44 protein-coding genes (1 of these 44 only partly in view) are annotated in these 57,671 nt (G+C 52.2%); 19 read left to right on the forward strand and 25 right to left on the reverse strand.

Annotation, left to right across the window (positions count from 1 at the left end):
• Positions 1-1,429, reverse strand: partial view of a sensor histidine kinase gene (locus ACAW75_RS05415; RefSeq protein ID WP_370727666.1) — the 5' portion only. It extends 389 nt beyond the left edge of the window; only the first 1,429 of its 1,818 coding nucleotides appear in the window; its start codon is at positions 1,427-1,429; its stop codon lies beyond the left edge, outside the window.
• Between the two features lie 153 nt (positions 1,430-1,582).
• Between ACAW75_RS05415 and ACAW75_RS05420 the strand changes: the two genes are divergently transcribed.
• The 7 genes from ACAW75_RS05420 (at position 1,583) to ACAW75_RS05450 (ending at position 11,008) form a co-directional block, all read left to right on the forward strand.
• Entirely contained in the window at positions 1,583-2,428 is an 846-nt protein-coding gene (locus ACAW75_RS05420) for a YybH family protein (RefSeq protein WP_370727667.1), read from the forward strand.
• 41 nt (positions 2,429-2,469) lie between these two features.
• Positions 2,470-7,365, forward strand: coding sequence for an ELWxxDGT repeat protein (locus ACAW75_RS05425; RefSeq protein ID WP_370727668.1), 4,896 nt, complete (start codon positions 2,470-2,472; stop codon positions 7,363-7,365).
• Between the two features lie 118 nt (positions 7,366-7,483).
• Positions 7,484-7,801 carry a 50S ribosomal protein L21 gene (gene rplU / locus ACAW75_RS05430; protein WP_370727669.1) on the forward strand — a complete coding sequence of 106 codons (318 nt, stop codon included), beginning with the start codon at positions 7,484-7,486 and terminating at the stop codon, positions 7,799-7,801.
• 114 nt (positions 7,802-7,915) lie between these two features.
• Positions 7,916-8,203, forward strand: coding sequence for a 50S ribosomal protein L27 (rpmA, locus tag ACAW75_RS05435; protein WP_370727670.1), 288 nt, complete (start codon positions 7,916-7,918; stop codon positions 8,201-8,203).
• A 173-nt stretch (positions 8,204-8,376) separates the two neighbouring features.
• Positions 8,377-9,198, forward strand: a complete 822-nt coding sequence (locus tag ACAW75_RS05440) for a TerC family protein (RefSeq protein ID WP_370727671.1) — start codon at positions 8,377-8,379, stop codon at positions 9,196-9,198.
• A gap of 69 nt (positions 9,199-9,267) precedes the next feature.
• Positions 9,268-10,758, forward strand: a complete 1,491-nt coding sequence (locus tag ACAW75_RS05445) for an NADH-quinone oxidoreductase subunit N (RefSeq protein WP_370727672.1) — start codon at positions 9,268-9,270, stop codon at positions 10,756-10,758.
• A gap of 7 nt (positions 10,759-10,765) precedes the next feature.
• Positions 10,766-11,008, forward strand: coding sequence for a CBU_0592 family membrane protein (locus ACAW75_RS05450; RefSeq protein WP_370727673.1), 243 nt, complete (start codon positions 10,766-10,768; stop codon positions 11,006-11,008).
• Positions 11,009-11,063: 55 nt separating this feature from the next.
• On the opposite strand, the gene ACAW75_RS05455 is transcribed toward ACAW75_RS05450, so the two are convergent.
• Positions 11,064-11,447, reverse strand: a complete 384-nt coding sequence (locus ACAW75_RS05455; protein WP_370727674.1) for a MerC domain-containing protein — start codon at positions 11,445-11,447, stop codon at positions 11,064-11,066.
• A gap of 126 nt (positions 11,448-11,573) precedes the next feature.
• Between ACAW75_RS05455 and ACAW75_RS05460 the strand changes: the two genes are divergently transcribed.
• Positions 11,574-12,158, forward strand: a complete 585-nt coding sequence (locus ACAW75_RS05460; RefSeq protein WP_370727675.1) for a hypothetical protein — start codon at positions 11,574-11,576, stop codon at positions 12,156-12,158.
• A 74-nt stretch (positions 12,159-12,232) separates the two neighbouring features.
• On the opposite strand, the gene ACAW75_RS05465 is transcribed toward ACAW75_RS05460, so the two are convergent.
• From ACAW75_RS05465 to ACAW75_RS05480, 4 genes are all read right to left on the reverse strand, one after another.
• Entirely contained in the window at positions 12,233-13,306 is a 1,074-nt protein-coding gene (locus tag ACAW75_RS05465; protein ID WP_370727676.1) for a phytase, read from the reverse strand.
• A 5-nt stretch (positions 13,307-13,311) separates the two neighbouring features.
• Complete coding sequence (locus ACAW75_RS05470; protein WP_370727677.1) at positions 13,312-14,577, reverse strand: right-handed parallel beta-helix repeat-containing protein; 1,266 nt, start codon at positions 14,575-14,577, stop codon at positions 13,312-13,314.
• 37 nt (positions 14,578-14,614) lie between these two features.
• Positions 14,615-17,395: a TonB-dependent receptor gene (locus ACAW75_RS05475; RefSeq protein WP_370727678.1), complete on the reverse strand. Its 2,781-nt coding sequence runs from the start codon at positions 17,393-17,395 to the stop codon at positions 14,615-14,617.
• A gap of 292 nt (positions 17,396-17,687) precedes the next feature.
• Positions 17,688-18,272, reverse strand: a complete 585-nt coding sequence (locus ACAW75_RS05480) for a hypothetical protein (protein ID WP_370727679.1) — start codon at positions 18,270-18,272, stop codon at positions 17,688-17,690.
• A gap of 129 nt (positions 18,273-18,401) precedes the next feature.
• Between ACAW75_RS05480 and ACAW75_RS05485 the strand changes: the two genes are divergently transcribed.
• The gene (locus tag ACAW75_RS05485; RefSeq protein ID WP_370727680.1) at positions 18,402-20,981 is read left to right on the forward strand and encodes an FtsK/SpoIIIE family DNA translocase; all 2,580 of its coding nucleotides are present in this window, start codon (positions 18,402-18,404) and stop codon (positions 20,979-20,981) included.
• 41 nt (positions 20,982-21,022) lie between these two features.
• Here the strand turns inward: ACAW75_RS05485 and ACAW75_RS05490 are convergent, their stop codons facing one another.
• Together ACAW75_RS05490 and ACAW75_RS05495 are read right to left on the reverse strand one after the other, a co-directional pair.
• Positions 21,023-22,462 (reverse strand): T9SS type A sorting domain-containing protein, encoded by a 1,440-nt coding sequence (locus ACAW75_RS05490; RefSeq protein ID WP_370727681.1) that lies wholly within the window; start codon positions 22,460-22,462, stop codon positions 21,023-21,025.
• 77 nt (positions 22,463-22,539) lie between these two features.
• On the reverse strand, positions 22,540-22,944 hold the full coding sequence (locus ACAW75_RS05495) for a response regulator (RefSeq protein WP_370727682.1): 405 nt from the start codon (positions 22,942-22,944) through the stop codon (positions 22,540-22,542).
• Between the two features lie 198 nt (positions 22,945-23,142).
• Between ACAW75_RS05495 and lolA1 the strand changes: the two genes are divergently transcribed.
• The gene (gene lolA1, locus ACAW75_RS05500; protein ID WP_370727683.1) at positions 23,143-23,772 is read left to right on the forward strand and encodes an outer membrane lipoprotein periplasmic chaperone LolA1; all 630 of its coding nucleotides are present in this window, start codon (positions 23,143-23,145) and stop codon (positions 23,770-23,772) included.
• A 31-nt stretch (positions 23,773-23,803) separates the two neighbouring features.
• On the opposite strand, the gene ACAW75_RS05505 is transcribed toward lolA1, so the two are convergent.
• Complete coding sequence (locus ACAW75_RS05505; RefSeq protein WP_370727684.1) at positions 23,804-26,200, reverse strand: TonB-dependent receptor; 2,397 nt, start codon at positions 26,198-26,200, stop codon at positions 23,804-23,806.
• Between the two features lie 349 nt (positions 26,201-26,549).
• Here ACAW75_RS05505 and ACAW75_RS05510 point away from each other — a divergent pair, with 349 nt between their 5' ends.
• The 5 genes from ACAW75_RS05510 to ACAW75_RS05530 all read left to right on the forward strand — a co-directional run bounded on the left by ACAW75_RS05510 (position 26,550) and on the right by ACAW75_RS05530 (position 34,770).
• A complete protein-coding gene (locus ACAW75_RS05510) occupies positions 26,550-27,065 on the forward strand; it encodes an RNA polymerase sigma factor (protein ID WP_085412864.1) in 516 nt (171 codons plus the stop codon).
• Positions 27,066-27,316: 251 nt separating this feature from the next.
• Complete coding sequence (gene crtID, locus ACAW75_RS05515) at positions 27,317-28,795, forward strand: bifunctional phytoene desaturase/3,4-desaturase (RefSeq protein ID WP_370727685.1); 1,479 nt, start codon at positions 27,317-27,319, stop codon at positions 28,793-28,795.
• 44 nt (positions 28,796-28,839) lie between these two features.
• On the forward strand, positions 28,840-29,676 hold the full coding sequence (locus tag ACAW75_RS05520) for a phytoene/squalene synthase family protein (RefSeq protein WP_370727686.1): 837 nt from the start codon (positions 28,840-28,842) through the stop codon (positions 29,674-29,676).
• Between the two features lie 340 nt (positions 29,677-30,016).
• Entirely contained in the window at positions 30,017-31,924 is a 1,908-nt protein-coding gene (locus ACAW75_RS05525) for an amidophosphoribosyltransferase (RefSeq protein ID WP_370727687.1), read from the forward strand.
• Between the two features lie 542 nt (positions 31,925-32,466).
• A complete protein-coding gene (locus ACAW75_RS05530; protein ID WP_370727688.1) occupies positions 32,467-34,770 on the forward strand; it encodes a GH92 family glycosyl hydrolase in 2,304 nt (767 codons plus the stop codon).
• A 78-nt stretch (positions 34,771-34,848) separates the two neighbouring features.
• On the opposite strand, the gene ACAW75_RS05535 is transcribed toward ACAW75_RS05530, so the two are convergent.
• Positions 34,849-35,346, reverse strand: a complete 498-nt coding sequence (locus ACAW75_RS05535; protein ID WP_370727689.1) for a hypothetical protein — start codon at positions 35,344-35,346, stop codon at positions 34,849-34,851.
• A gap of 761 nt (positions 35,347-36,107) precedes the next feature.
• On the opposite strand from ACAW75_RS05535, the gene ACAW75_RS05540 reads away from it, so the two are divergent.
• A complete protein-coding gene (locus ACAW75_RS05540) occupies positions 36,108-36,680 on the forward strand; it encodes a hypothetical protein (protein ID WP_370727690.1) in 573 nt (190 codons plus the stop codon).
• A gap of 149 nt (positions 36,681-36,829) precedes the next feature.
• Positions 36,830-37,810, forward strand: a complete 981-nt coding sequence (locus ACAW75_RS05545; protein WP_370727691.1) for a pyruvate dehydrogenase complex E1 component subunit beta — start codon at positions 36,830-36,832, stop codon at positions 37,808-37,810.
• A 73-nt stretch (positions 37,811-37,883) separates the two neighbouring features.
• Here ACAW75_RS05545 and ACAW75_RS05550 read toward each other — a convergent pair whose 3' ends face one another.
• The 3 genes from ACAW75_RS05550 to ACAW75_RS05560 are packed head-to-tail and all read right to left on the reverse strand — an operon-like array spanning position 37,884 to position 41,036.
• Positions 37,884-38,765: a sugar phosphate isomerase/epimerase family protein gene (locus tag ACAW75_RS05550; protein ID WP_370727692.1), complete on the reverse strand. Its 882-nt coding sequence runs from the start codon at positions 38,763-38,765 to the stop codon at positions 37,884-37,886.
• Between the two features lie 7 nt (positions 38,766-38,772).
• Entirely contained in the window at positions 38,773-40,494 is a 1,722-nt protein-coding gene (locus ACAW75_RS05555; RefSeq protein ID WP_370727693.1) for a GMC oxidoreductase, read from the reverse strand.
• 11 nt (positions 40,495-40,505) lie between these two features.
• Positions 40,506-41,036, reverse strand: a complete 531-nt coding sequence (locus ACAW75_RS05560) for a gluconate 2-dehydrogenase subunit 3 family protein (protein WP_370727694.1) — start codon at positions 41,034-41,036, stop codon at positions 40,506-40,508.
• A 265-nt stretch (positions 41,037-41,301) separates the two neighbouring features.
• Between ACAW75_RS05560 and ACAW75_RS05565 the strand changes: the two genes are divergently transcribed.
• Positions 41,302-41,628, forward strand: coding sequence for a hypothetical protein (locus ACAW75_RS05565; protein WP_370727695.1), 327 nt, complete (start codon positions 41,302-41,304; stop codon positions 41,626-41,628).
• Here ACAW75_RS05565 and ACAW75_RS05570 read toward each other — a convergent pair.
• From ACAW75_RS05570 to ACAW75_RS05600, 7 genes are all read right to left on the reverse strand, one after another.
• Positions 41,622-43,025 carry an MBL fold metallo-hydrolase gene (locus tag ACAW75_RS05570; protein ID WP_370727696.1) on the reverse strand — a complete coding sequence of 468 codons (1,404 nt, stop codon included), beginning with the start codon at positions 43,023-43,025 and terminating at the stop codon, positions 41,622-41,624. The genes ACAW75_RS05565 and ACAW75_RS05570 overlap by 7 nt on opposite strands.
• Positions 43,026-43,114: 89 nt before the next feature.
• Entirely contained in the window at positions 43,115-43,912 is a 798-nt protein-coding gene (locus tag ACAW75_RS05575; RefSeq protein WP_370727697.1) for a sulfite exporter TauE/SafE family protein, read from the reverse strand.
• A 60-nt stretch (positions 43,913-43,972) separates the two neighbouring features.
• The gene (locus ACAW75_RS05580; RefSeq protein WP_370727698.1) at positions 43,973-44,680 is read right to left on the reverse strand and encodes a hypothetical protein; all 708 of its coding nucleotides are present in this window, start codon (positions 44,678-44,680) and stop codon (positions 43,973-43,975) included.
• 35 nt (positions 44,681-44,715) lie between these two features.
• A complete protein-coding gene (locus tag ACAW75_RS05585; protein WP_370727699.1) occupies positions 44,716-46,071 on the reverse strand; it encodes an NAD-dependent succinate-semialdehyde dehydrogenase in 1,356 nt (451 codons plus the stop codon).
• Positions 46,072-46,186: 115 nt separating this feature from the next.
• A complete protein-coding gene (locus tag ACAW75_RS05590) occupies positions 46,187-47,689 on the reverse strand; it encodes an APC family permease (RefSeq protein WP_370727700.1) in 1,503 nt (500 codons plus the stop codon).
• Positions 47,690-47,832: 143 nt separating this feature from the next.
• Positions 47,833-50,940: a protein translocase subunit SecDF gene (gene secDF, locus ACAW75_RS05595; protein ID WP_370727701.1), complete on the reverse strand. Its 3,108-nt coding sequence runs from the start codon at positions 50,938-50,940 to the stop codon at positions 47,833-47,835.
• A gap of 142 nt (positions 50,941-51,082) precedes the next feature.
• The gene (locus ACAW75_RS05600; RefSeq protein WP_370727702.1) at positions 51,083-51,454 is read right to left on the reverse strand and encodes a hypothetical protein; all 372 of its coding nucleotides are present in this window, start codon (positions 51,452-51,454) and stop codon (positions 51,083-51,085) included.
• A 260-nt stretch (positions 51,455-51,714) separates the two neighbouring features.
• Here ACAW75_RS05600 and ACAW75_RS05605 point away from each other — a divergent pair, with 260 nt between their 5' ends.
• A complete protein-coding gene (locus tag ACAW75_RS05605) occupies positions 51,715-52,587 on the forward strand; it encodes a mechanosensitive ion channel family protein (protein ID WP_370727703.1) in 873 nt (290 codons plus the stop codon).
• A gap of 16 nt (positions 52,588-52,603) precedes the next feature.
• Here ACAW75_RS05605 and ACAW75_RS05610 read toward each other — a convergent pair whose 3' ends face one another.
• The 5 genes from ACAW75_RS05610 to ACAW75_RS05630 all read right to left on the reverse strand — a co-directional run bounded on the left by ACAW75_RS05610 (position 52,604) and on the right by ACAW75_RS05630 (position 57,286).
• Positions 52,604-53,179: a Maf family protein gene (locus ACAW75_RS05610; protein ID WP_370727704.1), complete on the reverse strand. Its 576-nt coding sequence runs from the start codon at positions 53,177-53,179 to the stop codon at positions 52,604-52,606.
• A gap of 30 nt (positions 53,180-53,209) precedes the next feature.
• The gene (locus ACAW75_RS05615) at positions 53,210-55,819 is read right to left on the reverse strand and encodes a DUF5686 and carboxypeptidase-like regulatory domain-containing protein (RefSeq protein ID WP_370727705.1); all 2,610 of its coding nucleotides are present in this window, start codon (positions 55,817-55,819) and stop codon (positions 53,210-53,212) included.
• Between the two features lie 296 nt (positions 55,820-56,115).
• Complete coding sequence (locus ACAW75_RS05620) at positions 56,116-56,313, reverse strand: hypothetical protein (protein WP_370727706.1); 198 nt, start codon at positions 56,311-56,313, stop codon at positions 56,116-56,118.
• 239 nt (positions 56,314-56,552) lie between these two features.
• Positions 56,553-56,699, reverse strand: a complete 147-nt coding sequence (locus ACAW75_RS05625; protein ID WP_370727707.1) for a hypothetical protein — start codon at positions 56,697-56,699, stop codon at positions 56,553-56,555.
• 176 nt (positions 56,700-56,875) lie between these two features.
• The gene (locus ACAW75_RS05630) at positions 56,876-57,286 is read right to left on the reverse strand and encodes a DUF2147 domain-containing protein (RefSeq protein WP_370727708.1); all 411 of its coding nucleotides are present in this window, start codon (positions 57,284-57,286) and stop codon (positions 56,876-56,878) included.
• Positions 57,287-57,671 lie beyond the last annotated feature (385 nt).

Below are 57,671 nucleotides of genomic sequence, written 5' to 3' on the forward strand. Positions count from 1 at the left end.
TCGTCAATTCATCGGGCATCAGGTTATGCGACACCGCCCGCACATCGGCAATGATCTGATCGAGCAGGGTATGCGCCGCCAGATTCGCTGGTGGCAGTCTGCCACGCAAAGCAACAAGCGAGGTGCCAATGTCGTCGTGCAGGTCCTGAGCCAGGCGGCGGCGTTCGGCCTCCTGACTCATAATCACCTCTTTCTGCGTATTACTTAGCTGGAGCAACGTCGCCTCGCGTTCCCGCATCAACTGCCCAACCGCCCCAACGCCCAGCACGATTATCTCAAACAGAGGCGCGTAATACCGCAGGTAGTAGTGCCAGTCCTGGGTTTCCAGCAGCCCCACCCTATCGAGCACCCTGATGAACACGATGAGCAGAAAAGGCGCGATGGCCAGCAGGTAGTTGCGGGCTTCGTAGCTCCCCCTGGCCAGGCATACCAACAAGTATACCAGCAGAAAGGCTGCCGTTGTGGCCGTCAGCAGCAGTACCATATCGGCCGTACCGTGTCGAAACGGCATCACCAATACGTACAGGAACCACGCAGTTTGCATGGCGATCAGCCCATAGCTGACTTTCTGTAGCCACCGAACAGGTTGCTGTAGCCGGTTATAGACATACTGCCGGGTGAAAAGCAGACTGCCTATATACCCCAGCGAAATACCCAGGGAATAGCCTTTTATACTGTTGAACGGAGCCGGCAGGTAATGCGCCAGAACACCTTCGATATTCAGGTTGTAGACCGCCGTACCGAACGCGTAGATGGCATAGAAAAGCCACAGGGAGTGGCGGGTGGTTATAAACAGACTAAGGCCAATTGCCGTCAGAAACAGCAGGATAATGGCCGGCAGAATCAGAATGTTGGTTTCTGTGGAATAATACCGTTCATAGGCCGACCGCTCCCAGATACGGATCGGCGTAATGAGTGTACCGCTCCGTTCCTGAGCGCGGATAAACACCCGCACGGCCTGCTCAGGAGCCAGATTGAGCGGAAAGGCGAAGTACCGCGACGCAATCGTTCGTTGCCAGAGCGGTATGCGCCAACTGTCGTGTTCGATCTGAAAAAGACTGGTTTTACCCTCCAGCACGTAGAAACTCATCTCGTCGGCATAAACAATATCGACTTCCAGCACAAACTGCCGGGCCTGTTCAGCTCCGTTCTGGCCCGTAAAGGTGAGCCAGTGGACTAGCCCGTCGGTGCCGAAGCCGGGATGATCGGTGCCCGTGGGTTTGAACCGGTCCAGCTTCAGTTGCCCCACGCTCAGTTGGCCGGTCGAGTCCGTAAAGGTCATCAGGCAGTCAGACAGGTAGTTGCCCGGTTGCAGGGTATCCAGTCGCAGACAGGGTTGCCCCCACCCACCCGGCGCCGTCAGGCACAGGAACAGGCTCACCAGAATCCCTTGTCGAATGGGCTTGAAGCAGGTCAATCGGTTCATCATCAAGGCAAATGAAAGAGAAATACCCGATCAAAAATATCCCCCGACCGGGGGATAGTGCGCGAAAAACACCTGAGCGAATTTTGGTGCCTAATCACCCTGAAAGGTAAAGACGCAGTTAACCGATTCACGCTAACCTCTTCTTCTTTGTACACGATGAAAAAGCAACTCCCTTTTTTATGGATCGTAGCGACCACATCGCTGTTCCTCAGCCAGGTGGCTACGGCTCAATCGAGCGACGATAAAGCCATTAAGGCGGTGATCGAAGGCGAAACGCAGGCCTGGCTCAACGTTGACCAGAAAGCCTACGCCAACGCCTGGGCCAACGTACCTGAAGCCCGCCTGCATTACAGCGAACCCAACGGTAAAGTCCACGAGGTGGAGATGTCGGGCGACAAAGCCAGCAGGTTCGCCAACCAGAAACCCTCCAACGCCAAATTCCAGAATACCAACTACAAAATCCGGGTCAACGGCAATGCGGCCTTCGCGCAGTTCGATCAGGTGTTTTCGGAAGCCGATGGAACAACAGACCATGCCCGCGAAACGCGCTATCTGGAAAAAATAGGCGAGCAATGGAAGATCGTTCATGTGGGGGCCATGTATTACGTACCCGAAACGCCCGGCAACGTACCTGACAAGGCCATTCTGGCCGCCAATCAGACGTTTATGAAGGCATTTGAAGCCGGGGCCACAGCGATGGGCGATCTATACATGACTGACGCTCAATTGTTTCCGCCTAATGGGGATGTAATTCGTGGCAACACCGCCATTGGTCCATTCTGGAAAGGAGCCTTCGATATGGGCATCAGGAAAGCCACGCTGGAAACGACCGAAACCGAACGGGTTGGCGACCAGATTGTGGAAACGGGCCGCTATTCACTGGCCGGTGCCGATGGTAAAGCCATTGACACCGGTAAATACATCGTGGTCTGGAAGAACGACAACGGCCGCTGGAAACTCTACCGCGACATCTGGAACACCAGTCAGGCCCCGGCCAAGTAAGTACGGAACTCTCTATCCACACCATTTTTCCGGCCCTGTCAATGTCTACCGTCATCCGCTCAAGCCTGTGCCTGCTGCTATTGACAGGGCTGTTTAACCAAACGTTTGCCCAGATTTCGCTGGTCAAAGAGTTTGGTTGCAGTGTCAATCCCAACGCATTCACTCGCTTCAACAACCAGCTTTATTTTAATACGAACAGTGGTTGCGGCGCAAACGGCATCTACCGCACAGATGGTACGGCGGCGGGCACTGTGTTTGTAAGTACCGATGTATTCGACCAAAATCCTACGGGGCGGTGTGTGGCTGGGGGGCATCTTTATTTCGGTACACTAGCTGGCCAATTGAAGCGAATTAACGGACAGACCGGCGCGGTTGAACTGGTAAAAAGCGGGTTCAGTGGTGTTCCGAGGTACATGGCCGAAGTAAGCGGGGGCATACTGCTCTTCACCGACAACGGCACCGGCCTCTGGCGCAGCGACGGCACCACCGCCGGTACGTATGCCATCAGGAGTGAGTTAACCTCGATTGGGCAGGTCGTTTCCGATGGCACAACAGCCTATTTCCAGGCAACGGGCGATGCCAGTTTGTACAAAACAGACGGCACCGCCGCAGGTACGTTGGTACTACTCAACACGGGCGGTGCTGGTATTCGGGGCCTGACGATCTGGAATGGCTTACCGTATTTCTGTAGAAATTTACCAGACGGTACGGCACAGATAATCAAATGGACCGGAACCAACTTTGTTGTTCTGACATCGATTGCTCAATCGCCAACAACCAACTCAACGCCTTTTAACGATGTTGAGCGGTTCATTCCAACGGCTACCGCTCTCTACTTTTTCGGAGCGTCGGTTAGTAACACCGGCAAAAAAATCGATCAACTCTGGAAAACGGATGGTACGCAGGCCGGAACAGGACTGGTCACGATAATGGAAGGGGCTGTTCCGGGTTATTTCCGAACCCGTCAGGTCAATCCCGAAGGGTATCAGACCATCCTGTATTTCCCGGCCGACGATGCCACCTACGGCACTGAACTATGGCGCAGCGACGGCACGGCGGGGGGTACGTTCCGGGTACGTGACATCAACCCCGGCGCAACGGGGTCTACGCCGCTCGATTTCGCCTGCATCAACGGCATCTGTTATTTCCACGCCTATACCGAAACCACTGGCAACGAAATCTGGCGGTCCGACGGATCATCCGCCGGAACCCAGTTGGTGCAGGATTTATGGCCCGGCCCAAACGGTGGTTCAGCCGCTGTAAACACTGGCAACAGCGGCCTTTCCTACTATTCGATGGTCTACAACGGGCGGCTTTATTTCCGGGGGCAATCGGCGGATGGCAACTCACAACTCTACAAAACCTGCGCTGTTCCCGGTCCGCCCACGCTTACGGCCAGTCCTGGCGCGAGCGTGTGTGCGGGAACGAGCGTTACCCTGACGGCCTCGGGCTGTACAGGCAGCGTTACCTGGAATACCGGCGCAACCGGGGCCAGCCTGATCCTTACGCCCTCGGCAGGTACGGCAGATTACTTCGCCACCTGCACTGCCGAAAGCTGCACCAGCCCCAACAGCACTACGCTTACCCTACTGGCCACCAGCCCGCCAGGGGCACCCACGATCAGCCCGGCGGGGGCGGTCAGTTTCTGCCTGGGGCAAACCACGTCGCTCACCGCCAGCGGCTGTAGCGGTCAGGTACGTTGGAATACGGGCGCAACGGGTAACCTGTTGTCGGTCTCGGCAGCGGGGAGTTATTCGGCTTCCTGCACGGTCAATAACTGCACCGGCCCCGGCAGTGCAGTGGTGCAGGCTACCGCCGTGTCAACGTCCGCCACCGTCAGCCTCAGCCCCCCGTTGATCTGCGCGGGCAGCCCCCAAACCCTCACGGCCACACCCACCAACGGCGGAAGCACACCCGCCTACCAATGGATGCGTAACAACGTACCTATACTGAACGTGACGAACCGTACCGCCACCAACGGGCTGGGTTCGGCCAATGCACTGGGTGTGTATGTGGCCGCCAACGGAACGGTATATGCCTCCACGACGAATGGCCTGAGCATATCGACCGATGGCGGACAAACCTTTGTAAACCGCACAACGGCGAATGGCCTGGGCAGCAATTTTGCGCTCAACGCATTTGTTGGTGTCGATGGTAAACTCTACGCCGCCACCAGTGCCGGGTTGGGTATTTCGAGCGATGGCGGCAACTCGTTCAGCAATAAGATCAGCAACCGGACGGTCAATTCGGTCTATGTAGATGGCACCGGTAAACTCTACGCGGCCACCGGCGGCAATACAGCAGCGGGGTTGGGCATCTCAACCGATGGGGGAAACACATTTACCTACAAAACAACCGCCAACGGGTTAGGCGGCGTAACGGTCATTGGCGTAACGGCCGGTTCCGACGGGAAAATCTATGCCGCTACCTACGGCGGGTTAAGTAGCTCGACCGACGGCGGCAACACGTTCAGCAACAAGACCGTAGCCAACGGCTTAGGCGACAACGTGTGTAATGAAGTGGCTGTCAGCAGCGACGGACGAATCTACGTGGCCACCAACGGCGGACTGAGTATCTCGACCAATGGCGGAACCAGCTTCGTGAACCGCACCACCGCCGACGGGTTAGGCAACAACGTGGTTGAAGCGGTGTTTGTCGACGCTACCGGAACAGTCTACGCTGGCAGCAGTGGCGGGCTGAGTATCTCGACCAACGGCGGGCAAACGTTTGTAAACTACACCGCCGCCAGCGGCCTGGGAGCCACCTACGTACAGGGAATACACGTTACCCCCGACAAAACAATCTACCTCGCCACCAGCAGTAGCCCGGCCAGCGGTATCAGCATTGCCCAACGGCCCGCCAATACGTACCCCGTGCAGACGGCAACGGCGGGCGATGTGTATTCGGTAAGCCTCTCGCCATCGGCCGATGCCTGTCCGGCCCTCGCCCTGGTATCGGCCAGCGTTGTCATTACGGCTTCGCCTAGTTCACCCACGCTCACGGCCAGCCCATCGGCTACGTTGTGTGCCGGTGCCAGCGTCACGCTCACAGCGACGGGTTGTGCGGGTACGGTAACATGGAACACGGGGGCAACCGGGAGCAGCCTCGCGGTAGCACCAGCGGCTACGGCAACCTATACCGTCACCTGCACACAGAATGGTTGCCCATCCGGTCCAGGCTCTATTGAATTGACTGTTAAACCAGTCCCCATAGCACCTGTTATCAAAGCGTCCATCTGCACTGAAGCGGGAGCTACTAAGGTATGGGACAGACGTTTCGGTGGAACGAATAACGATTACTTCATTAATGCCGTTGTTGCGCCCTCTGGCAACTATTTGCTGGGAGGAACATCACGTTCTAATCAGAGTGGCGATAGGTCGCAACCCTTGCAGGGCGTTGATGACCAGGATTATTGGGTAGTCATGGTCGATAGCGATGGTAATAAGCTGTGGGATAGACGATTTGGCGGAACAGGTGAGGAAATTTTCGGCCGCCTGATCGCTACTTCTGACGGAAATTTCCTATTAGCTGGTCATACCGATTCAGGACAAAATGGCGACAAGTCACAGCCCTCGCAGGGCTTATATGATTACTGGATCATTAAAATTGATGGCTCTGGCAATAAACTGTGGGACAAGCGGTTTGGAGGGCTGGGTAATGACAAACTAACGGCTGTTATAGCTACCTCAGATGGTGGCTATCTGTTAGGAGGTGAATCCGCTTCCGGGCAGAATGGCGACATTTCACAACCTTCTCGGGGGAACATCGACTTTTGGATTATCAAAGTTGATGCAAATGGTACCAAGCAGTGGGACAAGCGTTTCGGTGGGGCGGCGGGTGAATCAATCGGCGATATGGTCTCTACAATCGACGGTGGCTATCTGTTGGGCGGCTATTCTTTTTCAGGGAACGATGGCGATAAAGCGCAATCATCGCAAGGGTTTGCTGATTATTGGATTGTCAAAATTGACGCAACTGGCACTAAGTTGTGGGACAGGCGTTTCGGTGGAGCCTCCTATGATTACCTGACCTCCTTACTGGCACAGGCTGATGGTAGCTATCTATTGGGTGGTTATTCGCAGTCAGGTCAGGGTGGCGATAAATCACAACCCTCACAAGGGGGTTTCGATTTCTGGGTTGTTAAAATTGATGCTGCTGGTACTAAGCTTTGGGATAAACGATTTGGTGGAACAGGCAATAATGATTGGCTATCATCAATGGTAGCTGTTACCGACAACAATGTTCTACTTGCCGGAAAATCAAGTTCAGGCCAGAATGGTGACAAATCACAGCCTTCGCGAGGCCTTACTGATTATTGGATTGTTAAAATTGATGTGAACGGCAACAAAATCTGGGACCGGGGCTTCGGCGGTAACAACGATGACAACCTGAAAAATATCATTCTTACGCCTGATGGTAGTTACTTGTTGGGGGGCGAATCCGCCTCAGGGCAAACTGGCGATAAGTCGCAGCCTTCACAAGGGAACCTTGATTACCTTGATTACTGGATTATGAAAGTCGCGGAGTGCAGCGAGTTGACAGGGGGAATCTGCGCTGGCCAACCGGTCACTTTACGCGCTACGGGCTGCGCGGGGGTCATTACCTGGTCGACGGGTGCAACGGGGAATCAGCTTAGTGTATCGCCGGGTCAGTCAACCAGTTATTCGGCTACCTGCACCCTCAACGGCTGTAGCAGTGTGGCAAGCAGCCCCGTGATGATTACTGTGTATCCAGAAAATACAACGGTTAAAACCGGCAACTGGAACGACGCTACCGTCTGGTCGTGTGGTCGAGTGCCCACCACTGCCGATGCGGTCACGCTCAACCATGCCATCACCATTCCGGCCAGTTTTGCCGCTACGGCCTTGCGGGTACGTTACGGAGCCGGTGGGCAACTGCGACCGCTGTTGGGGGGGCGGTTACGGGCCTACCCGTAACCGCCCGGCGAAGCTATGGACCATCCTCTGCTTCATCGGGATTCGCTAAAAACAGAAGGCAGAAAACTGAAAACTTTTTTCTACCTTTGCACCCTCATTTTCAATATACACAAAGATCATGTACGCAATCGTAGAGATCGCAGGGCAGCAATTTAAAATCGAGAAGGGCCGCTTCATTTATACCCACAGGCTGGGTGGTGACGTGGACGCTGCACTTGCCTCCGACCAGATTAAAGTTCTTCTGGTTGACAACGAAGGTGCTATTACCGTTGGCGCTCCCACCGTGGCAGGCGCAGCCGTATCAGCAACCATCCTCGAGCACCTGAAAGGCGAGAAAGTTATCGTCTTCAAAAAGAAACGTCGGAAAGGCTATAAGAAGAAAAACGGCCACCGTCAGTACCTGACCAAAGTTCAAATTAACGACATCACCGTCTAAATCAGTTTACTGTTTACTGTTTACCGTTTACTGTTGCTCCGCTTTTGCACCCTCCGGTTTAACAAGCAGCGCAACTGAAAACAGCAAACTGAAAACTGTAAACCATTTACAAAAATGGCACACAAGAAAGGCGTCGGTAGTTCAAGGAACGGCCGTGACAGCATCAGCAAGCGACTGGGCGTCAAATTATTCGGTGGTCAGAAGGCCATCGCCGGTAACATCATCATCCGTCAGCGCGGAACCAAGCACCACCCCGGCAAAAACGTGGGTATGGGCAAAGACCACACGCTGTTCGCTCTCGTCGACGGTACAGTTCTCTTCACGAAAGGTCGCGCTGACCGGTCGATGGTGAACATCGTTCCTGTTGAGGTAGCGGCTCCAGTAGCTGTTGCTGCTGAATAAATTCAGACGCATTAACGAAAAAACCGCTTGTTGGCTCAACAGGCGGTTTTTTCATGCCCTTCCGTTGCCATCCCGCCTACAAACCTTTCATAGGCACAGCAGTTCATTTCTGTAGATCGGTTGCACCGCTCCTGTAGCACCGGTAACTTCGGGACTTCATACAACCAACCTTTATGGATCAATTGTTTACAGCAGAAGCCATTGTCAGCCTGCTCACCCTCACGTTTTTGGAAATCGTACTGGGCATTGACAATATCATTTTCATTTCGATTGCCGCGAACAAGCTGGCCCGCGCCGATCAGCCCAAAGCGCGTAATATTGGTTTATTGCTGGCCATGCTTTTCCGGGTAGCACTCCTGTTCGGTATATCGGTCCTGATCTCATTGAGTAAACCATTCACGCACATTGATACAGGCTGGTTCATTGCTGCCCCAACCGGGCAAAGTATTATTCTCTTTGTCGGCGGGCTGTTCCTATTATATAAGGCAACGTCTGAAATTCATCATAAACTCGAAGGTGATCCGCAGGGCGATGAAGTGGGGGCCGACGCAAAAAAGGGGGGCAAATCGACCGTTTCGAGTGTGGTGGCCCAGATTGCGATCATCAACGTAGTCTTCTCAATTGACTCCATCCTGACCGCCGTGGGGCTCACCCAGAACGTACCTGTCATGATCATTGCCGTCGTTTTATCCGTGCTGATCATGATGTTCTTTTCTGGCCCTGTTGGTCGGTTCGTTAACGAACACCCTAGTATTCAAATGCTGGGGCTCTCGTTCCTGATCATGATCGGCTTCATGCTGATCGCTGAGGGTGCTCACCTCTCAGAAGTAACGTTCTTCAACTCGCCTGTTGGTACCGTGCCGAAAGGGTATCTCTATTTCGCCATTGCTTTCTCACTGATGGTCGAAGTGCTGAACATAAAACTTCGGAAGAATCAGAAACCCATTCAGATGCGTGGCTATGAAGAACAGGCCGAACGCGAGGGATTGATCTAGAAAAGTAGCCATAAGCAGGGGTAGGTCGCCGCCTGATAAGCCCTGCTGCTGCTTACTGCTACTACCATTATGCCACTCACCGATCAACTACAGAATATTCTTGACAGTCTTAACGGCGGTAGCGCTGAAGGATGGCTTGCGCTGGCTTTTTGTGGCTTACTGATGGCGGAGTTAGTGCTGTTGAGACGCGCCAATCAGCAACGGACGCGTACCTGGCTAACCGGGCTTACCGTGTTTGGCTTACTGGTTGGTGGCGTAGTGGCCGTAGGCGAATCATACCGGGGGGCGCTGTTCCTGGATCTGCTGTTCCTCGATAATCAGGCTATACTGATCAAGGGGGTTGTTACGTTGGGAGCCCTGGCCGTGGTGCTCTGGGAAACGGGCGTCTGGCACCGTGGCGATGAGGAGCAGGCCATCGGGAAACGGCAGTTACCGACCGAATGGTATGCCGTGCTCATGGCGCTGGTGTTGGGCCTGTTCCTGCTATCGATGGCCGTGAATCTGCTGTCTGTTTACCTGAGCCTCGAGCTGGTTTCCATCAGCTCTTACTTATTGACGGGCCTGGTTGGCGATAGGAAAGCGTCGGAAGGGGGCTTAAAATATTTGCTGTTTGGTGCCGTCAGTTCAGCTGTCATGCTCTATGGGATGTCACTTCTGTATGGGCTCACCGGCACACTCGATATCACCAGCGCTGTCTTTGGGGTAGAGCTGGCCAAAAACGGGCCTGTCGCGCTGGTTGCCGGGCTACTAACGATGGCCGGGCTGCTGTTTAAATTATCGGCAGTGCCCTTTCAAATCTGGACACCCGATGCCTACGAAGCCGCTCCAGTGCCCGTAGCCGCTTTTTTCTCGATTGGGCCTAAGGCGGCTGCTTTGCTGGTTTTGATGCGCCTGCTGTCAGCTATGCCCGTGGCTGGCTTACAAACACCCCTGGCAGTGGTTGCGCTGGCAGGCATTCTGATCGGTAATCTATCCGCCCTGCGGCAGACCGATGCGAAACGACTACTGGCGTACTCAACCATCGCGCAGGCGGGATTTTTGCTGGTTGGCGTTGTTGCTTTATCTGATGCGGGCTTTCAGGCGGCGCTGTTTTACATGGCGACGTACCTGTTCATTTCGCTGGCAGCCTTCTTTCTCATCGACGCACTGGCCCCCAATGGCTCATTGCAAATCGCTGATTTCGCCGGCCGGATGAGTGCCTCGCCCCTACTCACCATCTGTCTGGTTGCTGTTGCGCTGGCGCTGACCGGCTTGCCACCAACCGTTGGCTTTACGGCGAAAGTGCTGTCGTTTTCGGCCCTTTTCAGCGCCTACCAAACCACGGGGAATCCCTGGCTGATCTGGCTATTCGGCCTGGGATTGGCCAACGCCGTTATCTCTTTGTTTTATTATATCAGGATTCCGTTCCTGCTAATTTTCCGTCGGCGCCCCGCCAACGTACCGGCGGTGCCTGTGCAATTGACCATAGCGCAATGGATTGCGCTCGCTATTACGGTGCCGCCGGTTGTGCTGCTTTTCATCAAGCCCGATCTGATTCTTCGGCTGATCGCTACTTTTTAATCTGACCATGCTCCATTACCTCATCGAAACCCTGGGTTGGGTTGCCTCTGTCCTGATTGTCGGGGCTTATTTCCTGAATATCCAGGGCCGTTTAGACGCCAAAGACCCCCGGTACGTATGGGCAAACCTGATCGGCGGTCTTTTCTTTATAGTCAACACCTATTATCACGGGGCTTATCCATCGGCACTGGTCAATGTGGTCTGGGTACTCATTGCGGTCTTTTCGCTGGCGAGGCGCAGATCCGTCTAGCAGTAAAAAGGGCGACCATGACTGGTCGCCCTTTTTACTGCTAGACCATTGATGATCAGTGTGAGTGAGCAAGCCGATGATGGCGTAGATTGACCAAATGCGAAATGACCAGCCCTGTCGATGCGGCATAGGCAAGGTATTCAAACAGCGGACTGACGTCTTCCAGCAGGAGACCCACCGCAAACAGGAACAGGAAGCTCCAAAGCGCGGCACGAATAACGGATGATGTATGGTTACGCGCTGCGAAATAAACGGCAATGATATTGACAGCGATGAAGACATAGTCGAGCCCTAAAAAGCCCGCCCGCCATGTGTCATCATGAAACAAATTGGATGTCATAACGAGTACCGGGGCAACCAGGCAGTGAATCAGACACAAAACTGACCCGGTAATCCCAATGTAATCGGCCTTCTTATCAACAACGTCGTCCAACTTCATAACTAATTTGAATGCTGTAGGGCAAAAGTAAGATGGTAACTTATCTAAATGCAATAAGGTTGCAAATTAATTTGCAACAACGTTGCGTTTACGTATGTTTGTACCGTTAAACTCAACAGAAACACGATGCAGCAAGCACAAAAAAGGCATATTATAGCCTACACCGGGTGGATCCTGGCATTAAGCGGCCTTCTTTTCCTGAATGGTTGTAATAAGGCAACGGACCCGCAACCGGCCGACGAAAATGAACTGATCACCACCGTGACGTTACGCTTCACCGAGCAAGGCACTGCCAACACGCAGGCGTTCACTTTTCAGGATAAAGACGGGGATGGGGGCGCTGCACCGACCCGGTTTGATTCGGTCACGCTAACGGCTGGCAAAAGCTATAGCCTGGCGGTTGAGGTGCTGGATGAAAGCAAAACACCTACCGACAATATCACAAACGAGATCAAGGAAAAGCAGGATGAACACCTGTTTGTCTACACCGCCAATCCAGGTACGTTGCTGGCCTATACCTATGGCGACAAAGACAGCCGAAATTTCCCTATCGGATTGACCGGTACCGCCACCACAGGCCCGGCCGGCACTGGCCAATTCAATGTCCGTCTTCGCCATCAGCCACCGGTCAACGGGGTGGCTGTAAAAAATGGCACATCGGCGCCCGGCTCCGACGATGTGAACTTAACGTTCTCCCTCACAGTGAAGTAGTCAGCGCACCAGCTACGAAAAAGGCCCGCTAGTTATATAGCGGGCCTTTTTCGTTAAAAAGCGTAAGGAGCAATTTACTTGATGAGATCGCCCAGAATATCTTCACAGCGGTATAGCTGGAAGGTTCGGTTGTCGCTCATGGCAATGAACAAACCATGCCTGAATTGTTTGTTCAAAGGCCGGGTGATGGTTTCGGAGCCGTCGCTCTGGTGCGCCAGCACGCGTGTGGTACGTACCCACGGATGCGCATAAGGTTGCCCCGCCTGCCCTTCTCGCCGGAAAACCTGGAATCGGTCGCCGCCCTGGTCAGATACCAGCAGGTAGCCTGTGCTGGCTGACGTGGCATAGATCGAGATGCCTTCATGGTCTTCGGCAAAACCAGTCGTGGCAAACAGGGCCAGTTGCTTGTTGCCCCGTTCCGGGTCAGCGAAATACTGCCGGACACCCACGCCTTCATCGGAGTAGTAGACGTACCCAAGCTGGTCATCAACGGCTATCGATTCAATCTCTTTCCGTCCGCTATAGTCACCAAATTTCCGCAGTAGCGTGGCTTTTACCTGTCCGTTGCCTGCGTCGGTCAGGCGATACTGCCACAGGTACGTTCCGTCGGTCGGGCCGCTCTTTCGGCCAACGATGGCGTCGATCAGGCCCGCTTTGTTCCGGTACAACGCAATACCCATCAGATCGCGGAAACCTGTTCCGGTCTCACCGGCAAACATGGGAATTCCCCCACCATCGACAGGCTGCATATCGGGGAGCGAAAAAATGCGGAGGTTGTGCGTTTCGCGCTCGGTAGTCACCACAACGTCGGTGGGTTTACCATTCAGGATCAGGCCATACTCCACATCGACATTGTTGGGGCGTTTTAGACCGTGAACCGTTTTATCGGGCAACAGGTGGCCGTTCAGGTCATACACGTATAGCCCCCCATCCGAATCCTTATCGGTACCGATGATCAGGCTTTGCGCCGCATTGACCGGATTGACCCAGACAGCCGGATCATCCGAATCATGCCGAACAGAATCGGTTACGGCCACTGGCTGTATGACCCGGCTAGAGTCGGCCGTCGCCTGCCCACCCCGGCGAACCGGATGTTGGCAGGCGACAACGGCTAAGCCGATAAACAGTGATAGGCTCCCTCGGTACATACACACTAGTTGGTTCCGTAAGCACCGACGTAGGAAGCGGGCGCTGGTGACTGGTACACTACGCCGCCTACCGTAATACCGTCGGCGTATAACCGGGTAAACGTGGTGCTTCCTTTACCCAGCGCAGGAGAACCAGCCTGTAGTTTGAAATTCCAGGCCGTGTTGAAGGTCTGGTTGAGCGACGGATTGTCGAGGGGGAAGTTCACGAATTTCGGGTCGTTATCACCGGCTTTTTTACCGATTACATCGTTGGTACCGGCAATGATCTCGGCAGTAGGCTGAAACTGGTCGACGCCCTGCTGCGTGTACCCATAGTAATAATTGTTGCCCATAACGCTGCGGGTATCTTCGGTAAGCTTCGTATCGCGCTTAACGCCGAACCGGTCATTGACAAACAGGTTGTTGTAGACCGTAGCCCGAACGGCAGCCTCTACCCAGATCGAACCTCCCTTGATACTTGGGCGGCGCCAGCCGGCATTCACGATCGTGTTGTTGTAGGCCACAACATAGGCCTGCGGCGTGCGGTCGCCCGTGCTCGACAGTTTCAGGGCGTTGGTATTGGGGCTATACACCAGGTTATAGGCTACGTCGGCCTGCACCCCCGATTTGATATTGATGGCATCACCACCCGACACACCCTGCGTATAGATCACATTGTTGGCAATAATAACCTTACCGCCCTCCAGGTAAATACCATCTTCATTCTGGTTGCTCAGCCGACTGTTGATGATCACCACCTTTCCGTTTACGTTGGTGAAGTTAACCGCAGGTACGTGCTGCCCGGCAGCAGCTTTGTACAAACCGGCCTTCACTGATGGCGAGCTCTCCGTTGTCACAGCGCCGCCATAGTCCATGATCACGTTTTTCAGCACCAGCTCTTCCGACTTAGGGCTGGCAATGATACCGCCCCACAGGTTTCCGAACTCGTTCTTCGCCGTTTTCCAGGCGTCGGGCACAGTGAATCTGACGGGGTTCTGGTCGGTACCCAGCACGTACAGGTTGCCTTTTACAATAAACTCAGGCTTCACGGTCGAGTCGCTGAAGATAACGGTGGCTCCTTCCTGAATAGTCAGCGATTTGCCTTCCGAAATCTGAAGATGGTTCGTGATTTTGTACGTTCCTCCTTTAGCCCACACACCCGACACATCGCCACCTACGTTCTCCTGCACGACAGGCGGCACCACAACGGGTGTGACAGCACTATCGTCTGACTTCTTACAGCCAGCTATGGCGGCGGCCAGCACAACGGCAAGTACTACTACGTTTTTCATTTTGTTTTTGATTGATAAAAGATTGTCTATAAGTCGATTACAACTTATACCGAACGCCAATCAGATACGACTGCTGGTAGAAATCGCGTCGGATCAGCGTCTGCCCCGACGCGATGTTCTGGTCGGGTACGCCTGCATTTCTGGGGTTGGTGTTCTTTATAAAAATTTCGGTGGGCGTATTCAGCAGGTTGTTGGCTTTGGCAAACAGCATGAACCCGCCTGCTGCTCCGCCAGCGGCTGGCCTCCCTACCCGTTTTTCGAGCGAGGCATCCATTTGCACGAAGCCTTTCTGCCACAGATCATTGTCGACAAACTGAGCCACCGTACTGATTCGCTCACCGGAGTAGCTGGCCGCCAGTTGCAGGTCCAGTCCATGATCGCCGTCTTTATAGAGCAGCGATAGGTTACCCACGTGGGCAGATTGCCCGTAGAGCGGGCGCGTCTGGCTAACGGTGATCGTTTCCAGATCGCCCTGTGCATTTCGTATCCGCTTTGATTTTGGCGTCGTGATCCTTGAGTTCGTATAGGTGTAGTTGGCCTTCAGGCCCCATCTGCGGATATACTTGATGGCGTCGATTTCAAGGCCGTAGTTCCGGGCCGTGCCGAAGTTGCCTGGCGAGTAGTAGATGTCCTGCCCCCGGATGGCGTCTTTTTGGAGCGTGTATTCGATCGGGTCCTGAATGTGCTTATAAAAAAGCCCGACCATGAACTGCTCCAGCGGTCGCGGGAAAAGCTCGTACCGCAGGTCAATGTTATCGGCAATGGCCCGCTTCAAATTGGGATTACCCCGCTCCTGGTATTCTTCATTGACAATCCGGTACGGAACGATCTCGAAAAAGCCGGGTCGGTTCAGCGACCGGAAATACGAAGCCCGCCAGTTGGCGTTGCCGCGTTGCAGGCGGGCATGCAGACTGGGCAGAAGATCGGTATAGACCTGTTTGCCAACCGGAAAATCTTCACCAATCGGAAACTTCATGGCGTACCCCTGATCGGTATGTTCAACCCGCAGGCCACCAACCAGTTCGAGCGGCTGGCCGGTGGTACGGAATTGCAGATACCCCGCCGAAGTCTGCTCGGTGGCCTCATAATTCAGCGCCGATGCGACCGACCCCAGTGGGTTCTGAATGGTCCAGTTGATCTGGTTGTAGCTGGTAAAGTCGACCCCGTACTGGGCGAACACATTGGCTGGCCGAACGGTGTAGTTGTTGTAGAAGTTCGTGCGCGTTTTATCACGGAACAACCCACCAAGCATCCACTCGACGGGTAAACCGGCGATCGGGCGGTTCCAGGTTACGTTCAGGTAGCCAGCCAGATCCTGGTCAGAATTGTGTTCCCAGCGGCGATAGCCGTCATTTACCGTTGTGCGGGTATCGACAAACGATTTTCGGATGCCCAGCAGGGGAATGTTGGTTTGGTCGGGCACCGCGTTGGTAGCGCTGGAATAGACCGCCGACCAGTTGATGGTCAGGCTGGCCGGTAACTTATGCGTTCCCTGGAGTGTGCTGGTGAAGATCGCCTGCCTGGTCAGGCGGGAGCGGGTGGCGTACGTGAGCGACGCATTGCCCTGTTCAGGATTGTAGCCGCCAATGGCCAGTTCGGTGGTTTTAGTGTCGCGAACCTGGGCGTTGGTCAGGTTAATGTACGCATTGTACCACTGGAGCTTCGTGCCCGGATTGAGGCGCAGGTCCAGCTTACTGTGCAGGCCGTAGCGGGTTTGCTGTTCCGAATACAGGCGTTCGCTTTGCTTCGTCAGCACAATACCGCGCAGGGTGTCTGCCACATCGCCGTCGGCAAACAGGCTGTTGCTTCCCCGGTATGTATTCTGAAAGCTGCCCGCCAGCATAACACCCAGCTTTTGGCCCAGAAAGCGGTTGCCAATGGCAAACCCACCCATCAGGTTAGGGGCCGGGTGCCCGTTTGTGTAGGTTGCCGATGCCCTGTTGAAATCACCGGCGGTGGCACTATATTGATTACCCAGCCGCTCATAGGGCGATTGCGCGGCTATGTTCCGTGTATCGAAGCGGGTGAAATCGCGGTTGATAAACAGCCCCGAATAGCCCGTTGCCAGGTTGGCCTGTATGTAACGCTGGCTGGGGGCATCGCGCATGACCATATTCACAGCGCCGCCAATGGCATCGCCCTCCTGGCTGGGTAGCAGGGCCTTGTACACCTCGAGCCGCTCCAGTAATTCAGACGGGAAAATGTCGAGGGGAACGTACCTGTACCGGTTGTCGGGGCTGGGGATCTTCACCCCATTGACCAGCGTGTAATTGTACCGTTTGTCCATGCCCCGCACAATGGCATACTGGCCGTCACCGTTGCTGTTTCGTTCGACCGATATCCCCGAGACGCGCTGAATGACGTTGGCAACCGTCAGGTCAGGCGACAGCTCGATGGTTCGCCCCGAAACGATGTTGGTTACCTGTAAGGCATTGCGTTCCAGCGTTCGGGCGGTATTATCGCTGAACCCGTCCCGCTTTTGCGTAACCACGATCTCGCTCAGTGTCTGCTTGTCGTCGGGCTCCAGCGCGAGTATAAGCGCCAGGGGGTCAGGCCCGCCGACCACCACCGTACGCGTACTTGTTTTGTAGCTGATGTAGCTGATTTTGAGCTGGTAGCGCCCTTCAGGTACGTTCCGCAGCTGAAACGATCCGTCGAGTTCAGAGACGGCGTTGAAATTAGTGTTCTCCAGGCGGATTACCGCGCCAATCAGTTGCTCACCCGTCGACGCATCGATGGCTTTACCCCGAATAGTACCAGCCCAGGCGGGTAACAGCAGCAAACAACTACATAGACTAAGGTAGATGACTCTCAACATAGATGGGTATTGTCGACACGACGTGTCATGACCGGTATCGTCAGTAAACGACCGTGTATAGACCCACAAAATTGAGATGGCGGCTTCGTTCTTAACTAATTGGCACAGTTAAGAATGTGCAAAGAAAAAACGAGTAATCTTAACAAAATGGCCATTTATCCATTTAAACTGGCTGGTTACAAACTGGTCAGTCTTACCGTGTAAGCCTTAAAAAGGGCATACCTGTCTACCATACGTAGTAATGTTCACATAACACCACCGCTCCAGGCTACCCTGTGTGGTGGCAATTCCGTTATTGAACTGCCTGACGAATCGGTATCTCAGTTGGCAGTTTCCGCTCAGGACGGTATGCGATTACTGCTTTTAGGCAATAAAAGACGGTTAGCAGTGCCATAACCGGTGGCAAGCTTAACTGGTAGGTGAGCCCGAGTGCCATCACCATTGCCCCGGCGAGTACAGGGTAAAGTGGAACACGCGAGACCAGCCAGAAGGCAATGCCAGCAAACAGGTGCAGTTCGACCAGCATTAACATCGGCTGATCGAACATAAGCACCAGAACTATAGGTTGCCAGGCCATGCTCGCCAGCGCCAGCAGTCGCATTTCGGTTGGCAATCTGGCCCAGTACTGATGATTGGTTCGCGTAAGATGGGCTAGACTACCTCCTGCCAGATCCCAGAGTACCCACATGGCCACTTGGACCGACTCGGGAGACTGTAGTTCGGGATCATGTCGAAAAATCCACCATAGTAATCCGGTAATCAGGCCGGTACCTCCATGGATGAATAGTAATGATGTATACCTGGTTGTTTCTCCGTAGATGGGTTGCAGGAGCCAGGGCACTGGTCGATCAACACGGAAAGAGGCAAGGGCCGTCATAAGTAACTGAGTGGTAGATACGTTCGGTAAAGGTGGACCGATTTAGTCAAAAAATTAAGCATCGTCCACGCTGATCGGCCCAAGAGACGTTACTTTTACATAGCCGACCCAATCTTTTCGCAACAGAAAATGGCCCAGTCCACTACTGCCCAAACTCGCCAGAATACCCGTCGCTCCGAAAGTGCCGACGGCGCGCGCCGTGGCACCTCAAAACGCGACAAAGCTGCCGACGTACCCAGCCGAAACTGGACATTACCTTTTGATCGTGTACGTGCCGATGAGCGCACCAATCTGTCTGTTGGCGTGCTGCTGATGCTCCTGAGCATCGGGCTGCTGGTGGCCTTCATTTCCTACCTCTTCAGCGGGCCGGCCGATCAGAGCCTGATTGGCGCCGACGAATCAGTGAAAGAAGCGGGCAAAGATGTACAAAATTGGGTGGGGTTGCTAGGTGCCCATGTAGCCCATGTATTTATGTTCCGCTGGTTTGGCGTGGGCGCGTTGGGGTTACCCATCGTTGTGTTTCTGGCAGGCTTTAAACTTACCTCCGGGCGTGAGCCTCTTCCCCTGGCCCGCACAACACAGGCTGTTTTATTTCTCGCCGTCTGGATAAGCCTGGTGCTTGGGTACGTAGTGATGGCTACCGGAACTGTCAGCGAGGGAAGCGTCTGGTGTGGCGGCGTTGGCTATGAGCTGAATCGACTGCTGTATGGGCTGCTCGGCTTCGGCAGCATTGTATTGATTGGCTTCCTGGGCTTCGTATTCCTGCTGTTCTTCTTCAATATTACCAGCCTCTCTCTCTTTAGCCGACCTCAGCTGGCTGATGTTGCCGATGGCTATAGTGAACCGCCATCGCAGCCATCGGGTAATTACAACGCTGCAACAGATACCTACGACGAACCGGAAGTCCCTGAATCTTTCGGAGAAACAACGCAGGAGGCTGTCCCTGTCGCCGAGGAGCCTGCTTATGCCACTGCTTCTGATTACTCGCTGACTGTTGAGCCACCGTCGACTTCCGTTGACCTACTTTCTCCTTATCCAACCACCAAACCGTCGACTGCAACTATCGGGGCGGGTAACCTGGTATTGACCGTTGCCGAAGGGATGGAGCTGGCGGATATTGCGGAAACGCCCCCCGTCATAACGCCGCCTTTCGAACCGGATATGTTCGCCGGTGACCTGGTAGCCCAACACGGCTTATATGACCCGACACTCGACCTGCCTAATTACCAGTATCCCACCGTTGACCTGCTGACCAACTACCCGGAGAACAGCAAAGCACAGGTCTCTGCCGATGAACTGGAAGCAAACAAAGACCGAATTGTTGATACGCTGGCGAAATTCAACATCGGTATCCAGCGAATTCATGCCACTATCGGGCCAACGGTGACGTTGTACGAGATTGTGCCGGCCGACGGGGTACGTATCTCCAAGATCAAGAGCCTGGAAGATGATATTGCCCTGAATCTGGCGGCGCTGGGCATACGTATTATCGCTCCCATGCCTGGCAAGGGTACCATCGGTATTGAAGTGCCGAATAAGAACCGGGAGATGGTCTCGATGCGGTCGATGATGGTATCCGAAAAATTCCAGAAGGCAAGTATGGATTTGCCGGTAGTGCTGGGCAAAACCATCTCAAACGAGATTTTGGTTGTCGACCTGGCCAAAATGCCTCACCTACTAATGGCTGGGGCCACGGGACAAGGCAAGTCGGTCGGCCTGAACGTCTTGCTGACCAGCCTGCTGTATAAAAAGCACCCGGCGCAGTTGAAGTTTGTCCTGGTTGACCCCAAGAAAGTGGAGTTGACCCTGTTCAATAAAATTGAGCGCCATTTTCTGGCCAAACTACCCGATGCCGACGAGGCAATCATCACCGATACGAAAAAGGTGGTGAATACGCTCAACTCGCTTTGTATCGAGATGGACAACCGGTACGATCTGTTGAAAGACGCCGAGGTGCGGAACATCAAGGAATACAACACCAAGTTCACGCATCGTCGGCTGAACCCCGAAAAGGGCCACCGGTACCTGCCGTACATTGTGCTGATCATCGATGAGTTGGCCGACCTGATGATGACCGCCGGTAAGGAAGTAGAACAGCCTATTGCCCGGCTGGCGCAGTTGGCCCGGGCTATTGGCATTCACCTGGTTGTGGCCACGCAACGGCCTTCGGTCAACGTCATCACGGGCTTGATCAAGGCCAACTTCCCGGCGCGTCTCTCCTTCAAAGTGACGTCAAAAATAGACTCGCGAACCATTCTGGATGCCGGAGGGGCCGAGCAGCTTGTTGGTATGGGTGATATGCTGCTGTCGTCGAATTCCGACATCATCCGGTTGCAGTGCCCGTTTGTCGATACGAACGAGATTGAAGAAATATGCGGCTTTGTAGGCGGGCAACGGGGTTACGACGATGCCTATCCGTTACCGGAGTTCTACGGCGAAGACAGTGGCAATACCACTGATGACAAAGACGTAGACCTAGCCAACCGTGATGCCATGTTCGACGAGGCCGCGCGGCTGATCGTGACGCATCAGCAGGGAAGTACCTCACTGATTCAACGGCGACTGAAACTCGGCTACAACCGGGCAGGTCGGCTGATTGACCAGCTCGAGAAAGCAGGCATTGTTGGGCCATTTGAAGGCAGCAAAGCCCGCGACGTACTGGTTCACGACATGGTTCATCTTGAAGAGATGTTGAAAAATCTGGGCTAAATGAACAGGTGGGCCAGTGGCAACAACGCCCCACCTGTTGGCTACCTGATTATGACATGCTTACTAACTACCACCCCATTCTGGCGGATAGACAGCAGATACCTACCAGCCAGTAGCTGAGTAGTGGGTTGTATTGTCAGGCCATCCAGATCATTTTGCTGACTATTGACAGCCAGCTGGCGGCCAAGCAGGTCGGATAAGCTGACAGTGGCCGGGTCAGTTGCGGCCAGTCGTACACGCAGATAGAAACCGTCGCTTGGGTTTGGGTAAACTACGGCAAACGTGTCAGGTACATAGGAGATGGAGAGCCAACGAAAAAATTCGGCAGCTCCTTCCCGGTCTACCTGTTTCAGTCGATAGTAGGCTATGCCCGGTAACGGTGCGGTATCGTACGCTACATAACTTTTTCGGCCTTTAGCTAATCCTGCGGCATCGATTATCGCTATCTCGCTAGTATGGAGAAGGTCACGACTGCGTTCAACTACAAACTGGCTGCTATTCTGCTCCGATGCAGTCTCCCAGTCGATACGTACCTGATTAGCTGGTGTCAGCGACACCCTGAACGAATGCAACTCAACAGGTAAGGCGGGCGTAGACAGATTGTAAGGGCAGCCATTGGCCATTGCCAGCGCACTCGACACCGGATCCATAATCATCAGTACAACCACATCGACACTTGGAAATCCAGCGCCGAAATAGGGGTAACTTCCGTCGGTTGCCCCGGCCGTAGCAATGCTCACAAACCCTTCCGACGCCGAAGAACCGTAGTTATTTTTAAAGCCGTAAAGCGAGCTATTATTGGTCAGGTCCTTATCCTGCGACAGGCAAGCCTCGCGATGCCCCCACGATGAGCTGCTATCGTTATAGATCCAGTTGTAAATGGCCCGTTCAATAATCAGCGGATTACCCGACGAACCGCTACTAGCAAAAATGGCGATGTTCTCGGCTCTTGCCAGAAATTCGCTACAGGCCGGTGTTGTTTGTGGATATACCGCCTGAATACGCTGAAACGGTGAAGTGCCCCCTGCCCCCGTATGTGTAAATAAATTATTGGCCTTCAGGTAATTCGCATGGGCTTGTGCCATGGCGCTGAGGTTTGCGTCGCTGGCTTCAAAAGGCAATCCCAACACGGTACCCGACGCATACGTAATGCCTGCTCGTGCGGTGCGCTCAGCATTCAGCAGCGTATAGGCTTTTTCGTTGTTGGTGAAGCCCGACCAGCCACCAGGAAGCGTGAGCGCACCCAGGCTGTTCGTAGCCAGGCTCAGTTGTATTTCCTCCTGCCGACGGGCGTTGTTGACGGCGTTCTGGATAGCCACTACCCCGGCATAGGTTGCCTGTTGGCCAGACGTACCTGCGTCTTCATCCCAGGGTATGTTGGTAGTCAGGTTAGACGGTGATTGTGCCAGTGTGATCACCGACATGAACAACCCAGTCAAAACAGTGCCTAAGCGCTGGATGTATGTAAATCGTCTTATCATTTCGTACGGCAGATTTTACTCTCCCAATAGTACTAAATGATAGCAAATAGTAAGTATAAATTCTCAGGTATCCGACATTAAGTACCCGGATTGCAACTAGCCTGCCCCTCCCTGATTAACAAAGCCAACTGCTCAACGGAGGGAGGTTTGACTAAAAAAGTGCAGGCGCCCATGGCCTCACTTCGCGACCGATCATCTGCGTTACTGGATGTACTCAGAATGGCTACGGGTACTTTTTTCCACTGGTGATGTCGCTTCAGAATAGTAAGTGTCTCAAATCCAGTAAGCCGGGGCATGTTTAGATCCAAAATAATCAGATCTGGTAACGGGTTGCCTGGGTGGGTTGCAAAATGATCAATCAATGCTTGCCCATCATCAAAACTGGTAAGTGTCCACTCCGGAAAATGTGCGGCAAAGGTCAGTCGAGCTAAGTACACATCATCTTCATCGTCATCAACCAGAAAAATTACTGGCTTCTTCATTTTAGTTACTGTCAAGTCGTTACGGTACGTATCACTACTGCTAATATACACCTCAATTCATTCTGGCCATATACGCAAATGAGGTTATGGGTTTAGCGCATCTGGCTGAACGCTGCTGAATCTGTTAAACTTTTCAGTAGGTTCGCACGTCTAACTAGTAGTAGCATGACTAATCAACTTGACTATCTCTCCCAACGAATGAAACAATTAGCATTTATCGGTCTTATCCTTCTATCTACTACCGGATCGTTACTAGCTCAGAAAGATAAGCGTGCCGAAGCTGTCCTCGATGCCATGAGCGCCCGGTTCAAAGCCCTGACCAGTTATCAGGCGGCTTTCAGCTATAGCGCTGATCGTGAGACCTATAAAGGCGATATTGCCGTGAAGGGTAAAATGTTTCGGTTGAAAACAGCTGGTCAGGAAGTGTTCACCGATGGTAAAGTGATGTCGACGTATGTCAAGGAATCGAACGAAGTGAACGTTCAGGATTATGATGCCAGCGCAACCGGCGACTTCAATCCGACCAAAATTTATACGATGTATAAAAAAGGATTCAATTACAGCTATGTCCGGGAGCAAAAAGCAGCAGGGCGCGTGCTGGATGTCATAGAGTTGAAACCTGAGAAAAAAAATACGCAAATAGCCAACGTACAAATCAGTGTTGATCGGGCCGACAAGTCGGTGAAAAGCTGGCAGATTACGGATAAAAACGGCAAACGCACGGTCTATACCATCAGCAAGTTCACGCCAAATCCCAATCTGGCCGACAGCTATTTTGTTTTCGACAAAGCTAAATATCCCGGTGTCGAGGTTGTGGATCTTCGTTGAGTAATGCCGTTGCACTCTGGCCACAACTTGATTAGAAGCTCCATCTTAACCTGACTGCTATGTTACGCCCCAGGTCATTGGCATAATACCGAAAGCGGTTCAGATAATCGCGGTATTGTCTGTCAAACAGGTTGGTAGCGGTCAGGCTGATTTCTGCACTTTGCTCATCAGTAAACGCAATGGTGCTGCCAACCGACGCTGTCCACAGACTATAGGCAGGTGGCGGCGGCGAAAAATCGCTGTTGGCAGGCACTCGTTTTTGCTGAGCGACCAGCAGATTTCCCACACTTATATAAGGATCCCGCCAGCGCCCGGGCCTTTCCGGCCTCATCAACGCATAGCGAATGGTATTCTCCCACCGATTTGGTGGAATCATCACAAGCGGCTGATTCACCCGCGTGTCCTGCACATAGAGGTAAGCAGGCTTTGTTGTCCAGGCCCAGCGCGTGCCTATTTTCACATCAACGGTAGCATCGACACCGGTATAGATGGCATCGGTCTGGGTGTATTTAAAATAAGGGAATGCCCCCCGCACCGTTAGAATTGGCTCAGGCTGCGGACGCAGGTAGATGTAATTGTGGATGAAATTATAATACAGATCTACCGCTGCCTGTACCCGGTCGCTGCGCCATTCGGTTGTTACGTTCAGGTTAAGGTTTGTTTCCGGGCGTAAACCAGCGTCACCTTGCTCATACGCTGCGGCCCCGTGATGAACACCGTCGCTAAACAATTCGCTTATATTGGGTGGGCGCCAGGCCGTTCCTACGTTTATTCGGGTAGTCCAGTGGTCGTTATGGTAGCGCGTGGCCCCTAACGTACCTGAAGGGCTGGCAAAGACAAACGTGGGGGCATCATAAACCCGCCCGTTGGCGCCGCTAACGTACCTGAAAATTTGTAGTCTACGCCAGTCCAGGCGCAGCCCCAGTTCATATTCCCACAAGCCATGTCTCACTTTGTTGATCCAGAAGGCACCGAGCGTGGCCAGTTGAAAGTTAGGAATCAGTGGTCGCCCCGTCATGATATTATATTGGTATAGGCCACTCACCCCAACTGTGCTGCTCCGATTCGTGCGCAATTGCCTTTCACGAACCAGGTCGGCGGTGTAGGTAGTTAGCTGGAAACGTAGTTCAGGCCGATTCAGCGAAGCCAGCGAGTCATTTCTGGGTAGATGGAGGTCATATTCCAGCCGATCATCTGTTTGTCGGGCCAGGGTCATCGTCCAATTTGCGCCCGAAGCAGTCGTATACGCAGTGCGCCACTTCAGCAGGTCATGCGTGATATCCTGACTGGGCCGTCCAATCGAATAGCTAAATCCAGCCTTTAGTATTGGCTCGCCACTGTTTATTACTTGCTGAAGATCTGTCAGACTTCCGATATGTGAGCCTGAGAAAATACCGATCGCTGACGAGAAACGGCTGTAAAATACTTCTGACTGCCATTTTTCTGCGCGGTACATAAAAGCCGCCGACCCGTTTCGCTCCCGTACACCCGTATTGTCCAGGTAGTAGGTCGGTGTTCTCAAATTGCCTCCTTCTTTCACCGTCCCCTGTATACGCCAGCCAAAACGACTTATTCCAGAAGCCAACAGGGTGCCAAAGCCGCCTTCTGTCTGGGCGGATACGACCCCTTGCTGACCGTTAGTGAAGCCTGCCAAATTTATCTGTCCGTGTGTGCCTCCGGCCGTGGGAAGTAAGGCCGGTTCAACCAAAATTACCCCGCCGATCGCATCTGACCCATAACGGACACCTGCCGCCCCTTTGATTACTGACAAACGACTGGCGACAAACGGATCTATTTCGGGACCGTGTTCGGATCCCCATTGCTGCCCTTCCTGCCGGATACCGTTGTTCAAAATCAGAACGCGGCTGCTATGCATACCGTGAATTACCGGCTTTACAACCGAAGAGCCCGTCTGAAGCGTCGTTACCCCTGTCAGGTTCTTTAAAGCGTCGCCCAGCGTTTGGCCCCGTGTTTGTTCCAGCCCCCGCCCCTGGATAGCCACTATTGCCTGACTTGCCAACGCCTCTGTTTTTTGCGCCGTCACCGTTACATTCTGTAGATGTTGGACCTCCTCCGACAAAAGCATATCGTGCTGCGTGCCGCTTGGCAGATGTGTCAGATTCACCAACTGTTGGATCTCATGATAGCCAACAATCCGCGCTACCAGCGTATAAGTGCCCTCACACAACTGGGAAAACCGATAATTCCCTTCCGTGTCGGTGGCAATGCCCTGCCCGGTTTCTCTTAGCTGTAAAGTGACGCCTGGGATGGGCTGCCTGGTCTCCCGGTCAAGTACCTGCCCCTTTATGAAACAGTCGCACCTTGTCTGCCCTATACTGGGGAACGGATTACCCACCACAACAAGAAACACAGTGGCAATATGACTCGCCACTTGCATCAACGAACTTAAAAATCCTCTTCTACCCATCCCCGTATGTTTTCGCAACAAAGTTGCAACAAAATTGGTAACACATTTCTGAGCCAACAGGCCTGCATTTACGGGAGTTTTTTGTAAAAATATATTTTTGTTTAACCTTTGATGGGCAATAGTTCAACAAAGCGCTCGGGTTGGATTCCACAAACTGGGGAAATTATTACCCACGACAGGAGCATTCACTAGTTCACTGGCCTATTGGCACACATACATTACCGTACTTAATTACCTGTCTAGTAATTGATTAGCATTTTAAAAACAGGAATTAGCTGCGTATCTAAAAACTTGGTCAAGAATTTGTCTAATTGTCATCAAGATTGATTCAACAAAACTTTTCGTACTCATGACTGCGCTCGAATTCACATATCACATTGGCAAAGTATCAAAATCACTGCGCCCGTTCGCGCTCCGTTTGACGAAAGATTCGGAAGACGCTAATGACTTGTTGCAGGATACGCTGTTGAAAGCGTATACCAACCGCGACAAATACACAGACGGTACCAACCTGAAAGCCTGGTTGTACACGATCATGAAAAATACGTTTATCACAAATTATCAGCGTATGGTTCGTAAGAACACCTTTATTGATACGACTGATAACTTGCATTATATAAACTCAACGGACAGCAGCACAGATAATCTGGCCTACTCGTCCTTTGCACAGGAAGACATTGCTCGGGCAGTAAACAACCTTGATGATACCTACCGGACGCCCTTTATGATGCACTTCCGGGGCTTCAAGTACCACGAGATTGCGGCAAAGCTTGATATTCCCATCGGGACGGTTAAAAACCGTATTCACATTGCCCGGAAAGAACTCAAAAGCAAACTACACGTATACGCTCATTTCGCGTCGTAAGGTGTCGTAATGCATTTCATCACCAGGAAATTTGTGTAGTATTTCCTAAACAAATGAATTGATTGAGTAGTTTTTGGTTAAAAAGAGGAAGGTTCCGAAAAGTTAGATGCTTTGCATCTAACTTTTTTTTGTGCTTAGCAAAGAAGTTTACAGTTTACAGTCGTCCGTTTTTAGTTGCTTAGCAAAGGCACCGTCTATCGCCAAAGCAAAACAACTGCAAACGGACGACTGTAACCTATTTACCTGTTATTATGCCCCCACGCGTACTTGTCATTGGTGCCGGCTTTTCCGGTTTATCTGTTGCAACGAGTTTAGCCCATCAGGGTTATGATGTTACCATTCTTGAAAAGAATGAGCTACCCGGTGGCCGGGCGCGTGTCTTCCACGCCGACGGTTTCACCTTCGATATGGGCCCAAGCTGGTATTGGATGCCCGATGTCTTTGAGACGTATTTCGCCCGTTTTGGTAAACATCCGGCCGATTATTACGAACTGGTTCGGCTAGACCCATCCTATAAGGTTGTCTTTGGCCCGCAAGAAGCGGTGAATTTGCCCGCCAACCTGGACGATTTGAAACAAACGTTCGAGGGTATTGAACCGGGCAGCGGCGCACGCCTGACTGAATTTCTACGGCAGGCCGCCTATAAATACGATGTTGGCATTCATAAGTTCGTCTGGAAACCAAGTCGTTCGATAACCGAATTTTTCAGCCTGAAACTTCTCTACGACGTTGCGCGGCTCGACGTCTTTCAGTCCTTTGCCAGTCACGCCCGAAAATTTTTCAGTCATCCGCGCCTGTTGCAACTGATCGAATTTCCAATTCTATTTCTGGGGGCTACACCGCAAAATACACCGGCCATGTATAGCCTGATGAACTACGCCGAAATGACCATGGGTACGTGGTATCCAATGGGCGGCATGCACAAAATCATTGATGGCATGGTGGCGCTGGCAAAAGAAAAAGGCGTTAAACTCCTCTTAAATCAGACGGTTCAGCAGATAGAAACGGTTGGTGGCCTGGCCAAACGCGTACATACCGACAAGGGCATTTTCGAGGCCGATATTGTGGTGGGCAGCGCCGATTATAACCACATTGAAACGGCCCTCGTTGAGCCGGCCAACCGGAACTACGACGATGCCTATTGGGCAAAACGGGTCATGGCTCCCTCATCGCTCCTGTTTTATGTGGGCGTTAATAAACGGATTCCTAGGTTGGAACACCACAATTTATTCTTTGATGAAGATTTTGGTTTACATGCTCAGGAAATCTACGAAACCCCGAAATGGCCCAGTAAACCGCTGTTTTATGTCTCGGCACCGTCGAAAACAGATCCTGGTGTGGCACCGGCCAACTGCGAAAACTTGTTTTTACTCATACCAGTAGCCCCCGACTTAGCTGATGATGAAGCAACACGTGAGCATTATTATAATCTGATTATGCAGCGGCTTGAAGATTACGTGGGTGAAACTGTTCGGGATTGTGTAATTTACAAACGAAGCTATGCCCACCGCGACTTTAAAGCCGATTACAATGCTTTCCGGGGAAATGCCTATGGGCTGGCTAATACGTTGATGCAAACAGCCTTTCTGAAGCCGTCGCTTAAAAACAAAAAAGTACGTAACCTGTTCTACACTGGACAGCTAACGGTTCCGGGGCCGGGGGTTCCCCCTTCCCTGATCTCCGGTTTAGTCGTTGCCAACGAAGTGGCCAATGAATTTCCAGTGGCTTGATTTGCCCCATTCCTAACCCAGACAATATCTAAACCCTTTTGGTTATGATGTCCCTTTTCAATCAGACTGCGCTGGAGTGCAGTAAACTCATCACAGAGCGTTACAGCACCTCGTTTACGATGGGAATCAAGACGCTGGACAAGAAGTATCACGCGCCGATCTATGCCATTTACGGCTTTGTTCGCTACGCTGATGAGATTGTCGATACGTTTCATGACTTCGATAAGCAGGCACTCTTGAACCGATTCCGGGCCGATACGTACCTGGCCATTGACGAAGGCATTAGCCTGAACCCGGTTTTGCATTCGTTTCAGATGGTCGTTCGGCAGTATAACATCGAGCGCGAGCTGATCGATGCTTTCCTGCGAAGTATGGAAATGGACCTGCACCGGCATGATTATGACGCTGCAGGCTATTCCGATTACATTTATGGGTCGGCCGAGGTTGTAGGGCTGATGTGCCTGCGTGTGTTCTGCGAAGGTGACTGCAATGAATTTGATCGACTGCGCGAGCCAGCCCGCAAGCTGGGAGCCGCCTTCCAGAAAGTGAACTTTCTGCGCGACATCAAGAGCGATTACCAGGAGCGGGGACGTACCTACTTCCCCGGTGTTGATTTCACCGATTTTTCGCGGGATGCCAAACAACTCATTGAAGATGACATCCAGCGCGACTTCGATCACGCCTACGAAGGTATCATAGGGTTGCCCAGAGGCGCCCGAATGGGCGTACATCTGGCCTATATCTACTACCTGAAGCTGTTCTGTAAGATCAAAGACATGCCTGCCTCGCGCATACAGGAGGAGCGTATCCGGGTGCCTGATCCACAAAAACTAGTATTACTGGCCAAGACTATGGTTCAGCACCGGTTTAATCTGATTTAGAAAAGCTAGTTGAATCACCAGTAAAAAAAGCTACTGCTCTTCCAGCCAGGCATGAGTAGTGGCTTTTTCTGCGTATACGGGAGTAGGATACTTGTCGTTTCTATCCGCTTGCACCTCTTTTATCTGGGATTCAACTAACTCACCTACTTGCTTACTAACCGTTCTGTAGCAAAACAGAAGCGAGTATCCGGTACGGCTGTTTGCCTAAATGAAGTTACTTTAGCGAAACAGTTCAGGCGTATTCACGAACGATTTAGCGCAGAGCCTGCGTTAGCCTGTTGTTACGCATACACTTCCAACCGCGCTGGTCTCGCCGGTGCTTAACTGGTAAACGCTGCTCATGAGCGACGCTATTAAACACGAATGCGGCATTGTGCTGCTACGCCTTCGTAAGCCCTACCAATATTACATCGACAAGTACGGTACACCCCTCTACGCGGCCAACAAGCTGTTTTTGCTGATGGAGAAGCAGGTGAACCGGGGTCAGGACGGGGCCGGAGTAGCCAATATCAAACTCGATGTGCCACCAGGGCATCGGTACATCAGCCGGTATCGGTCGGTCGAACAACAGCCAGTTGCGGATGTGTTTGGCAAGATCAACAAGAAGTTCGCCAAAGCGCTTAAGAAAAATAAAGACAAAGCCCGTGATGCCAAATGGCTCCAGGAAAACGTAGCCTTTACCGGCGAAGTCTGGATGGGTCACCTCCGCTACGGCACCCACGGCAACAACGATATTGAGAATTGCCACCCGATGCTCCGCCAAAGTAACTGGCGCAGCCGGAACCTGGTCATGGCGGGCAACTTCAACATGACCAACGTAGATCAGCTGTTCAACAAACTGGTTTCGTTGGGGCAGCACCCAAAGGATTTTGTTGATACGGTGACGGTCATGGAAAAGATCGGCCATTTCCTCGATGAAGAGAATCAACGCGTATTCGACCGGTTCAAAGGCATCTACGAAAACCCCGACCTGTCAGATATCATTGAAGACAATCTGGACCTGCAACGCGTGCTGTACCGCTCCTGCCGTGATTTCGACGGTGGCTACGCGATGGTGGGCATGACTGGCTACGGTGCCTCGTTTGTGGCCCGTGATCCGGCCGGCATTCGCCCCGCTTATTATTACGCCGACGACGAAGTGGTTGTTGTGGCGTCGGAGAAACCAGCGATCAAAACGGCCTTCAACGTTGAATACAGTCAGATTCAGGAAGTTAAGCCTGGCCATGCACTCATCGTAGACAAGTACGGCGAGTATGGCGAATATGAATTTATTCAGCCTATCGAAAAGCGGTCATGTAGTTTCGAGCGTATCTATTTCTCCCGCGCTACCGATCCCGACATTTACAACGAGCGTAAAATGCTGGGCCGCCTGCTGGTACCCCAGATCCTGAAGGAGGTCAACTACGATCTTGAGAATACCGTATTCAGTTATATTCCTAATACGGCTGAAACCGCCTTCTTCGGTATGGTCGAGGGGTTGGAAGATTACCTGGCCAAGCAGCGAAAAAAAGCCATTATGGAAGGAATCCTGTTCGAGCAGGACCTCGAACGGGTATTGTCTTTCCGGCCGCGCGTAGAGAAACTGGTATCGAAAGATGTCAAGCTTCGCACCTTTATCACCGATGATGCACACCGCGATGAGATGGTAGCCAACGTGTATGATACCACCTACGAAGTGATCAAGAAGGGAGTAGACACCATTGTTGTCCTCGACGACTCGATTGTTCGGGGTACTACGCTCGAGAAAAGTATCCTGCGTATGCTCGACAGACTGGGGCCAAAGAAAATCGTGATCGTTTCATCGGCACCGCAGATCCGCTTCCCCGACTGTTACGGTATCGATATGTCGAAGGTGAAAGAATTCGTGGCTTTCCGGGCAGTTTTGCAACTGCTCAACGAACGGGGTCTGAACCACATTGCCGATGAGGTATACGCGCAGGCGGTAGTGGCCATTGAATCGGGCAATGCGGTGCAGGAGAACTACGTAAAAGCCCTGTTCGCACCCTTTACACACGACGAAATCTCGCGTAAAGTGGCCGATATCATCACGCCACGTCGCAACGATGAAGTTGACCTGAATGCGGAGGTGGCAGTTATTTATCAGACCGTTGAAAACTTACACCTCGCCTGTCCTAATCATTCTGGCGACTGGTACTTCACGGGCAACTACCCAACTCCTGGTGGTAATAAAGTCGTGAACAAGGCCTTCGTTAACTTTATGGAAGGCAAGGTGGTCAGAGCCTACTAGATTGGCAACCGATTACCTGTCTCTTTTTGAACGGCCTACTGCACAGTGGGCCGTTTTTGCGTTCATGGCTGGCAACTCTCGCCGTGCAACTTAATAGAAACCCCCTGTTATTGCCTCGAACGGGTGATTCTGTCAAGCTCGACAATGTGACGCGGAACGACAATTTCACGTTCACAACCAAAGCCCTCCGCAACCTGCACCTCGGCGGAATCTCCGGCCCGGCAACCAGACCAGGACGATCTTCCAGATCCCACAACAGCAGCTGGCCGCAACCCCAATCTGAAGCAGAATCCAGGGTATCCAGAAAAGTAGTTGAATAATGGCGCAGGGAGTAGGTCAACTTTATTGATTTACCCCTGCCTGTTGATAGGATAGTTTATTCGCAATCTTGCTTTATTTCTCTGGCGACGTCATTGACGTTTGTTCGCTTTGAGACATTGGTATGACTTGACCCTAACCAACGTACCCAGAAAACGACCAACATCGTGCTACTCAATCCATCCACAAACGAGTCGCTTCACCGCTTCGCTAAAACAACCCGCATGAAAAACCTGCTTTCGCTTCTCTTACTGATTAGCTGTTCGTTCTCCGCCTTTTCGCAATTGGTCGGCAATCAACATGGCCACGTACCTGACCTCGTTGAGCTGGTTAACCCGTTGATTGGCACCGATTCAAAACCGAGTTTATCCAACGGTAACACGTACCCAGCCATTGCCCTTCCCTGGGGCATGAATTTCTGGCTGCCACAGACGGGAAAGATGGGGAACGGCTGGGCCTATACGTACTCGGCCGACAAGATTCGGGGCTTCAAGCAAACGCATCAGCCTTCCCCCTGGATGAACGACTACGGCCAGTTTTCGCTCATGCCAATCACCGGTAAACTACGGATCGATGAGGATGAACGCGCCAGTTGGTTCTCGCATAAAGCCGAGGTTGCCAAACCGTATTATTACAGCGTTTATCTGGCCGACCATGACGTTACCACCGAAATTGCGCCAACTGAACGAGCGGCGATGTTTCGGTTTACTTTCCCTAAAACCGACAGTTCGTTTGTCATGCTCGATGCCTTCGACAAAGCCTCATACGTGAAGATTTTTCCCAACGAGCGCAAGATCATTGGCTACACAACGCGGAACAGCGGTGGCGTACCAGCCAATTTCAAAAACTACTTCGTCGCTTATTTCGATAAGCCCTTCACCATGGCGCAGGCCTGGCACGGTAAGACGTTCGCCAAAGACACGATCGAACTTCAGGCGGCGCATGCCGGGGCTGTGGTTGGCTTTAAAACGACCAAAGGTGAGCAGGTCCATGTGCGCATTGCCTCGTCGTTCATCAGCTACGACCAGGCCGAACTGAACCTGAACGAACTGGGCAAGGACTCATTCAATACGGTGAAAGAAAAGGGAAAAACGGCCTGGAATAAAGAACTGGGCCGGATCAAGGTTGAAGGTGGTTCACTGGCGCAGCAGCAAACGTTTTATTCCTGTCTGTACCGGTCGTTATTGTTTCCCCGGAAATTCTTTGAGATCGATGCGGCCAAAAAAGTGGTGCACTACAGCCCGTACAATGGCAAGGTGTTGCCCGGTTATATGTTTACCGACACCGGATTCTGGGATACCTTCCGGTCGATGTTCCCGTTCCTGAACCTGATGTACCCGTCGCTGAATGCACAGATGCAGGAAGGGCTGGCCAATGCGTATAAAGAAGGCGGCTGGTTACCCGAATGGGCCAGTCCCGGTTTGCGGAGCGTGATGGTCGGCTCTAACTCGGCCTCCGTTATCGCCGATGCGTACTTAAAAGGTGGCCGGGGTTACGACATCAACGCGCTCTATGAGGCCGTTCTGAAAAACTCGGAAAACGAAGGGCCCATGGATGCCGTGGGGCGCAGAGGCGTCTCGTATTACAACCAGCTTGGGTACGTTCCCTACGACGTGAAGATCGACGAAAATGCCGCCCGAACGCTGGAATACGCCTACGACGATTTCGCGATCTATCAACTGGCTAAGGCACTGAAACGGCCCCAGACCGAGATTGACCGTTTTGCCAGACGCTGCCAGAACTACCGGAACCTCTTCGACCCACAAACAGGCCTGATGCGAGGCAAAAACAAAGACGGCCAGTTTCAGGCACCATTCAACCCCTTTAAATGGGGTGATGCTTTTACAGAAGGAAACAGCTGGCATTACACCTGGTCGGTCTTTCACGACGTGCAGGGCCTGGTTGATTTGATGGGCGGGCGCCAGAAATTTGTCGCCAAGCTGGACTCGGTCTTTACCATTCCGCCGATCTACGACGAAAGTTATTACAGGGGTGTGATCCACGAGATTCGGGAGATGCAGATCGCCAATATGGGGCAATATGCCCACGGTAACCAGCCTATTCAACACATGATTTACCTGTATAATTACGCTGGCGAACCCTGGAAGGCGCAATACTGGCTCCGCGAGGTCCTGAACCGCATGTACCTGCCCACGCCCGATGGCTACTGCGGCGATGAAGACAACGGCCAGACCTCGGCCTGGTACGTATTTACGGCCATGGGCTTTTATCCGGTTTGCCCCGCTACCGATCAATATGTTATTGGGGCACCGCTGTTTAAAAAAGTAACAGCAACGCTGGAGAACGGTAAGCAACTCGTCATTAACGCGCCCAACAACAGCGGGCAGAATCGGTACATCAAAGCCATGCAGGTGAACCGAAAACCGTACAGCAAAAACTGGCTGAGCCACCGGGAATTGCTTCAAGGCGCCACTATTGATGTTGATATGTCGGCAATGCCCAACAAGCAACGCGGCACAGCAACAGCTGATTTCCCGTATTCATTTTCCACCGATAAGGCGAAATAGCCGGCTAGCAACCAGCAGCCACACAAAAAAACCGACCCCTGAAGAGGCGCCGGTTTTTTTGTGAACCAGTATCGATTTTTATCTGCCTTGTGGCAATGGAGACGTTACCTGCTGCGTGGCTTTCAGTCGCTCTATTTCCTGTTCCAGGCTGTTGGCTTTAAAGTATTGGTAAAGGCCAAAAACAAGAAACACTTTACCGAGAATAAAGACCGCAATAAACGCCGCCCGCCAATACTTATGCACCCGAATGTGGGTAGGGTCACCCACTTCAACATCAACATACTGCTGCGCGTTGGCCGGTTCTGGCCGGGGTGGCTCCGAAGTAACCTGCTCCTCCCACTTTTGAATCTCTGTACCAACCAATCGCTGTTGTAAGGCTGCTTTAATGGATGGTGGCGGTGGAACGGCATGCTGCAAAAAATAGTCCTCCATGTGTAGCTCAATCTCTTCCAGCTGGGTCGCCAACTCAGGATCTGTAGCGATTAACCGTTCGGCTTCTTTCCGATCATTGACCGACAGAACACCCAGGGTATACGACTCCAGGAGGCCCTCTGTCAGATATTGATAATTTTTCACGGTCAGTCTGGTTAGGATGGGAGAAAATTAGCAAAAAATTCACGAACAGCGCCAAACACGGCTGAACGCTGAATCTTTAACCGTTCGGCTATAGAATCGGGGGTTTGATTCTGGTAAAATAAAAGATTGAAAATAAGTTCAGATTCATTGCCTGATGCGGGCAATGAAGAAACAGGCGTTTGCTGTTTCTGCCTGTAGTCAAGGGCTTTGGCTCTAGCCAGCCGCACAATCAGGCAGGTAGTGTTGGATGATGAGGTAGACAGGTTCTTCTGGAGTTCTGGCGATGCGAATAGCTCAACCAGTATCTCTTGTGCTGGCAAGACCTGAGGAACAATTTGCAGGATCACACCATAGGCAACGCTACCGTATTGATCATACAACGAAAGCCGGTTATCACCGCTGGCAGTATCAGGCAGTCCAGAAGTTTTCGTAGACTGGTTTAGTACGCTCCTATTCATCCAACCACAGTTTTTCGCTACCTAAAGCACATCTGTCCGATACCCAGCAGATTTCCTTTTCAGGCAGACCGTTAAATAAGTTACTTACAAGCGGGTATTGTAAAGTCAAAAGTAATATAGTAAAACTATATATCAACAAATTCAATGCCGAACGCCCCTGTTTCCCCTAAAAATAGGCCTTCCAGTCAATTACTTATTAAGATGTTTCGCTTTCGACTTATGGAATATCCTGCCATGAATCATCTCATGAATCAGCGCCTGTTTTACAAACCGGTGATGGTACATGGTCAATCGCACTGAACGATGAAACAACCTTTCTTTTTAGTTATGCTGGCACTTTGCATCGCCTGTTCAAGACCTCCTGCTACAGTCAATAGCCCATACAGCGTAACCGCTATGCTCAACGATTCGGCCTGGTCTGGCCGGGCCTATGCAGCAGAGGCTACTGCCCTGAATACTAATCCATGCGCAAACGGACGGTTTACCGTATTTCTTGATACAAATCGGGGTTATCCTGGTGATAAGTTACGATTATCACCTCAACAGGCGGCCCTGCAGGCGGGCGAATTTGTACCCCGGCAACGCTTAACGCTCTATAATCTACCAGCCCGGAAAGGCACTTATCGGGTCGACAAGCTAAACCAGTGCGGAGGAATTGTGGTGAGCCAGGGAAATTTTGCGCTGTTAGGAAACGGGTCAGCGCTGATGGAGGCCTATTTTTTGCAGGCGACACCAACCAGCCGGGTACGCATCGTCAGGATTGATTCTGCTGCCCGAACCATTATCGGCCAATTCAATGTCACGGTAGCCGCTCCCAGTGGCCGTATGGCCCGGTTTCGGCAGGGGCGGTTTATCGCCGGATTACCAAAAGAATGACGCTTTTGTTGGCCCAAGCAACGTACCTGGAACGTACCTGCCCTCACACATTGCCACTCTGGTTATCCTTGCCTAATTTTGCGCGTTCTTCTGAACGGCCGATGCTACCTGGCCGTTCGGTTGGTAAGAAGATTACAACGCACTGATCCATGAGAGAAATACAATTCCGCGAGGCCCTACGGGAAGCTATGGTGGAAGAAATGCGCCTTGACCCGAAGGTCTACCTGATGGGCGAAGAAGTGGCCGAGTACAACGGGGCCTATAAAGTCAGTCAGGGAATGCTGGATGAATTCGGCGCGGAACGGGTAATTGATACGCCCATTGCCGAGCTTGGTTTTGCCGGTATCGGTGTTGGTTCAGCCATTAACGGGCTGCGTCCGATTATCGAGTTCATGACGTTCAACTTCTCGTTAGTGGCTATTGATCAGGTCATTAACTCAGCAGCCAAGATCATGTCGATGTCGGGTGGGCAGTATTCGTGCCCAATCGTGTTTCGTGGGCCAACGGGTAATGCCGGGATGCTCTCGAGCCAGCACTCGCAAAACTTTGAGAACTGGTTTGCCAACACGCCGGGTTTAAAAGTCGTGGTCCCCTCGAACCCGTATGACGCCAAAGGTCTGCTGAAAAGCTCGATTCGCGATAATGACCCAGTGATTTTCATGGAGTCGGAACTGATGTACGGCGACAAAGGGCAGGTACCGGAAGAAGAGTACCTGATTCCAATCGGTCAGGCGAAAGTTGTGCGCGAAGGCAACGATGTGACCATCGTATCGTTTGGCAAAATCATGAAAGTGGCCCTGGCAGCGGCCGATGAGCTGGCGAAAAACGGCGTTTCGGCTGAAGTAATCGATCTGCGCACAGTTCGCCCCATCGATTACGCAACGATCATTAATTCGGTGAAGAAAACGAACCGTTGCGTGATTGTCGAAGAAGCATGGCCGCTCTCGGCAATCTCGTCAGAGTTAACCTACAACATTCAGCGGAACGCGTTCGATTATCTCGATGCGCCCGTCATCCGGGTCAACAGCCTGGACCTGCCCCTCCCCTACGCGCCAACGCTGATCGAAGCCATTCTACCCAGCCTGAAACGCACACTGGCAGCCGTTGAGACAGTCATGTATAAGAAATAACTGCCAGTCGATTTCATATAAAAAGGCCAGCCTATTTTCATAGGCTGGCCTTTTTATTGGGCTGGGTACGTTGCTAGTCTTTTAATCCTTTCAAGTACGCAATGCTCTGCGGTACCTGTGTGTCTTCGTGGTTGCTCTCGTCTTCGATGTAGTAGTGCTTCACGCCTACTTTTTTGGCGAGTTTCAACACCTCAGGCATGTTGATCTGGCCCTCCCCGAGCACTACGTCATTTTCGGGTGGCGTGCCGCCGGTCAGGTCGCCCTTAATGCCTTTTTTCAGGTCTTTCAGGTGCATCAACTTCCAGCGGCTACCATACTTTTTCAGCAACGCAACGGGGTCGGCACCACCATGTGTAGCCCAGAGAATATCCATCTCAAAGGAAACGTAGTCTGGGTTGGTATTTTTGGCAAGGTAGTCGAATAGCGTCCCGTCTTCGTAGGGTTGAAATTCGTAGCCGTGGTTGTGGTAGCAAAAAGTAAGGCCGTTTTCCTTCAGGATTTTGCCCACCCGGTTAAAATCTGCTACCGCCTGTTTGGCATTGTCGAGCGAGAAATTCCCTTTCTGGTGCGGAATCCAGGCCACCATCACAAAAGAGGCGCCCAATGCCTTCGCCTGCTTCACAATCGACTCAGGGTCTTTCACAATTTGCTCATAGCCAGCGCCTGTCGACGTCACTTTGATTCCCCGCTCGTCGAGCATTTTCCGAAACTCTTCGGCTGTCACCCCTTTAGGCGCGTTGCCTTCAATTTCTTTAAAACCAAGTGATTTTATCAGATCCAGCGTACCTGGCACATCTTTGGGCAAGCTGTTTCGATACGTGTAGGTTTGCAAACCAAGCGGAAACGTGTACACCGTTTTGCCAGTTTGAGCGGCAACCTGGTTGGTAGTAAGAACAGCCAGTGCCAGCGATAAAGCGGACGCAGCCAGCCGCATCCCTGTGTTTTTGTGGTACATAATCAGATCAAAGGTTTTTCTTTTTAAGCTCTTTTACCGCAAAGTCGGCGGCACGGGCCGTGAAGGCCATGTAGGTCAACGACGGGTTTTGCGTGGCCGTAGAGGTCATGCAGGCGCCATCGGTGACGAATACATTTTTACAATGGTGCAGTTGATTCCATTTATTCAGCAACGACGTTTTGGGATCTTTTCCCATTCTGACGCCGCCCATTTCGTGAATATCTGAACCGGGGTTCGCGTGGGTGTCAACCGCATTGATGTTTTTGAAGCCCGCCAGCGTAAACATCTCCGTCATCTGCTCCATATAATCCTTCACCATATTATCGTCGTTCTCCGTCCATTTGGCGGAGGTGATCAGTTGCGGAATTCCATATTTATCGGTCAGCGCGGGATCCAGGCGCACGTGGTTTTCTTCGATCGGGATGGTTTCACCCATCATCCAGCCGCTCACGTTCCAGGGCCCTAGTTTTGGGTGCAGCAGTTGTTCTTTTAGCTCCAGGCCCATTCCTGAGCGGTTCTGTGCAAAGCCGCGTCCACCGCCAACGCCCGTTGCATAGCCCCGAAGAAACCGGGACGCCGGGCCGCTCGTTTCCTGTTTATGCAGGTTCCTGAACCGGGGAATGTAGCCGTTACTTGGATTTTTGCCATCGGTGGTTTTGTCGGGGAAACCGTCGTACTGCGCTGCTATTTTGCCCCGGTAATTGTGCCAGGCAATGTATTTACCTAGCAGCCCGCTATCGTTGCCCAGCCCATTCGGAAACCGGCTCGATCTGGAGTTCAGCAAAATCTGGTTGCTGTTCAGGGCCGAGCCGTTCACGAAGATGATCTTAGCGTAGAATTCCATCATCTGCTTTGTGTTCGCATCGACAACACGCACGCCCGACGCTCGCCCTTTTTTCTCATCATACATAATAGAATGCACAACCGAATACGGACGGAGCGTCATGTTGCCGGTCCGTTCGGCCCAGGGCAATGTGGAGGCGTTGCTGCTGAAATAACCGCCAAACGGACAACCCCGCACGCACAACGATCGGTGTTGGCACTGCGCCCGACCCTGCGCTGTATGGATGGGCTGCGGCTTGGTAATATGCGCGCAACGGCCCTGGATCAGTTGCCGGTCTTTGTAATGCTGCGCAATAACGCTCTGCAAATGTGACTCCACGCAGTTCAGTTCAATGGGGGGCAAAAACTCCCCATCGGGCAGGTGTGGCAGCCCGTCCTTGTTGCCTGAAATGCCAGCAAATTTTTCAACGTAACTGTACCAGGGCGCCATGTCGGCGTACCGGATGGGCCAATCGACGGCAAAACCATCGCGAACGGGGCCATCAAAATCAAAGTCGCTTAACCGCTGGGTCTGCCGAGCCCACAATAACGACTTACCGCCCACATGGTAACCACGTGTCCAGGTGAAGGGCTGTTCTTCAACGAAGGGCTGCTCGTCGGGTTTGATGGCCCAGTGCAGGGTTTCTTCGCGCATGAACGACCGAATGTTGCCATATTGCTCTTTCACCGCCAGCGGCACCTGTCCCCGATGGGCAAACTCCCAGGGATTAAGATTGGCCGTTGGATAGTCAGTTACGTGTTTCACATCACGCCCCCGCTCCAGCACCAGCGTTTTCAAGCCTTTTCCGGTTAGCTCTTTCGCCGCCCAGCCGCCACTGATTCCCGACCCGATCACAATAGCATCGTAGGTCATTTTGGGAACGGCATCAATCGCAAAATTTGCCATGTCTTGTTGGATTATTTAACAGCTACAGGTGCCGGTACACAGCCATAGTAATGACCGGGTATCATGGTGTAATTCAGGAAGTTGGTCAGTACATATTCGGAGGTGGTATACCCCTGAACAGTCAGGTTTTTGATCAGCGTATAGAACTCCTTCTGCCCCGTATCGGCAGCGGATTCTGTCTGCGTCAGCACCGCCAGTCGCTGCGGGGTGTCGCAGGTGGCGAATGAGTGGCCAAAGCTGGTTTTCGCGGTAGCATCGACGGCTGCGAGGCCCTCTTTAACCTGTTGCTGAACGGCTGGCTCATAACAGTCGGCAATCATTCTCTGCACAAAGTCAGGTACGTTCAGACTTTTCGCTCCCGGCGTGTCTGACGCAGGAATCAGCGTATCGATGATATCGGTCAGTAATGTTGCCTGATCAGGGTCCAGAAGCCCCCTGGTACTCCCTACAGTTGCTTTTGTCCAACCATTGGCCCAGGCCGGAAGGGCTAACAGTCCACCGGCAAGCAGTGCCATTTGTTTAACGGCTATTCGTCTCTCCATACCATGAATCGGTTTATGAGAACTGGCTATTCGTTTACCTACAAAGGAGCAAAACCCGGCTGATTACTGTCAGGCAGACGCGGTAATGATTGCCCATAGACATCGGCAATCCAGGCCTATCCGACTGGTCATATTTAGTGAAAAGGCCCGTCAATCATGCAGATTAGCGGGCCTGGGTACGTTCTGCGGTTGCAGGCAACCGGATGGATTCGTTATTTTTCGCAAAAATTCGTCAGTTCAACGTCTAGCCCTCTTTCATTCGTCCATGCGCAGCCAGGCCCTCACGATCTATGAAGTGACCGTTTTGCCCGTTGGTTCGCTCAACGCAGTTCGTCAGCGCGACCCCACTGTCGTGTTCTTCTCTAACCTACGCAAAGCAGTTGACGCCATCACTGGTGAACTGGCAATGAATGGCTGGCCTGCTAAAGTGAATTACACGGCGGTGTACCGAGGCGTAAAGGAACGGGGCTATTACAGTTGCGATTTCGACGTTGGCGGGGCCCGCGTTTTCCGGGTGAAAGTGTTGCCAAAACTGCTGAACCCGCCTTTGCCCCGACTTGGTATGGACGAAAATCCCGGCCATTCTCATTGATCCACGGAACGGGTCGCCACAACAGGTACGTCCGTTTTCTTGATAGCAGCCATACCTCCGTCTACATTCACGATCTGGTCGAAACCCCGGGCTTTCAGAATTGAGTTAGCCACCATTGACCGGTAGCCACCTGCACAGTGAACGTATACCGTTTCGTGGCGGGGAATCTGGGCCAGGTGTTCGTTTAACGTATCCAGCGGCAGATTTTCGGCCCCCTGAACGTGTTCCGGGTCAAATTCAACCGGTTTGCGCACATCGACGACAAAGGCATTGGGTTGCTTCTTCAGTTCACCGGCAAACGTTTCAGCTGTTATTGAGCGTATGGTGTCCGTCTCTTTTTCTGCCTGCTCCCAGGCCAGGAAACCGCCCGCCAGATACCCGATGCACTGATCATACCCCACACGCGCCAGCCGAACAATAGTCTCGCGCTCTTCGCCAACAGGCGTTATCAGGGCAATGGGTTGCTTGAGGTCAGGAATCAGGGCACCTACCCAAGGTGCAAACTGTCCGTTCAAACCAATATTAATGCTGTTGGGAATAAAGCCGCGCGCAAAATCAACCGCTTCACGAACGTCGAGCATAACCGCTCCTGTTTCGTTGACAGCCGCCTCAAACGCGGCCGGAGTCAGTGCCTGCGAGCCGCGTTGCATCACCTGATCGATGGGCTCATACCCTTCTTTATTCAGCCGGGCATTCTGCGCAAAATAGGCGGGCGCCTTACTCAGCCCTTCAAGTACCTGATCAATGAATTCCTCTTTCGATTTAGCCCGAAGCGCATAATTGAACATTTTCTGATTGCCGAGGGTATCGGTTGTCTCTTTGCTCATGTTTTTACCACAGGCAGACCCGGCTCCGTGTGCCGGATATACGATCACCTCATCGGCCAGGGGCATTATTTTGGTGTGCAGACTGTCGTACAGCATCCCAGCCAGATCCCGTTCGGTCAGATCGCCCTTGATAGCTAGATCGGGCCGGCCCACATCGCCAATGAACAGGGTATCGCCTGTAAAAATGGCATACTCTTTACCCGTCTCATCCATCAGCAGATACGTTGTCGATTCGAGCGTATGCCCGGGCGTATGCAGCGCCTTGATCCAGACAGAGCCTAATTTAAATACTTCCCCGTCAGTAGATTTATGCGTTTCGTAGGCAGTGTTAGCGTTTGGGCCGTAGACAATTGTCGCCCCTGTTTTCTGAGCAAGATCCAGGTGGCCTGACACGAAATCGGCATGAAAATGAGTCTCGAAAATATATTTGATCTTCGCCCCTGCTTTAGCCGCTTTCCGCACATAAGGCGTTGTTTCGCGTAATGGATCAATAATGGCCGCTTCGCCTTCACTTTCAATATAATAGGCTCCCTGCGCCAGGCAACCGGTATACAGTTGTTCAACAATCATAAATCGTTTTCTTAACGTACCTGCTCTTCACTTTTTGAACGCGATTATCACCTCTTTGGGTCCGTCACCTACCTGATCCTACAGGAATTTCACAACAATTCCCGCAGGATCATGTAGGTGGCCACTGTCAATACGAACCAGCCAAAGCCTTTACGGAGCGTATGTGGCGGGACGTACCTGGCCAGATACATACCAATGAATATACCAACTATCGATAGGGCCGTGAAGGGCAATAGAAAGACCCAGTTTAGATGGGTATGCTGTATATCGCCCAGAAAGCCGATAAACGAGTTAACAGCGATGATCAGTACGGAGGTGGCAACGGCCCGCTGCACGGGTAAACCAGCCAGCAAAACCAGCATGGGAACGATCAGAAAACCGCCACCGGCGCCAATAATGCCCGTTAGCAAACCCACGGCCAGGCCATCGAGCGCCAATGTACCGTAGCGCGGTCGCCCATCGGCGGCAATGCCCTGACTAGGCCGTTTGTCACGAATCATGGCACGCGCGGCCAGCACCATACTAATGGCAAAGAAAAAAAGAATGGCGTCGCTCTTAGGTACGTTCAGGCTGCCCAGACGCACTAGCGGATCGGGCAGTGCGGGCACTACATACCGGCGGCTTAGGTAAACCGAAATGAATGACGGGGCCGCAAAGGCTCCCGTCACACGTAGATCGACGCGCTTTTTCCAGATATGATTGATCGATCCGACCAGGGAGGTTGTGCCTACGACAAACAGCGAGTAGGACGTAGCCAACATGGTTGGGATGCCGAAGATATAGACGAAAATAGGCACCGTCAGAATGCTCCCTCCCCCACCAGCCAGGCCGATGACCAGCCCTACCAACACCGCTGCCGCATACCCGAAAAGTGCTTGTATTGTCATTATTCTGCAAAGCTACGCCGCAGAAACGACCCTTTATCTAACAAATAGTGCAAAGCCAGGTCAACGCACACCAAAGCCGATCTGTAAAAACCAGCTTCCCGTATTCTGATTCGGCCCATTGGGCAGGGCCACGTTGTTGGCCCAATACCAGTTTTGCCCATCCAATGGCAACAGATACCCACCCGACAGCGCAAAGCCTTGCCGTTTGTATTGCCTGGTCGTGCTATTTTTTATACGTACCCAGAGCCGCCCTCCGAAGATAAGCGGGAAAGTTAAGTGATTGAGCGAGATAGCCTGGGCATTTCCTGATACGTAGCCGTTGAAACTTCCCACCTTATTATCTTTTGAAGCATCGATCGTCGATGTTAAGACGCCAACGCCGATCAGCGGACCGGCCACAAAAGGGCCTTTATTGACTACCCCCACTTCAAGGGCAAATTGCATGTTCAGGCTACTGATTGACGTACGGTTATCCCCGGCTATGTTATCGTTCTGACTCAGTATGGCCTGGAGACCGACACGTACAGGCAATTTTCCGGTTAAAGGCCCACAAAGAGCCCCGCCAACGCCGAAACTAGCGCTCCGTCGCTTTACAGGATTGTAGCCGTTAGCGGTTAGTACTGCATTGATGGGTGTGTAATCGGCAAATACACCGCCCGCGAAAACATCAAGGCCACCGCGAACAGTACCATCGCCACTTTGGGCATATAAGGAGTGGATGCTGCAAAAGGAAAGGAGAGCAGCGAGGCTAACGATTGATAAGCGCATGGGGTAGCGTGAGTTGGCTACAATACTAGCCAATTCTACGCTATATAAGTCGTTTTTGTCACACAGAACTCACGAATTCCTACAGAGCCCAACTCGCGGCCAAAACCCGATTTTTTAACTCCACCAATCGGTAAGCGGCTGTCTGATCGCACTACGGCGTTAACAAACACGCTACCTGCCCGTAACTGACGAGCCAGGTACGTTGCCCGATGCGTATCGGCGGTCCAGATGGCAGCACTCAATCCATAACGCGAATCATTGGCCAGTCGAACCGCTTCGTCGGCGTCATTGACGGTTGTGATAACCGCAACAGGACCAAACGTTTCTTCTTGAAAAAGAATATTGTCGGGGCGCACATTCGTAACTAACGTGGGGGCAAAAGCCGTACCGTTACGCTGGCCGCCAACCAGCAAAACAGCCCCCTGCTGCTGCGCCGTTGCCACCTGACGATGCAGTGTATCGGCCAGGTCCAGGCGGGCAATTGGCCCCATTTGTATGGTCGCATCAAGTGGGTTACCCTGTTTAATTGCCCGGATCAGTTCAGCAACCCGGTGTGTAAACGCATCGGCAACCGGGGCTTCAACTAGCCAGCGTTTGGCCGCAATACATACCTGACCGGCATTGCCCATGCGCGACGTAACGGCTGCCTTCGCGGCCGCTTCCAGATCAGCATCGGCCAGCACGATCAGTGGGTCAGAGCCGCCAAGCTCTAACACGCATTTTCTCACGTTTGCACCAGCCAGGGCCGCCACCGACGTACCGGCGCGCTCGCTGCCCGTGAGGGTGATCATACCAATCCGATCATCCGCAATTACTGATTTCAATTCAGGTACGTCGACCAGTAAGCAGCTCATCACTCCTTCCGGAAAACCGGCTTCCCGAAAAGCCTGCTCAATAGCTACCCCACAGCCAGGTACGTTCGGTGCGGGTTTAAGCAGGGTTACGTTGCCTGCCATGAGTGCCGGTGCAGCGTAGCGAAAGACCTGCCAGAACGGAAAATTCCAGGGCATAATGGCCAGCACAACACCAGCGGGTTCATAGCTGACCCCGCTATACTGCGCCTCGGTCTCAATGCCTTCGGGTGTCAACATAGCTTCGGCGTGGTCGGCATAATAAACACACTGCCCCGCGCATTTCTCAACCTCAGCCTGCGCTTCAGCTAGTGTTTTACCCATTTCATTGGTTATCAACAGCGCCAGCTCATCCTGTTTCTTCCGAAGGACAGCGGCCAGTTGGCGAAACAGGCCGGCCCGGTGTGCAAACGACCGGTTCGACCAATCGGTAAACGCCTGGAGGGCAGTAGCCAGACGCTGGTCGGTCTGTGTGGCGGTGTGCGTCTGGTAGGTAGCGAATGGCTCACCGGTGTAGGGATTGAGCGATGTGAAGAGCATAAAGTCTATTAACTTTTACCGGGTAAGAGTACATAACGAAACACGCGGCAACAAAAAAAAGCGCAGGATCAGAGCTTTTGGCCCTGGCCTGCGCTTTTTAGCAGAAAAAGAATGCTTACAAATCGTTCAGATTGCTATTGCGGCGACCGTACAGGAAATAGACAACTAGCCCCAGCAACAGCCAGATAAATGCAGCTATCTGTGCATCCTTGCTTAGATTGACAATCAAGTACAGGTTGGTGATCATACCCAGTGGCGCAATAACAGACAAGGCCGGTGCACGGAATGGCCGGTCACGCTCTGGCTCACGGCGACGCAGCAGAAGCACAGCCAGACAAACCATGGCAAAGGCAAACAGTGTACCGAATGAACACATATCGCCCAGGATACTGATTGGCGTAAAGGCGGCCACAATAGACACGATCAGGCCAACAAGCAGGGTGCTCTTGTGTGGCGTTTTCAACGTAGGGTGAATCACGCGGAAGAAGTTAGGCAGCAAGCCGTCTTTTGCCATTCCCAGGAAAATACGGGTCTGGCCCAGCATCATCACCAACATGACCGAGATGAGACCGGCCGTGGCTGCCGCCGTAATAATAAATACGGCCCAGGGCTTACCTGCTTTTTCAAAAGCAGCCGCAACGGGTGCTTTCAGTGCGTCGCCCACGATTTCGTTGTAGTTGATCATACCCGTCAGCACCAGTGAAACGGCGATGTATAGAATGGTACAAACCAGCAGCGATGTGACAATGGCGAAGGGCATATCCCGACGTGGATTGATCGCTTCACCCGCCTGCGTCGATACGGCGTCGAATCCGATGTAGGCAAAGAAGATGGCCGAAGCACCCGATACGATACCACCCCAGCCGTAGGCCGCGTGTGGCTCACCGGTTTCGCCCGTGATGATTCGTTCGGCCGGAATGAACGGCTCCCAGTTTGCTGGAACAACCGAGAACACCCCAACGATGATCACGAATAATACGGCAGCTACTTTCAACAGGACAATGATGTTGTTGGCTCCTGCCGCTTCTTTAATACCCCGAACCAGTACGGCTGTCACAACCCATACAATAATGAAAGCAGGTAGGTTAAAGGCAAACCCTGGTGCCGCCAGCCCGTTGTCGGTAGCATATTTGGCAGCAGAAACAGGGTCATTACGTAACCAGAATGGTATGTCGAACCCAAACAAATGAACGAGCTTATTGAAATACCCCGACCAGCTAACGGCCACGGTCATAGCGCCCATAGCGTATTCCAGAATCAGCCCCCAGCCAATGGCCCAGGCAAACAACTCACCAATTGTACCGTAGGCATACGCATAGGCCGACCCTTCAACAGGGAGCATGGCGGCGAACTCGGCATAACAGAGGGCAGCGAAAATACAGCCAATACCAGCAATGACAAACGAAAGCGCTAAAGCCGGGCCAGCATGGTAATGTGCCGCTGTACCTGTCAACACGAAGATACCGCCACCAATAATGGCTCCGATACCGATGGCTGTCAGGCTCCACTTACCCAGCACCCGCTTCAATTCGCTTTTTTTCATGTCCCGCTCATAGAGGTACATGGGCTTACGGCGCCAGACGCTGGTGGTATCGGAATAGTTAGTTTCTGTTTCCATGCAGGAAAATAAAGTTTGGTGATTTAAGCTTTCTGTGAAGTATTAATTGGCAATTGTAGCAGAAAGATACCGACTTTACACATATCTACGTGTAAAAAGCCGAATAAGGTCAGACCTCATTCGGCTTTTTGGTACAATTCAGTTTATTTCTGTGAAGGCTTGATCAGCGGCGTCTTCACTTTCTTTTCTTTGGCAGCAGCTGTCTGCGAGAACTCGTCGGGCGTTGCCACTTCTTTATCGGTAAAGTCGGCCGGAATGGCGCTGTAACCAGTTTTGGGAGCCGCTGCCGATGCGGGCTTGTCGGCGTCCAGCACATCTTTGCTCAGTGTATCAACCACGATAGGCGTAGCTACAAACAGCGACGAGTACGTACCTACGATTACCCCGATCAGCATAGCGAACGAGAAACCACGAATGGTCGCGCCGCCGAAGATAAACAGCACCAACAGTACCAGCATAGTCGACAGACCCGTTACTGCCGTGCGGCTCAGGGTGCTGTTCAGGGCATTGTTAATGATCGTGGCAATGCCTTCTTTCTTGCCTTTATTCTCATTCAGGTATTCACGCACCCGGTCAAAGACCACAACGGTATCGTTCATCGAGTAACCCATGATCGTCAGCAGGGCCCCTACAAAGGCCTGGTCAATGTCGAGCGAGAAAGGCAGCAAGCCATTACCAATTGAGAAAATGGCCAGGATGATCAACACGTCGTGGAACAGGGCCACCACCGCACCATAGCCAAAGGCCAGTCGTTTGAATCGAATCAGGATGTAGCCGAATACAACGGCCACTGCCAGCAAAATGGACCAGATGGCCGAGTAGATCAGGTCTTTAGCAATGGTTGGCCCTACTTTCTGCGAGCTTTCGATGGTTGCTTTATTCCCACTAATACTTGACAACCCTTTCAGCACCGCCTCGGCAACCTGCTTATCCGCGTCAGGAGCGGTGTTGTCGATAGCGTAGCTAGTGGTCATTTTCACCTGATCAGAATTGATCCCGGCGCCACCATATGTTTTCACTTCGGGTTCGATGCCCCCCAACGCAGGGGCCGCTGCGGCACGTACCTGATCGGTTGTGATTGGCTGTTCAAACTTGATCACATAAGACCGGCCACCTTTGAAGTCGACACCCAGTCCGAAGCCTTTAAACAGCACCGACACAATACCGGCAATGATAATGGCCGATGAGATGATGTAGTACGTCCGACGGTGCGATACGAAATCAAAATCAGATCCTTTGAACAGGTTCTTCGCCCATGACGAGGTGAAGCTCAGTGTACGACCATTGCTTACGTAGGCTTCAATCATCAGTCGGGTGATCAGCAACGCGGCAAACAGCGACGTCAGGATACCGATGATCAGCGTCGTAGCGAAACCTTTGATCAGACCCGTACCGAACAGGAACAGAATAATACCTGTCAGGAAAGTGGTTACGTTCGAGTCAAGAATGGATGACAGCGCGTTCTTGAATCCGTCAGAAATGGCTTGCCGCAAGGGTTTGCCCAGCTCGAGTTCTTCTTTTATCCGTTCGTAGATTAGTACGTTGGCGTCAACCGACATACCGATGGTCAGCACGATACCGGCAATACCGGGCATGGTCAGTACGGTACCTGGCACAGCCGCCATCACGCCCATCAGGAAAAACAGGTTGACAAACAGCGTAACGTCGGCGATCAGACCGGCGCGGTTGTAGTACAGCGCAACGAATACCAGTACGATCAGCAGACCCACCAGCGACGAAACAATACCCGCCTGAATAGCCTGTGAACCCAGGGTAGCCCCCACGATATTTTCTTCAACAATGTTAGCGGGTGCATCCAGCTTACCAGCTTTCAGCACGTTGGCCATATCCTTGGTTTCTTCAACGGTGAAGTTACCTGTGATGCTAGAGCTACCATTCGGGATTTCGTTCTGTACGTTTGGCGCCGTGTATACCAGCCCATCCAGCAGGATCGCTACCGGACGGTTTACGTTGGCAGCCGTGAGTGCACGCCATTTTTTAGCCCCTTCTGCGTTCATCCGCATGGTCACTTCTGGCCGTCCCCGCTCGTCATAATCGTTACCGGCATCAGAAATCACGCTGCCTTCCAGTGGTGCTTTACCACCCGTTTTCTTCACGAAATACAAGGGCAGCAGTTCACGGCGTGGCGTAGTGCCCTGCGCTGGAATCTCTGTAGCCTTACGATCCCAGGCAAATACCAGGTCATTAGGGAATACGGCCCGCACCTCCGGGTCGTTAAAAATGGCGTTGGCCCGCGCAGTGTCTTTCAAATCAACGGCCAGTTGGTCTTGCGCAATGGGGACGAACAGGTTCGTGAGTGCGGCCTGTGTCTGAGCTGAGTCAGCCTGTGTTTTAGCCGTATCAGCTGTGGCCACCTTCTTGGCGCCACCCAACTGAGCCGCCAGATCGCCTGAACTGGCCGTGCCTGATACAGTAGCCGTTGGTTTAGCTTTGGTAGCCGCCAGTTTACGTTCGGCTTCTGCTTTGGCCAGGTACGTACCCAGCGCTTCCAGACCCGGTGAAATTTCGTTCAGCTTGTATACTTCCGTGAACTCCAGCTTGGCAGCGCCTGTCAACAGACGACGGATACGATCTGGATTATCAACACCCGGCAGTTCGATCAGGATACGGCCAGTACCTGGCAGGCGTTGTACGTTCGGGTTGGTTACCCCGAATTTATCAACCCGCGCCTGGATAACCCGGAATGACCGGTCGATGGCACCGCTTACCTCATCGTTCAGGAAACGCTTCACCTCGGCATCTGACGTCTGGTAGTTGATACGGGCCCGGTTTGCGCTGGTAGCAAATACGCTGGCCAGTTTAGCACCTGGAACCAGTTCTTTGTAGTTGTTGACAAACAGGTCAACGAAGCTCGACTGGCTGGTTTGCTGATCTGCTGTAGCTCGTTTGATAGCCTCGTTGAATTGAGGGTCGCGGGTATTGCCTGCGAGTCCGCGCAGCACTTCACCCGGCGACACTTCCAATACTACGTGCATACCACCCTGAAGGTCGAGACCCAGGCCAAGCTCACGTTCAGTTACTTCCTGAAGTGTATTGCCCAAATAAACAGGCTGCTTCCAAAGCGAATCAATATAATGTTGCTTCTTCTTGATATCTACCTCGCCTTTGCTGGTAGCGTACTGCTCGGCGTCCTTTTTAATACTACGCGAGACAAAGGTAAACGACAGGTAATAGAGGCAAAGCACTGCTATTATACCTGTCAGAACCAAAACGACGGTTCTGTTTTGCATGATGTTACGAATTAAGGATTGAATGAAAACGAAAGAAAAAGGCGTTTCAAGTCTCAAGTTTCAGGTTTCAAGTGCTACGCTAATCAACCATGCGGCTAATTAGCGTAGCACTTGAAACCTGAAACTTGAGACTTGAAACGCCTTATGGTGCATTCGGCGCAATGAGGTGGCCGAAGACCTGTCGCAGATACGACGAATAGAAGTCAGGAACGTCAAATACCCGACGCAGAAGCGGTCGGTCTAGCGTTAGCAGCCGAATGTCATTGGCAAACAACAGGTACGTTACCTGCGAGAAATCGAACGATAGCGCCGGAGACACCACCGCTTCGTCGAGAGCTGCCTTTATAACAGCCGCCTCTTTTTGCTCTCCCGCTTTCTGGGCTTTCCTGGCCGATGTTGTTGCCTTTACGGGTCGCTCAACCGCACGCATCGACGGGCCAATTCCGCTGTGAAGCAGCAGTAGCAGCCCGGCTAAGGAGAGGGTTAAAAAACGATGTAACAGACGATTCGGCATGTGTATTGACAACGCGGATCACAAATTTCGCACCATTTTCAACTGTAAACAAGAGAAAGTTGGGCAAGCCCCTGTAAAAAAATGCGTGTAACAGCTTCACGGGATGAACACGATTGGTCTACTTTAGCTGAAATTAATCCTATTTGTATAAGGTTTTGAACCGCTTTATCTTCTGTCACGAATGCCATAGAGCCTGGACCGGTTAGGCGGAAAACAGGCGTAATCAGGCTGTTTGAGCCTGTAGTCCCGACCTTTGGACTATGGACTTTTCGAAAATCATCTCATTACTCACGACAGAACTAACCGGATGGGCCCGATACGGGGTCCGGCTTATTCCCCGCTTAGCCCTTTCGTTACTTGTTTTAACAGTAGCCATTTTCGTGGCCCGGTGGATTAGTCGGTGGGTACGTGTCGGCCTGAATCGGGTGAGCACCAATCAATCGCTGGCCAGTCTCACGGGTTCGGTAGTTCGGGTAATTATAGTAGCCATAGGTTTATTCATGGCCCTCGGTATTCTGGGGCTCGAGAAGACGGTAACCTCCCTGCTGGCAGGCGCAGGTGTCATTGCCCTGGCGGTAGGTTTCGCTTTTCAGGACCTGACAGCCAACTTTATTTCGGGTACCATGATTGCGCTGGCACGACCCGTTCAGGTCGGCGACACTATTGAAACAAACGGGTTTACGGGTAAGGTGCTGTACGTCAGAATCCGGTCGATTGTGCTGGATAATGGGCAGGGGCAAACAGTGGAAATTCCCAGCAAAGATGTTTTTCAAAAGCCGATCATCAACCACTCCCGAAACGGGTTGCGGCGCATTGAAGTACTGGCCGGCGTTTCGTATCTGGATGAGTTAAGTAAGGCCAAACGGGTGGCGCAGGATGCCGTTAAAGCCCTCCCGTTTATCGCCAACGGCCAATCGGTTGAACTGCATTACCGGACTTTTGGCGACAACAACATCCAGTTTGTTCTCTGGTTCTGGATTAACCCGTTAGTTACCAACCCTGCCGCAGCGCAAAGCGAGGCGATCATGGCTATTCGGGATGCGTTCCATCGGCACCAGATTTTAATGGTCTTCGCGGGTCACTCGTTCGACTTGAAACAAAAGCTGTTTGGCGATCCGGCCGATAACGCTTAACCCCCAGGTACGTTGCCTACGCCCGGTAAGGCAGTAACGCCTGATACACCCGGTGGGTGGGTAGGCCCATCACCGTATAAAAAGACCCTTCGAGCCGCTGCACGCCAACAAGCCCGATGAAATCCTGCGCACCATAAGCCCCTGCTTTGTCGAAAGGCTGACAGACCCGGATGTAATACTCGATCTCTTCCTCTGTGAGACGGGCAAAATAAACGGTCGCCTCGTCGGTGAATGACATAATGCCTTCCGGAGTCAACAGGCAAACGCCGGTGCGTACCCGATGTGCCCGATCACTCAGGCTTCGCAACATTCGATGCGCATCAGCCGCGTCAACAGGTTTGTTCAGAATCTGGTTGTCGAGTATCACTACTGTATCAGCACAGAGAACAATACGTTCGCCCAGGTCGGCAGCAAATTCAGCGGCTTTCTGTCTGGCTAAGAACTCAGCTACCTCATCAACCGGCATGGTCTCAGAGAACGCCTCGTCGGTGGGGCGGGTCTCGATCGTGAAAGCAAAACCGGTATCGGCCAGTAGTTGCCGACGACGGGGCGACCCCGACGCCAGCACCAGTGGGTATTTCAATAGAAACATAAATGACAGCGTAACTAAATGACAGTTTCTTCAGAAACTGAACTCGATGCCGCCTTTGATCACAAACCGGTCGACACCTGGCCCCAGGTAGTTGAGCCGATGAACAACCTGCACCCGGAATAGCTTAAAGATATTGCTGATTCCGTAGCCCGCTTCAACGTAAGGGATATTCGGATCCAGCGAACCGAATACCGTGGGGCGAACGCCCGGGCGAACATCCTGCGGGGCATCAACGCGCCGGTTTGGCTCCCGGCGAGCTCCCCATAGCACATCGGCATTTGCCCACAGGCGCCAGTTGAGTTTCTTGATCAGGGGTAGCCGGTTGAACACAAACCCATCGAAACCGTGCTGCCAGTGAAGCGTAACAAAGCGGTCGCTCACAAACTCATAGAACTGCATGCGGTTAAATGTATTCGGTGCAAAGAAGAATGTCGGGTTTCCGGTATGGGTAAACAGCAGGGGCGCTGGTAGCCGCGAGGGCGTATAACCAGCCTGCAATACGTAGGATGAACGGCCTAGTTTACCAAATTTCAACGTCTGGAACGCCCGTAATGAATACCGATCGTAGTTAAAGTCACCGCCAAAAGCCCGGTGCCCATGCGTGTATTTCAACCAGATAACCGGGGTACGTTTAGTGGCTATCGGAATACGCTCGTTCCCATCCATGATATACGTTTCCTTACGAGCCAGCCGTGCTTCTATTGACCAGTACGAGTCATTGAAGTCGGGGCGGGTAGGTGAATTGTTATCGAGATCGGGTTGCGTACGATAATGGAAGGGGAAGGTTGGCATGAACGTCCGGTCACCAATGGCAGCGGTAAACATCATGCCTTTCAGCGGTTCGGTACGAAAATAGAGTTCCTGGCTGTTGCTATAATAGCCACCCCGATACTGCCCGAACCGGCTAAAGGCGTAGAACACTTTGTTCCCATTGATCAATTCAGGGGTAAAGCCCAACCGTTCCAGGTCATAAGCTACCTTAGCCCCGATGATGGTCCACTTACGGCGCGACAGAATATAATCATATTCCAGGCCACCCTTAAAGCGGGCATCGCCGGTTCCGTAGGCCGCATAGGCACGCAGCACCATTGCTTTACTGAAGTTACCGTTGGTACGGAAACCGGCCCGCAACCGAAGGCCCTCAATATTGTTAACTGCCAGAGCGTATGGATAAGGCCCCCAGTCGATTGGCCCGCGTCGGTACCAGCCTGTCGTGGCAATCCGGGTGAGGATTTCGGTAGTGCGAACCAGCGGCACCGCCCGGAGCGTATCAATCAGCCCCTGCACCTTTCGGTCAGCAACGCTCAATGAATCACCTGCTCCCAGGTTTTTGCGTACGTTAGACCAGTATAGTTCTTCAGCTATCGCATCTTCTTTAGCATCTCCTTCCAGTTCTTCGATCGGCACGGTATTCGTTTTGGCCGTGTCGGCTACAGATACAGTTCGATCGTAGAAGCCAAGCGGCTTGGGTTTATTAAGTACAAATCCACCATTGCGCGTTACCTGCTGTGCCATGGCGCCAATGGAATTTTTCCCAATGCCATACAGCTCGGCGGTCGTACGCATGGCTACCGGCATCCATCCAATTTTTGTCCCTATCGAATCGAGCGCAGGTTCCAGTTCCTGTTCAATTTCCAGTCGACGCACGTAATTCAGGTTTGCCTCTGCGCCTACTTTCGCCTCAATCATGGTCAGAGCAAACGTAGTGGTGTCGATCCACATTTTCCCGGTAAACAACAGATCCTGTTTATTCTTCGGATCAAACTGAATTTCGTAGCAGACAAACTCCCCTATTTTGGTTGTGTCGGCCAGATACATCGAGTACCAGCCTTTCCAGTCGGCCCCTACCGGCGAAGCAAAATCTTTACCTAATACCCGAATGTAGTTCTGGTAAAAGTTATAACTGAGCGCGTTGCCACCCACAAACTGTGAGATGATTTCCGGCTCAACAATGTCCATTCCTTTCAGGCGCGTCTTCAGAATATCTTCGTGGCGGCGTTCCGGCGATTCCCGGTAGTAATACTTGCTAACTGATTCAGTCATCATCAGCGGCATCATCTTACGGCCGAGATCATCCGTGACGGAATCTTTTTTATCCATAGCCGCCAATACCCTTTTGATCAGCGGATTGCTTCGGAGCTTGTCTGAAATATGGGTGAGTGAGATACTTGTTTTGGCGTAGCTGTCGTATTCATACGCCCGAATACGGCTTCGGTCATTTTTGTCGAGATTCTTGCGCACATTACGCAGAATGCCCCAGGCAGGGTTTTCGCCAGCGCGTACGACTACTTCCTGCAGCACTTTACCCGCAGGAGGTAGCTTGAACACTACTTGCTGGGTGAGTTTATTTTTATCGATCCCAAATCGTTTTACCCCGAACCCCATCGAGCTCACGTAAACCGAATCGGTCAGACGAGTTGTCTTTAAGACAAATATGCCTTTTTCGTCCGACGTAACGCCAACGTTACGCCCGACCAACGCAATACTGGCAAAGGGCACCCCTTCGCCCGACCGGGAATCAATGACCGTCCCGCTCACGACATAGGTCGGTGTCTGAGCGGTTGCTACTACCCCCGTTACACTCGTTAGTATCAGTGAAATGAAATAAACCCGTAACTTACTAAAGTACAATTTAGACATATACGATGCAGGTGCTTACACAAATATACGGTAGGGTGGTAGGTAGCGATGGGTGTAATGGCGCAAAACGGCAATGTCAATGCGTGAAATGAGTAAACGTTTGTATGAGGTAGCCGCCTATTAAGCACTTCGCTCAGAGTAAGTTCCTTATTTCAGTCTACTAAATTACTACCGGTTACATGACAAATCAGCATTAAAAATTTTAAATGTTCTACAGTACGCTCATTTTTTTGAACAATAGAGGACCGCTAAAATCGAGCTTCGTTTCCCGTTTTTCAGAAATTTCAGGTATTGGCTTACATGAAGGCCTGGTATTGAAGCGTTAGTTGCCCCAATCGGCCAATTGGCACAATTCGATGATGATCGAGCGCTACCTGATAATACGGCCTATTCTGATAATCGAGCGTTAACTTACTACTGTGCCCTTTTAGTAAGTAGTTTACCCCAACGCTATATACGCCCAGCGTGCTGACAACCCGTTGGTAGGTGGACATTTGTGCCTAAGCATAAGGCATCAAGGTACCATTACCAGCACCAAATAAACCCTGTTTCAATAGGTAACCCACCTGCAAATAGATCACATGACCCGTTCCGAACATTGGCAATGCGTTTTCCTGAGTACCACCAAGGCGTCCCCCTCCCGGAGCGGATGTATTAGCGATAGCTGAAGCGGAATTCATGATTCCATTAAAGCACAGATGATTTCTATCCTAGTCGGTATAAAAAAACCCAGCTATGCATGAATAGCTGTGCCCGTCGCGGTATTTAAAGGCATATCCAGCAATGAAGCAATGGCCCGTAGATTCATGGTCTGATACGTGGTATCAGTCGAGCCTGCTTCTTTTAACGGCATCGGGCAGGAGGGCAACGTATCTGTCATGACGGGCGTTGGCAAGGCGACGGCAGGGCGTAACCAGATACAGCCAGCCAACTCAACCCAACAGCAATAAGTGGTTTCATGGCTGGCCGCGGCGGTTCGAGCCCAAAATCACCTACCTATTGCCCGGTAACCGTTGAAAACCAGTTGAAGGAGGCTTACAAGCAGGTTATAGCAACCTAGTTGACCGGCTGCCGGGTCAGCACTAGCTCTTTGCTGATAAAGCGAACGCCCTTATAGACAGTGGCAACAAGCGTATTGGTATTGCTCAGCCGCATATCCACATCAAATTTAGAGCCTGACGATGGATGAATCATGGTTCCTCCCTTCCACTCATTATCGGCATAGGACAGATTCGTCAGTACAACCCGGTTGTTGATATCACCATAGCTCGTAGCGCAACTGGCGCTGATAGCGGCCATACGACCGAAATAGCGGCCGTTCTCCCGATATATTTCTATACAGGTCTGCTTCTTCGGGAAAAGCCAACGACCTACAATACGGTCTGCGCTGGCGTCAGTCGACTGGCCAGCAGTTGTAACAACTAAGCAAAGTAGCAGGCTGAGGCCGAGCTTGGTGACAAAAAGCATGAGAACGGGTTTGTTGTGTACTGCGACTGAAACAGCTAACGAAAATACATAGTTTCATTAAAATTATCACAAAGTCTATAATTATTATAGATTTAATCCCAAGCAGTAAATTGACACAAAAAAGCCGTCGGAGAAACTCCGCCGGCTTTCCGCTTCTATCCACACCATTACAGAGTAGGTACATCGCTGCACCTGACTCTGATGTTCAACCTTCCCTTTGTAAAGGATCTATATACATAATCGGCAACTGGAGTAAAATAAGTTACCTACTGTATGTCATATCAAAAACAACTACCCAAAAACCAGGCGGCTGGTGTGCAGCTCACTACAGATGAGGCCAGCCTTTTTAGTCTCCTAGTTTACTGGATTAACGCAGACTCACTTT

The organism is Fibrella arboris, from assembly GCF_041321095.1.
GTDB classification, from domain to species: domain Bacteria; phylum Bacteroidota; class Bacteroidia; order Cytophagales; family Spirosomataceae; genus Fibrella; species Fibrella arboris.

Bases quoted from the DNA above. Each gene is read 5' to 3' on its own strand.
- ACAW75_RS05420 (WP_370727667.1), top strand. From the start codon at position 1,583: ATGAAAAAGCAACTCCCTTTTTTATGGATCGTAGCGACCACATCGCTG.
- ACAW75_RS05425 (WP_370727668.1), top strand. From the start codon at position 2,470: ATGTCTACCGTCATCCGCTCAAGCCTGTGCCTGCTGCTATTGACAGGG.
- rplU (WP_370727669.1), top strand. From the start codon at position 7,484: ATGTACGCAATCGTAGAGATCGCAGGGCAGCAATTTAAAATCGAGAAG.
- rpmA (WP_370727670.1), top strand. From the start codon at position 7,916: ATGGCACACAAGAAAGGCGTCGGTAGTTCAAGGAACGGCCGTGACAGC.
- ACAW75_RS05440 (WP_370727671.1), top strand. From the start codon at position 8,377: ATGGATCAATTGTTTACAGCAGAAGCCATTGTCAGCCTGCTCACCCTC.
- ACAW75_RS05445 (WP_370727672.1), top strand. From the start codon at position 9,268: ATGCCACTCACCGATCAACTACAGAATATTCTTGACAGTCTTAACGGC.
- ACAW75_RS05450 (WP_370727673.1), top strand. From the start codon at position 10,766: ATGCTCCATTACCTCATCGAAACCCTGGGTTGGGTTGCCTCTGTCCTG.
- ACAW75_RS05455 (WP_370727674.1), bottom strand. From the start codon at position 11,447: ATGAAGTTGGACGACGTTGTTGATAAGAAGGCCGATTACATTGGGATT.
- ACAW75_RS05460 (WP_370727675.1), top strand. From the start codon at position 11,574: ATGCAGCAAGCACAAAAAAGGCATATTATAGCCTACACCGGGTGGATC.
- ACAW75_RS05465 (WP_370727676.1), bottom strand. From the start codon at position 13,306: ATGTACCGAGGGAGCCTATCACTGTTTATCGGCTTAGCCGTTGTCGCC.
- ACAW75_RS05470 (WP_370727677.1), bottom strand. From the start codon at position 14,577: ATGAAAAACGTAGTAGTACTTGCCGTTGTGCTGGCCGCCGCCATAGCT.
- ACAW75_RS05475 (WP_370727678.1), bottom strand. From the start codon at position 17,395: ATGTTGAGAGTCATCTACCTTAGTCTATGTAGTTGTTTGCTGCTGTTA.
- ACAW75_RS05480 (WP_370727679.1), bottom strand. From the start codon at position 18,272: ATGACGGCCCTTGCCTCTTTCCGTGTTGATCGACCAGTGCCCTGGCTC.
- ACAW75_RS05485 (WP_370727680.1), top strand. From the start codon at position 18,402: ATGGCCCAGTCCACTACTGCCCAAACTCGCCAGAATACCCGTCGCTCC.
- ACAW75_RS05490 (WP_370727681.1), bottom strand. From the start codon at position 22,462: ATGATAAGACGATTTACATACATCCAGCGCTTAGGCACTGTTTTGACT.
- ACAW75_RS05495 (WP_370727682.1), bottom strand. From the start codon at position 22,944: ATGAAGAAGCCAGTAATTTTTCTGGTTGATGACGATGAAGATGATGTG.
- lolA1 (WP_370727683.1), top strand. From the start codon at position 23,143: ATGAAACAATTAGCATTTATCGGTCTTATCCTTCTATCTACTACCGGA.
- ACAW75_RS05505 (WP_370727684.1), bottom strand. From the start codon at position 26,200: ATGGGTAGAAGAGGATTTTTAAGTTCGTTGATGCAAGTGGCGAGTCAT.
- ACAW75_RS05510 (WP_085412864.1), top strand. From the start codon at position 26,550: ATGACTGCGCTCGAATTCACATATCACATTGGCAAAGTATCAAAATCA.
- crtID (WP_370727685.1), top strand. From the start codon at position 27,317: ATGCCCCCACGCGTACTTGTCATTGGTGCCGGCTTTTCCGGTTTATCT.
- ACAW75_RS05520 (WP_370727686.1), top strand. From the start codon at position 28,840: ATGATGTCCCTTTTCAATCAGACTGCGCTGGAGTGCAGTAAACTCATC.
- ACAW75_RS05525 (WP_370727687.1), top strand. From the start codon at position 30,017: ATGAGCGACGCTATTAAACACGAATGCGGCATTGTGCTGCTACGCCTT.
- ACAW75_RS05530 (WP_370727688.1), top strand. From the start codon at position 32,467: ATGAAAAACCTGCTTTCGCTTCTCTTACTGATTAGCTGTTCGTTCTCC.
- ACAW75_RS05540 (WP_370727690.1), top strand. From the start codon at position 36,108: ATGAAACAACCTTTCTTTTTAGTTATGCTGGCACTTTGCATCGCCTGT.
- ACAW75_RS05545 (WP_370727691.1), top strand. From the start codon at position 36,830: ATGAGAGAAATACAATTCCGCGAGGCCCTACGGGAAGCTATGGTGGAA.
- ACAW75_RS05550 (WP_370727692.1), bottom strand. From the start codon at position 38,765: ATGTACCACAAAAACACAGGGATGCGGCTGGCTGCGTCCGCTTTATCG.
- ACAW75_RS05555 (WP_370727693.1), bottom strand. From the start codon at position 40,494: ATGGCAAATTTTGCGATTGATGCCGTTCCCAAAATGACCTACGATGCT.
- ACAW75_RS05560 (WP_370727694.1), bottom strand. From the start codon at position 41,036: ATGGAGAGACGAATAGCCGTTAAACAAATGGCACTGCTTGCCGGTGGA.
- ACAW75_RS05565 (WP_370727695.1), top strand. From the start codon at position 41,302: ATGCGCAGCCAGGCCCTCACGATCTATGAAGTGACCGTTTTGCCCGTT.
- ACAW75_RS05570 (WP_370727696.1), bottom strand. From the start codon at position 43,025: ATGATTGTTGAACAACTGTATACCGGTTGCCTGGCGCAGGGAGCCTAT.
- ACAW75_RS05575 (WP_370727697.1), bottom strand. From the start codon at position 43,912: ATGACAATACAAGCACTTTTCGGGTATGCGGCAGCGGTGTTGGTAGGG.
- ACAW75_RS05580 (WP_370727698.1), bottom strand. From the start codon at position 44,680: ATGCGCTTATCAATCGTTAGCCTCGCTGCTCTCCTTTCCTTTTGCAGC.
- ACAW75_RS05585 (WP_370727699.1), bottom strand. From the start codon at position 46,071: ATGCTCTTCACATCGCTCAATCCCTACACCGGTGAGCCATTCGCTACC.
- ACAW75_RS05590 (WP_370727700.1), bottom strand. From the start codon at position 47,689: ATGGAAACAGAAACTAACTATTCCGATACCACCAGCGTCTGGCGCCGT.
- secDF (WP_370727701.1), bottom strand. From the start codon at position 50,940: ATGCAAAACAGAACCGTCGTTTTGGTTCTGACAGGTATAATAGCAGTG.
- ACAW75_RS05600 (WP_370727702.1), bottom strand. From the start codon at position 51,454: ATGCCGAATCGTCTGTTACATCGTTTTTTAACCCTCTCCTTAGCCGGG.
- ACAW75_RS05605 (WP_370727703.1), top strand. From the start codon at position 51,715: ATGGACTTTTCGAAAATCATCTCATTACTCACGACAGAACTAACCGGA.
- ACAW75_RS05610 (WP_370727704.1), bottom strand. From the start codon at position 53,179: ATGTTTCTATTGAAATACCCACTGGTGCTGGCGTCGGGGTCGCCCCGT.
- ACAW75_RS05615 (WP_370727705.1), bottom strand. From the start codon at position 55,819: ATGTCTAAATTGTACTTTAGTAAGTTACGGGTTTATTTCATTTCACTG.
- ACAW75_RS05620 (WP_370727706.1), bottom strand. From the start codon at position 56,313: ATGTCCACCTACCAACGGGTTGTCAGCACGCTGGGCGTATATAGCGTT.
- ACAW75_RS05625 (WP_370727707.1), bottom strand. From the start codon at position 56,699: ATGACAGATACGTTGCCCTCCTGCCCGATGCCGTTAAAAGAAGCAGGC.
- ACAW75_RS05630 (WP_370727708.1), bottom strand. From the start codon at position 57,286: ATGCTTTTTGTCACCAAGCTCGGCCTCAGCCTGCTACTTTGCTTAGTT.